General features: G+C 48.5%; 49 protein-coding genes, 2 tRNA genes and 1 pseudogene (1 of these 52 running past the window's edge). 22 read left to right on the forward strand and 30 right to left on the reverse strand.

Features of this window, described 5'->3' with window-relative positions; genetic code table 11:
* Window positions 1-502: 502 nt before the first annotated feature.
* The 3 genes from truA to GA0116948_RS21720 all read right to left on the reverse strand — a co-directional run bounded on the left by truA (window position 503) and on the right by GA0116948_RS21720 (window position 3,530).
* A complete protein-coding gene (truA, locus tag GA0116948_RS14665) occupies window positions 503-1,261 on the reverse strand; it encodes a tRNA pseudouridine(38-40) synthase TruA (protein WP_089713570.1) in 759 nt (252 codons plus the stop codon).
* Window positions 1,262-1,438: 177 nt separating this feature from the next.
* Window positions 1,439-2,992 carry a DUF4476 domain-containing protein gene (locus GA0116948_RS14670; protein WP_089713573.1) on the reverse strand — a complete coding sequence of 518 codons (1,554 nt, stop codon included), beginning with the start codon at window positions 2,990-2,992 and terminating at the stop codon, window positions 1,439-1,441.
* Between the two features lie 40 nt (window positions 2,993-3,032).
* Window positions 3,033-3,530: an acetyl-CoA carboxylase biotin carboxyl carrier protein subunit gene (locus GA0116948_RS21720; RefSeq protein ID WP_089713574.1), complete on the reverse strand. Its 498-nt coding sequence runs from the start codon at window positions 3,528-3,530 to the stop codon at window positions 3,033-3,035.
* A gap of 122 nt (window positions 3,531-3,652) precedes the next feature.
* On the opposite strand from GA0116948_RS21720, the gene GA0116948_RS14680 reads away from it, so the two are divergent.
* Window positions 3,653-6,205 carry a M1 family metallopeptidase gene (locus GA0116948_RS14680; RefSeq protein WP_089713576.1) on the forward strand — a complete coding sequence of 851 codons (2,553 nt, stop codon included), beginning with the start codon at window positions 3,653-3,655 and terminating at the stop codon, window positions 6,203-6,205.
* A gap of 103 nt (window positions 6,206-6,308) precedes the next feature.
* Here the strand turns inward: GA0116948_RS14680 and GA0116948_RS14685 are convergent, their stop codons facing one another.
* The 4 genes from GA0116948_RS14685 to GA0116948_RS14700 all read right to left on the reverse strand — a co-directional run bounded on the left by GA0116948_RS14685 (window position 6,309) and on the right by GA0116948_RS14700 (window position 9,360).
* Window positions 6,309-7,253, reverse strand: coding sequence for a hypothetical protein (locus tag GA0116948_RS14685; protein WP_089713578.1), 945 nt, complete (start codon window positions 7,251-7,253; stop codon window positions 6,309-6,311).
* Between the two features lie 80 nt (window positions 7,254-7,333).
* Entirely contained in the window at window positions 7,334-8,071 is a 738-nt protein-coding gene (locus GA0116948_RS14690) for a TPM domain-containing protein (RefSeq protein ID WP_240619215.1), read from the reverse strand.
* Between the two features lie 109 nt (window positions 8,072-8,180).
* Window positions 8,181-8,636, reverse strand: coding sequence for a TPM domain-containing protein (locus GA0116948_RS14695; protein ID WP_089713580.1), 456 nt, complete (start codon window positions 8,634-8,636; stop codon window positions 8,181-8,183).
* 109 nt (window positions 8,637-8,745) lie between these two features.
* Entirely contained in the window at window positions 8,746-9,360 is a 615-nt protein-coding gene (locus GA0116948_RS14700) for a LemA family protein (RefSeq protein ID WP_089713582.1), read from the reverse strand.
* A gap of 331 nt (window positions 9,361-9,691) precedes the next feature.
* On the opposite strand from GA0116948_RS14700, the gene GA0116948_RS14705 reads away from it, so the two are divergent.
* The 5 genes from GA0116948_RS14705 to GA0116948_RS14725 all read left to right on the forward strand — a co-directional run bounded on the left by GA0116948_RS14705 (window position 9,692) and on the right by GA0116948_RS14725 (window position 16,253).
* The gene (locus tag GA0116948_RS14705; protein ID WP_089713584.1) at window positions 9,692-10,156 is read left to right on the forward strand and encodes a response regulator; all 465 of its coding nucleotides are present in this window, start codon (window positions 9,692-9,694) and stop codon (window positions 10,154-10,156) included.
* Between the two features lie 335 nt (window positions 10,157-10,491).
* Window positions 10,492-11,865 carry a dipeptidase gene (locus tag GA0116948_RS14710; RefSeq protein ID WP_089713586.1) on the forward strand — a complete coding sequence of 458 codons (1,374 nt, stop codon included), beginning with the start codon at window positions 10,492-10,494 and terminating at the stop codon, window positions 11,863-11,865.
* Window positions 11,866-12,000: 135 nt separating this feature from the next.
* Window positions 12,001-12,396 (forward strand): RNA-binding S4 domain-containing protein, encoded by a 396-nt coding sequence (locus tag GA0116948_RS14715; RefSeq protein ID WP_089713588.1) that lies wholly within the window; start codon window positions 12,001-12,003, stop codon window positions 12,394-12,396.
* A 66-nt stretch (window positions 12,397-12,462) separates the two neighbouring features.
* Window positions 12,463-13,689 carry a diaminopimelate decarboxylase gene (gene lysA, locus GA0116948_RS14720; protein ID WP_170876083.1) on the forward strand — a complete coding sequence of 409 codons (1,227 nt, stop codon included), beginning with the start codon at window positions 12,463-12,465 and terminating at the stop codon, window positions 13,687-13,689.
* A gap of 230 nt (window positions 13,690-13,919) precedes the next feature.
* A complete protein-coding gene (locus GA0116948_RS14725; RefSeq protein ID WP_123891816.1) occupies window positions 13,920-16,253 on the forward strand; it encodes a hypothetical protein in 2,334 nt (777 codons plus the stop codon).
* A gap of 163 nt (window positions 16,254-16,416) precedes the next feature.
* Here GA0116948_RS14725 and GA0116948_RS14730 read toward each other — a convergent pair whose 3' ends face one another.
* Window positions 16,417-20,064: a metallophosphoesterase gene (locus tag GA0116948_RS14730; RefSeq protein WP_089713592.1), complete on the reverse strand. Its 3,648-nt coding sequence runs from the start codon at window positions 20,062-20,064 to the stop codon at window positions 16,417-16,419.
* Between the two features lies 1 nt (window position 20,065).
* Window positions 20,066-20,932, reverse strand: coding sequence for an SdiA-regulated domain-containing protein (locus tag GA0116948_RS14735; RefSeq protein ID WP_089713594.1), 867 nt, complete (start codon window positions 20,930-20,932; stop codon window positions 20,066-20,068).
* Window positions 20,933-21,006: 74 nt separating this feature from the next.
* Here GA0116948_RS14735 and GA0116948_RS14740 point away from each other — a divergent pair, with 74 nt between their 5' ends.
* From GA0116948_RS14740 to GA0116948_RS14760, 5 genes are read left to right on the forward strand one after another with little or no spacing between them, the layout of a single operon-like run.
* On the forward strand, window positions 21,007-22,272 hold the full coding sequence (locus GA0116948_RS14740; RefSeq protein ID WP_089713595.1) for a Pycsar system effector family protein: 1,266 nt from the start codon (window positions 21,007-21,009) through the stop codon (window positions 22,270-22,272).
* 39 nt (window positions 22,273-22,311) lie between these two features.
* Window positions 22,312-24,387, forward strand: a complete 2,076-nt coding sequence (gene ppk1, locus GA0116948_RS14745; RefSeq protein ID WP_089713598.1) for a polyphosphate kinase 1 — start codon at window positions 22,312-22,314, stop codon at window positions 24,385-24,387.
* A gap of 23 nt (window positions 24,388-24,410) precedes the next feature.
* Window positions 24,411-24,911 (forward strand): thioredoxin family protein, encoded by a 501-nt coding sequence (locus GA0116948_RS14750; protein WP_089713600.1) that lies wholly within the window; start codon window positions 24,411-24,413, stop codon window positions 24,909-24,911.
* 5 nt (window positions 24,912-24,916) lie between these two features.
* Window positions 24,917-25,429: a DUF4442 domain-containing protein gene (locus GA0116948_RS14755; protein ID WP_108675050.1), complete on the forward strand. Its 513-nt coding sequence runs from the start codon at window positions 24,917-24,919 to the stop codon at window positions 25,427-25,429.
* Window positions 25,430-25,455: 26 nt separating this feature from the next.
* The gene (locus tag GA0116948_RS14760) at window positions 25,456-26,859 is read left to right on the forward strand and encodes an MBL fold metallo-hydrolase RNA specificity domain-containing protein (protein ID WP_089713602.1); all 1,404 of its coding nucleotides are present in this window, start codon (window positions 25,456-25,458) and stop codon (window positions 26,857-26,859) included.
* Between the two features lie 14 nt (window positions 26,860-26,873).
* Here the strand turns inward: GA0116948_RS14760 and GA0116948_RS14765 are convergent, their stop codons facing one another.
* A complete protein-coding gene (locus GA0116948_RS14765) occupies window positions 26,874-30,017 on the reverse strand; it encodes a sensor histidine kinase (protein WP_089713603.1) in 3,144 nt (1,047 codons plus the stop codon).
* Between the two features lie 89 nt (window positions 30,018-30,106).
* Here GA0116948_RS14765 and GA0116948_RS14770 point away from each other — a divergent pair, with 89 nt between their 5' ends.
* A complete protein-coding gene (locus tag GA0116948_RS14770; RefSeq protein ID WP_211434879.1) occupies window positions 30,107-31,525 on the forward strand; it encodes a S41 family peptidase in 1,419 nt (472 codons plus the stop codon).
* 13 nt (window positions 31,526-31,538) lie between these two features.
* On the opposite strand, the gene GA0116948_RS21490 is transcribed toward GA0116948_RS14770, so the two are convergent.
* The 8 genes and pseudogenes from GA0116948_RS21490 to GA0116948_RS14795 form a co-directional block, all read right to left on the reverse strand.
* On the reverse strand, window positions 31,539-31,715 hold the full coding sequence (locus tag GA0116948_RS21490; protein WP_205686151.1) for a P-loop NTPase family protein: 177 nt from the start codon (window positions 31,713-31,715) through the stop codon (window positions 31,539-31,541).
* 18 nt (window positions 31,716-31,733) lie between these two features.
* On the reverse strand, window positions 31,734-31,919 hold the full coding sequence (locus tag GA0116948_RS21610; protein WP_240619214.1) for a P-loop NTPase family protein: 186 nt from the start codon (window positions 31,917-31,919) through the stop codon (window positions 31,734-31,736).
* A 62-nt stretch (window positions 31,920-31,981) separates the two neighbouring features.
* A pseudogene (locus GA0116948_RS21810) lies at window positions 31,982-32,167 on the reverse strand (ATP-binding cassette domain-containing protein); the annotation flags it as partial.
* Window positions 32,168-32,319: 152 nt separating this feature from the next.
* A complete protein-coding gene (locus GA0116948_RS21305; RefSeq protein WP_165798485.1) occupies window positions 32,320-32,493 on the reverse strand; it encodes a hypothetical protein in 174 nt (57 codons plus the stop codon).
* Between the two features lie 54 nt (window positions 32,494-32,547).
* Window positions 32,548-34,125: an FAD-dependent monooxygenase gene (locus GA0116948_RS14780; RefSeq protein WP_089713607.1), complete on the reverse strand. Its 1,578-nt coding sequence runs from the start codon at window positions 34,123-34,125 to the stop codon at window positions 32,548-32,550.
* Between the two features lie 40 nt (window positions 34,126-34,165).
* On the reverse strand, window positions 34,166-34,984 hold the full coding sequence (locus tag GA0116948_RS14785; RefSeq protein ID WP_089713608.1) for a helix-turn-helix domain-containing protein: 819 nt from the start codon (window positions 34,982-34,984) through the stop codon (window positions 34,166-34,168).
* A 127-nt stretch (window positions 34,985-35,111) separates the two neighbouring features.
* A tRNA-Glu gene (locus GA0116948_RS14790) sits at window positions 35,112-35,186 on the reverse strand.
* Between the two features lie 53 nt (window positions 35,187-35,239).
* Window positions 35,240-35,314, reverse strand: a tRNA-Glu gene (locus GA0116948_RS14795).
* Window positions 35,315-35,459: 145 nt separating this feature from the next.
* Between GA0116948_RS14795 and gap the strand changes: the two genes are divergently transcribed.
* Window positions 35,460-36,476 (forward strand): type I glyceraldehyde-3-phosphate dehydrogenase, encoded by a 1,017-nt coding sequence (gene gap, locus GA0116948_RS14800; protein WP_089713610.1) that lies wholly within the window; start codon window positions 35,460-35,462, stop codon window positions 36,474-36,476.
* 139 nt (window positions 36,477-36,615) lie between these two features.
* Window positions 36,616-37,812 carry a phosphoglycerate kinase gene (locus tag GA0116948_RS14805; protein ID WP_089713611.1) on the forward strand — a complete coding sequence of 399 codons (1,197 nt, stop codon included), beginning with the start codon at window positions 36,616-36,618 and terminating at the stop codon, window positions 37,810-37,812.
* A gap of 296 nt (window positions 37,813-38,108) precedes the next feature.
* On the opposite strand, the gene GA0116948_RS14810 is transcribed toward GA0116948_RS14805, so the two are convergent.
* From GA0116948_RS14810 to GA0116948_RS14855, 10 genes are all read right to left on the reverse strand, one after another.
* Complete coding sequence (locus tag GA0116948_RS14810; protein ID WP_165798484.1) at window positions 38,109-39,410, reverse strand: lytic transglycosylase domain-containing protein; 1,302 nt, start codon at window positions 39,408-39,410, stop codon at window positions 38,109-38,111.
* A 14-nt stretch (window positions 39,411-39,424) separates the two neighbouring features.
* Complete coding sequence (gene gatA / locus GA0116948_RS14815; protein ID WP_089713615.1) at window positions 39,425-40,876, reverse strand: Asp-tRNA(Asn)/Glu-tRNA(Gln) amidotransferase subunit GatA; 1,452 nt, start codon at window positions 40,874-40,876, stop codon at window positions 39,425-39,427.
* A gap of 68 nt (window positions 40,877-40,944) precedes the next feature.
* Complete coding sequence (locus tag GA0116948_RS14820) at window positions 40,945-41,238, reverse strand: Sec-independent protein translocase subunit TatA/TatB (RefSeq protein ID WP_240619213.1); 294 nt, start codon at window positions 41,236-41,238, stop codon at window positions 40,945-40,947.
* A 300-nt stretch (window positions 41,239-41,538) separates the two neighbouring features.
* Window positions 41,539-41,886: a 50S ribosomal protein L19 gene (rplS, locus tag GA0116948_RS14825; RefSeq protein ID WP_089713616.1), complete on the reverse strand. Its 348-nt coding sequence runs from the start codon at window positions 41,884-41,886 to the stop codon at window positions 41,539-41,541.
* Between the two features lie 226 nt (window positions 41,887-42,112).
* A complete protein-coding gene (gene trmD, locus GA0116948_RS14830; RefSeq protein WP_089713618.1) occupies window positions 42,113-42,787 on the reverse strand; it encodes a tRNA (guanosine(37)-N1)-methyltransferase TrmD in 675 nt (224 codons plus the stop codon).
* 5 nt (window positions 42,788-42,792) lie between these two features.
* On the reverse strand, window positions 42,793-43,869 hold the full coding sequence (locus tag GA0116948_RS14835; protein WP_089713620.1) for a glycosyltransferase family protein: 1,077 nt from the start codon (window positions 43,867-43,869) through the stop codon (window positions 42,793-42,795).
* A gap of 3 nt (window positions 43,870-43,872) precedes the next feature.
* Window positions 43,873-44,391 carry a ribosome maturation factor RimM gene (rimM, locus tag GA0116948_RS14840; RefSeq protein ID WP_089713793.1) on the reverse strand — a complete coding sequence of 173 codons (519 nt, stop codon included), beginning with the start codon at window positions 44,389-44,391 and terminating at the stop codon, window positions 43,873-43,875.
* Between the two features lie 86 nt (window positions 44,392-44,477).
* Window positions 44,478-44,933, reverse strand: a complete 456-nt coding sequence (rpsP, locus tag GA0116948_RS21725) for a 30S ribosomal protein S16 (RefSeq protein WP_089713623.1) — start codon at window positions 44,931-44,933, stop codon at window positions 44,478-44,480.
* 152 nt (window positions 44,934-45,085) lie between these two features.
* On the reverse strand, window positions 45,086-46,408 hold the full coding sequence (gene ffh / locus GA0116948_RS14850) for a signal recognition particle protein (protein ID WP_089713626.1): 1,323 nt from the start codon (window positions 46,406-46,408) through the stop codon (window positions 45,086-45,088).
* Between the two features lie 377 nt (window positions 46,409-46,785).
* A complete protein-coding gene (locus GA0116948_RS14855; RefSeq protein WP_211434880.1) occupies window positions 46,786-47,661 on the reverse strand; it encodes a sigma-70 family RNA polymerase sigma factor in 876 nt (291 codons plus the stop codon).
* A gap of 369 nt (window positions 47,662-48,030) precedes the next feature.
* On the opposite strand from GA0116948_RS14855, the gene GA0116948_RS14865 reads away from it, so the two are divergent.
* Window positions 48,031-48,411, forward strand: coding sequence for an START-like domain-containing protein (locus tag GA0116948_RS14865; protein ID WP_089713631.1), 381 nt, complete (start codon window positions 48,031-48,033; stop codon window positions 48,409-48,411).
* A gap of 32 nt (window positions 48,412-48,443) precedes the next feature.
* The gene (locus GA0116948_RS21310; RefSeq protein WP_165798483.1) at window positions 48,444-48,602 is read left to right on the forward strand and encodes a hypothetical protein; all 159 of its coding nucleotides are present in this window, start codon (window positions 48,444-48,446) and stop codon (window positions 48,600-48,602) included.
* 149 nt (window positions 48,603-48,751) lie between these two features.
* Here GA0116948_RS21310 and GA0116948_RS14875 read toward each other — a convergent pair whose 3' ends face one another.
* Window positions 48,752-49,345, reverse strand: coding sequence for a hypothetical protein (locus GA0116948_RS14875; protein WP_089713635.1), 594 nt, complete (start codon window positions 49,343-49,345; stop codon window positions 48,752-48,754).
* 141 nt (window positions 49,346-49,486) lie between these two features.
* Between GA0116948_RS14875 and GA0116948_RS14880 the strand changes: the two genes are divergently transcribed.
* Window positions 49,487-50,953 carry an LptF/LptG family permease gene (locus GA0116948_RS14880; RefSeq protein WP_089713794.1) on the forward strand — a complete coding sequence of 489 codons (1,467 nt, stop codon included), beginning with the start codon at window positions 49,487-49,489 and terminating at the stop codon, window positions 50,951-50,953.
* A 144-nt stretch (window positions 50,954-51,097) separates the two neighbouring features.
* Here GA0116948_RS14880 and GA0116948_RS14885 read toward each other — a convergent pair whose 3' ends face one another.
* The gene (locus GA0116948_RS14885; protein WP_089713637.1) at window positions 51,098-51,826 is read right to left on the reverse strand and encodes a superoxide dismutase; all 729 of its coding nucleotides are present in this window, start codon (window positions 51,824-51,826) and stop codon (window positions 51,098-51,100) included.
* Between the two features lie 528 nt (window positions 51,827-52,354).
* On the opposite strand from GA0116948_RS14885, the gene GA0116948_RS14890 reads away from it, so the two are divergent.
* The 5 genes in view from GA0116948_RS14890 to GA0116948_RS14910 are tightly spaced (at most 56 nt apart) and all read left to right on the forward strand, a layout consistent with a single transcriptional unit that may run on beyond the window.
* Window positions 52,355-53,059, forward strand: a complete 705-nt coding sequence (locus GA0116948_RS14890) for a hypothetical protein (protein WP_123891815.1) — start codon at window positions 52,355-52,357, stop codon at window positions 53,057-53,059.
* Between the two features lie 56 nt (window positions 53,060-53,115).
* Entirely contained in the window at window positions 53,116-54,219 is a 1,104-nt protein-coding gene (locus GA0116948_RS14895) for a ThiF family adenylyltransferase (protein ID WP_089713641.1), read from the forward strand.
* A gap of 50 nt (window positions 54,220-54,269) precedes the next feature.
* Window positions 54,270-56,462, forward strand: coding sequence for a sensor histidine kinase (locus GA0116948_RS14900; RefSeq protein WP_089713643.1), 2,193 nt, complete (start codon window positions 54,270-54,272; stop codon window positions 56,460-56,462).
* A 27-nt stretch (window positions 56,463-56,489) separates the two neighbouring features.
* Window positions 56,490-57,587, forward strand: coding sequence for an ATP-binding response regulator (locus tag GA0116948_RS14905; RefSeq protein WP_089713644.1), 1,098 nt, complete (start codon window positions 56,490-56,492; stop codon window positions 57,585-57,587).
* Window positions 57,571-57,671: the start of a response regulator gene (locus GA0116948_RS14910; protein ID WP_089713646.1), read on the forward strand. Its footprint extends 316 nt past the window's final position; 101 of the gene's 417 nt are visible here — the first part of the coding sequence; the start codon lies at window positions 57,571-57,573; the stop codon falls past the right edge of the window. Before GA0116948_RS14905 ends, GA0116948_RS14910 begins: the two co-directional genes overlap by 17 nt.

Consider the following 57,671-nt stretch of genomic DNA (forward strand, 5'->3'; position numbering starts at 1 on the left):
TTTTAATTTTTTTCGCTTGTTTGCTTACCTAAAAAGTATAACCACCTTACGGCGATAATACTCTTTCTGTTGTTTCCTGACTTTCAAAGAACTTTTTCTCTATTAACCCTGCCGATCTTTCATCGCTGTTATCAATAAAGCGTTTTGTCAAAATGTGAGAGCCGATCTCCTAGTCATCCCCTTGTGGGATACTCATTTTTATCGTCCCGTTTGGGGTTGCAAAAGTAGAAAGTGTTTTTCATTTAACCAAATCTTTTTTCAAAGATTTTTTCATTTTGTTTTCATGTTGGAATATCCGCTAAAAGCCAATGGCATAAAGGCTTTTATAAGATTGATGTTTGCATAAAATCAGGAATGAATGGCAGTGTTATTCGACACTTTACATACACGCTTTCTATCAAAGCGGGACGCAAAGGTAAGCGGTTTTTTGATTACTCCAAATGTTTTTAATTAATTGGATATACAAAGTTTTAAAAACAGCTACCATCCATGATTTCAGCCATTATAATTTCATTACCGGCTGCAATAAACCTTCCGGATATTGGACCTGCATGAGAAATAAACCCTCCGGAGGCACCGCAAAATCCGCTTTCGTACAGTCCTTCGCGTTAATGGCTTCGTGAAACTGTTCAATAGATAACTTACCACGCCCCACCCGCAACATAGTACCCACCAACCCCCTTACCATACCTCGCAGGAAACGATTGGCCCGCACATGATACACCAATTCCCCCTCCTCCCGTACCCAGTAGGAATGCAGGATACGACAGTTGTAGGTCTTCACCTGCGTATTGCGTTTTGAGAAAGTGGAAAAGTCTGTATAGTCACTCACGATAGCAGCCGCCTGCTGTAGTAATGCGAAATCCAGCGTGTAAGGATAGTAATATGCCCGGTCTTGCCGGAAAGGATCTTTTGTGTGATAAAGAAAATATTGGTAGGAACGGCTCTCTGCAGCAAAGCGGGCATGGGCTTCAGCAGGTACGGCATAAACACCCTTCAACACAATATCCCGCGGCAAAATGGCATTTACTTTATATAAAAACTGCGGATGTAAAGATTGGTCGGTATCAAAATGCAGGAAGTTCTGGTGGGCATGTACCCCGGCATCGGTGCGGCTGGAGCCAGTGGTAACAATGGCTACCCGCATCAAGGTACTAAGGGCGTGGTCAATGGCACCCTGCACAGAATGACCATTATTCTGTACCTGGAAACCCGCGAACTGGCTGCCTTTATATGCCACCTCTATAAAATATCTGTTCATGCCCTTTGCTATTTCAAGGGAAGCAAGTTCCTCACAAAATCCGACAATGAGAAAAGAAAAACATGCATCCACCGCATAATTGACAGCTAAAACGCCAAGAAGCGGGTACACTCTTGTGAATGCACCCGCTTCTTTTTGCATGCCCATCCCGGGAGGGCATCAACATTAAACTATCTTTTAACGCAACATCGCATTGAAGCGTTTGCGGTAATAATCGTCTTTCAGCAGGTCCTGCAAACCGATAAATGCTTTTGTTTCATACGTATGCAGGTAGGCCGTTTCCAGCAATTTGTAACGATACTCGTCTGTGTCGATCAGCTGGGCGAAGGCACGGATCTGATCTGCAGAAAGGCAGGTATTGCGGATATTTTTATTGAAAATTTCCACCATACCCGATTCGTTATTTTGGGCAGACACCCTTTTCATCAACCTTTTAAAGCCTTCGTTGTTGAGCATCTGCTTACAATCTGAATTAAGTGCTGGTCCTTCGCTGGCAGCGGATTTGGCAGGAGCAGGACTTGCATCTGCCGGGTTGGCGTTGGTGGGTTTATTAACCGTCACCCATTCATCGGCAGTTAAGCTACCACTGGAATCTGCCTGACTAGCGCCTTCCGTATGTTGTTTTTTCTTTTTGCGAGGTGATGGAACCTTTACATCCGTAGAGGTGGTGGCTGCATCTGCTGGGGTATTATTAGCACCAGTGCTGAAATCGATGAATTGCGGATCATCTGCACTGGAATGTTTCTTTTTCTTTTTACCGGACGCCGGCTCCGATGGGGAGGAGGTTTCAGTATAGGCCGTAGCGGTAGTTGTATCGGCTACGGGTGTGGCAACAGGCAGCGCCTCTGTAACGGCAGGCGTTACCGAAGCAACCGTGTCAATATTGGCAGCAGCAGGTGCTTTCACAGCGGCTTCTTCAGCAGCGGCTTTCCGCTCTTCCGCCATTACATCGGCCAGGTATGTTTTTTCTTCGTCAGTAAGCGGGTCTTGATCAACGGCGCTTTTTACGGCCTTTTTCACCGCTTTTTCAGGAGTGGTGGCGACCGGTGTGGCGCTGCTATCTACTGCAACAGGAGAGGCTTCCACCTCCACGGGGCGATCATCACTCACTACTTTATCCAGTGCGCTGGCAAATTTGCTCGATTGCTTAGCAGCTGCAGGTGCTGAAGAAGGCGATACCACCTGTGCCACATTGGAGCCGTCTGAAACGGTAATATCTTGTTTATTGGCGAAAGTGCTGTCCAGGTCTTTTTTCACCTGCCCCATCATAGCCGTAGAGGTATTCGCGGCAGCGGGCGTTGCGATGTCAGTACTTGTAACATTGTCGGTGCTAGCTGGTTCAGGCGTTGTTGCCGCGGCTACGGACGTTCCGGGGCTCGTGGGTTTTAATAGTGTGTAGGTTTGCAGGTTAAATAAGGCGATATCCTGTGCACCGGTATGTTTAATCACAAAACCTTCGTCGCGGGTGCCAGATAAAGAAATGCTGAAATGTTTTTCTGGAATCTCATTTTTCGGAAAACCTACTATCACCTCGGCAATGCCTTTGGGCAGTTCCGGCACAATTACATATCCTTTGGCGGAGGCACTCAATACCTTGCCTTTGTAACGTACATAAAACAACTCTCCCTTTTCACTTTGAATGTAAATGAAGTGATGCTCATCATTAGCCCACAAAGAAGTGCTGGCCAATAAGAGTAATATAAATAATGATTTTTTAATATAAGTAAGCATAAGTCTATTGTGGCGGTATATTTTTTTGTAAATGCAAATACTATTCCAATATGATTAGCACTTGGCCTTTCTCCACCGCGGTGCGGGGGGATACTTTTATTTCTTTCACCACCGCGTCGGCGGTAGCTTTGAAGACGTTTTCCATCTTCATGGCTTCCAAGATCAGTACTGGGTCGCCCTTTTTAATGGCCTGTCCGGGCGTTACCAGCACCTGCAACACCAGTCCGGGCATAGGTGCCTTCATATCATTTACCTTACGGCCCAAAGCGTCTTTAATACCCATGGCGGCCAGCAACTGGTCTATTGGCTCTTCCAGCTTTACATCGAACACCTGACCAGCTATCTGCAGGCTCACGGTTTTGTGCTCCCGGTCTATCTTGCGCAACTGTACGGCAAAGCTCTGGTTATTCATGATCACACTGTAATTGCCATTGGGCAAAAGTGCCGCAGACCAATCTACTGCCACCCCATTGCAGGTAACCTGGCTGGCATTTTCTATGCTAAAAGCGTTTTTTCCATTTACCGTGGCTTTGATCATGATAAGCTTTTATGCGAACAAAAATAGGAATTTTAACCACTTGGCTTGTATTTGAGCCATTTGTTTAAATTTGAAACCTATTATTCATATTAGCTAATATTTTTGCAAAAATCAAAAACCTCATGCATCATCAACTGAAAAAGGCTTGGTTTGGCGGCGCGTTATGCAGCTTGCTGGGCTGGTCTGCTGCTACGGTAGCCCAACAAAAAGATCCCGCCGATCCGGCGCTTCAGATCTACCGTGCATCCGCTACCAAGATCAATGACCTGGTACACACCAAGCTGGACGTACGTTTCGACTATGGCAAGCGCTATATGTACGGGAAAGAATGGGTAACCCTGCACCCTCACTTCTATGCTACCGACAGCCTCACCCTCGATGCAAAAGGCATGAATATTAACGCGGTGGCAGTAGTAAAGAATGGAAGGAATACCAATCTGACGTATACTTACGCCGACAGCCTCCAGCTCCATATTAAGCTGGATCGCACTTATAAGGCTGATGAGCAGTACACTATTTACATTGATTATACCTCCAAGCCCGAAGAATACAAATCAGAAGGCAGCGCAGCCATCACTGACGCCAAAGGCCTGTATTTCATTAACCCCGATGGTAAGGTTCCGAATAAACCGACCGAAATCTGGACCCAGGGCGAGAGTGAATCTTCTTCCGTATGGTTTCCTACTATTGATAAAAGCAACCAGAAATCTACTTCCGAAATCAGCATAACCGTGGATAAGAAATACAAAACCTTATCCAACGGTCTGCTCGTAAAACAGGTAAATAATTCTAATGGCACCCGTACCGACACCTGGAAGCTGGACCAGCCCTTTGCCCCCTACCTGTTTATGATGGCCATTGGCGACTATGCCATTGTGAAAGACAACTGGCATGGTAAAGAGGTAAGTTATTATGTAGAACCTGCTTATGAAAAATATGCAAAAGATATTTTTGGCGATACCCCCGAGATGCTTAGCTTCTACTCCAAGATCCTGGGCGTAGAATATCCCTGGCCCAAGTATTCGCAGGTAATTGCCCGCGATTATGTGAGCGGCGCCATGGAAAATGTAACGGCTACCCTGCATGGACAGTTTGTGCAGAAAACAGACCGCGAACTGCTGGACGACGACCGCTTGGGCAATTCTGTGATCGCGCACGAATTGTTTCACCACTGGTTTGGCGACCTGGTAACCTGCGAATCCTGGAGCAACCTTACTGTAAACGAATCGTTTGCAGACTATAGCGAATACCTGTGGTTTGAACATAAATTTGGTAAAGACGCCGCAGACGAACACGCCTACGACGCACTCCAGGGCTATTTCCGCTCCGCGCAATACAGCGGGGATAAGGACCTGGTTCGTTTTCATTACCACGATAAAGAAGACATGTTCGACGCCATTACCTATCAAAAAGGTGGCTGCATCCTGCATATGCTTCGCACCGTAGTGGGCGATTCTGCTTTCTTTAAATCCCTAAACCTTTACCTCAAGACCTACGCCTACAAGGCCACCGAGGCCCAGCAACTACGCCTGGCGGTGGAAGAGGTAACCGGCCGCGATATGAACTGGTTCTTTAACCAATGGTACTACGGCTCCGGCTATCCGGAACTGGACCTGAACTATGCATATGATGAAAACACCCACCAGGTAAGTGTTTTCGTGAAGCAGGTGCAGAAAGCCAATAAGGTATGGGAACTACCTATGGCTATCGACGTATACGCTAGCGGTAAAAAGGAAAGACATATGATTACCCTCAGCACACGTGCCGATACCTTAACCTTCACCAGTTCCGCGAAGCCTGACCTGGTGAACGTGGACGCCGAAAAAGTAACGGTGATGAAGAAAAACGATCACCGCGATCTGAGTACCTATGTATTCCAATATTTCAATGCGCCCAATTACCTGGACCGCCGCGAAGCATTGGAAATCTGCCTGAAACAACAAAGCAACCCCGATGCCCGTAAAGTGGTATTGGCAGCGGTAAAAGATAAGTTTGAAGGCCTGCGCGAATACGCGATCAGCGGCCTTAAACTGGATGATGACGCAGTGAAAACCGCCATTGCTCCCGTATTGGCTGACCTGGCTAAGAACGATCCGTTTGCTAAAGTGCGCAGCGCTGCCATCGCCCAGCTAGGCAAACTGGCGGATGCACAATACGAGTCCCTATTTGAAAGTAAGCTTAGCGACCGCTCTTACACGGTAGAAGGCCAGGCGCTGGCTGCACTTTCTTCCACAAATCTTGATAAAGCCTTTACCCTGGCCCGTTCTATGGAGAAAGACGCCAAAGGTGAATTACTGTCTGGCATTGCCCAGGTGTATGTTAAAAAAGGGGATGAGGGCAGCCTGCCCTTCTTCAAAAAACATTTTGAAGAAGCGTCCGCAGGTCAGGAGAAATTTGAAGCCGCGGTGCAATACATCGGTATTCTTTCCACCACATCCAATACCGAATCGGTAAACCAGGGCTTTGACCAGATAAAGGACATGGCCGACCAGTTCCATAACCCGATGGTGAACAATTACCTGATCAACATCCTTACGCCCGTATTAGAGAAAAAACAAACGGCAGCCAAGAGCGCCACAGGCGAACAGCAGGCTGCTTTTAACGAGCAGGCTACTCACCTGCAAGGAATATTACAGTCGCTGAAAGCCCCTAAAACAACAACAGAGCAGGAATAATATTTCCTGCTCCCGGAAAAAACAAAGAAGGCTGCCTCTTGCAAGGCAGCCTTCTTTGTTTTAAGGTGTATGAGCCATTGGCCCAAAATATGGTCAGGAGGTGTTATTTTGTTTTTGTTACTTTCTGTGCCTTTTCATCCCAACGCCAGGGCGTGTCCTGCAAAGGAATACCGCCGAGGTAACGCTCTTTGCGCACGGCATAAGACAAATAGTTTTCTTCGCCGTTCAGCACCTCGCGGCCCAGACGGGAAATGGATAACAGTTGCCCATCTTCATCCACCACACCCGCACTGATCATGCGGCGCATGTACACATCCAGCTGAAAATCGCCGAAGCCGTATATGGTAAGCTGGTTCCAGAACTGGCTGTACAGGTCGTACCAGCGATAATCTGCCATTGACAGGAGATTCAGAAAAAAATGCTCGATGCGGTTTAGACCGTTCTCAATAGCGGGCAGGCGTTGCAAGTGGGCTTTCAGCGCCTTACCGATATGGTGAAGCTGCCCGGCAGGACGGCCAACAAAGGTTTCTAATAGTAGTGGGGTGGTATGGCAATAGGCAGCCCAAATGTGCAGGGCGGCTTCCAGGTCGGCCGGTTGCAGCGTAAGGCGATCGGCAAAGAGCGCCGGGAAGTGGCCTGCAGACAACATACCCAGCCCCTTGAAGTTGGGCGTATGTGGATGCGTATCAGGCGAAATTAGACTAATACGGGCAGGCAGCCGGTGCTGCTGCATATAAAAGAGGGTAAACAGCAAATTTATCTGGCAAAATAAATCGAACTCGAACCACAGCACTACTTCTTCATATGCTGCGGCATTTTCCAGGCGGGTAAATTCCTGCACTACTTGGGTAAGATAAGTCTGGCGGTCAATGCCGTACGCATTTTGCGCATGATCGGCGCGGGTTTTGAAGAACTCATCCATATTTGTGGTATAAATGGTGTGCCCCTCGCTCATCATGCAACGGTTAATCACAATATCTCCGGATATACCACTGTCACGAAAAGGAACAAGGGTAGCATCTCCATTTAAAACGTGCAGTATGGCCATAGGTAACTAGCTTTTAGGTGCAAATACTGTCTATACAAATACCATACTATAGTGGAGGGCGTTGCTTATTAGCCACAGCTTTACCAGCTTCCACCGGCCCCGCCGCCGCCGCCCGATCCTCCGCCAAAACCTCCGAAGCCGCCGCCACCACCGCCACCACCGAAGCCACCACCGAAGCCACCACCGCCGCCGCCAAAGCCGCCGCCCATGGGAATCCACCAACTGCCAAAGCCCCTGCGGCTCATGGCGCTACCGCCACCACCGCCACGGCGAATGATGGATATGATGATCAGTATAATGATTATTAGCACAATGGTACCTATACCAATACCGCCACTATTACTTTTTTGTGGAATGCCCTTATATTCCCCGGCTGCTGCTTTAAAAATGAGATCGGCGGCCTGGTCCAGCCCAGCGTAGTAATGGCCTTCTTTGAAATTAGGCACCATGGCCGATTCTATGATACGGTGGGCAATAACATCTGGAATTGCGCCTTCCAGGCCATAGCCGGTAGAAATCCACACCTTGTGATCGTCTTTGGCCACCAATATTACCAGGCCATTATCGCGGCCTTTTATCCCCACGCCCCAATCGCGCAGGTATTTTAGCGCTACATCGCTAATGTCGTAATCTCCGGTGGTATTAATGGTCACTACTAGCACCTGGTTAGATGTGCTATCGCTATAAGCCACCAGCTTATGTTCCAGTTCATCCACCTCGCTTTGCACCATTACGCCTGCAAAGTCATTTACCAGGCGGGGCGGATTGGGCCGGGACGCTATTTGCTGGGCGGAAAGCCGGCCGGTGATTAATAGCATTACGCAAAATAAAAAGCAGCGCAACCATTTCATATAAAAACTTTATTCAATACATTAAGAATGCCGGAAGCGGACCGGTAAGTCCTGTTTCCCGGGTCATACATACGGATCATTTTCCAAAAACGATATCATCTGGCAGTTCATTTTCATCCTCTGCCAGATGTGGAAAGTGCAGGCGGAGGGATTGACCTATTTCCAGGATGCAAGCCTCCAGTCCTTCTACCACCTGGCCACGGGAGAAATGTTCTTTGAGCTTGCCGGCGGCAGCCTGCCAGAACTCCTGTCCTACTTTTTGGTGAATGCCACTATCGCCCAGGATGGCAAATTGTTTGTCTAGCAGGGCCACATACAGCAGCACACCATTTTGCAGGCGGGTATTGGCCATGCCCATAGGGCCAAACACTTCTTTGGCACGGTCCAGGGGATCTACATAAGCGCAGCGGCTTTCTATGTAGAGGCGTATTTCGCCGGAAGTCAGGCGCTCTGCCTGGCGGATGGCTTGGATCAGGCGAGCCTTTTCGGGTTCTGTAAAAAATTCCTTCTTTTTGAAAGAGAACAGGCCCATGCGCGGGATGTTTTTGAGAGATCAGGAAAAGAGCAAATCCCAAATCCCAACATAAGAGCCGGAATTTGGGACTTGTGTGGCGGTTCACGCTATTATTATTGGGTGCAGCTTATTTAGTGCTGTCGCCAAAATCTACTTTCGGAGCATGTTGCGCATCGGCATCGGCGGTAAAGCTGGCTTTCTCATGGAAGCCTGTAAGACCAGCTACGATATTGCCAGGGAAATATTGCACGGCATTGTTATAATCATTTACCGCATCATTAAAATCTTTGCGGGCTACGGCAATCCGGTTTTCCGTACCAGCTATCTCCACCTGTAAATCGCTGAAGTTTTGCGTAGCCTTTAAGGTTGGATAATTTTCATTGCTTACCAACAAACGGCTGAAGGTGCTAAAAGCCCCATTTAGATTGGCTTGCGCATCCTGATACTCTTTCAGTTTTTCTGGAGTAAGGTTATCCGCATTAATCTGCACACTCGTGGCACGGGCGCGGGCTTCGGTTACTTTGGTAAGGGTAGACTGTTCAAAATTGGCAGCGCCCTTTACAGTGGCCACCAAGTTGCCTATCAGGTCAGAACGGCGCTGGTACTGGGCCTCTACGTTGGCCCACTTATTTTTTACGTTGTTGTTTTGTGTAACAAGGCTATTGTACTTACTACAACCACCGCATCCTGCCATGAGCAGCAATACTACAACTACAATGGCGATAATGCCTCCTGTTTTCATAATCTTAGGTGTGTTTTGTGAATAAAGGCTTTCACCAAACCTACAAGAAAATTGGCAGATAGCAAAAAAGGATGCCCTTATGAAGCCTAGGCTTATCGATCAAAATGTATTAATTTTATTAAGACTTTAAAAAAATACGACATAAAGAGTTGATTAAGTCCCGGCAAAAAACTATGTTTATGAAATAATTTGCAGGATTGATTATTCCAACTTGTACCTTTAATATCATGCAATATCGTAGGGAGTGAGCCTCCCACCGTCCATATAAATGCCTATTACCTTTACTATACCTGCATAACTAATTTGTTCATTTCGAGTTTAAGTCTGCTATATGAGTTCTCAACACATCCATATTTTATATATTGATGACGAGGTAAATAACCTGAACGCCTTTAAGGCATCTTTCCGAAGGATTTACAGCGTACAAACCGCGTCCAGTGCGGAAGAAGCAGAGAAATTGCTGGTGGATAACAATTTTCACATTATCATTTCCGACCAACGCATGCCCAGGATGACAGGCATTGAATTCTTTGAATCTATACTGGAACGCTATCCTGAACCCATCCGCATACTACTCACCGGTTATGCCGATATTAATGCCGTGATAGACGCTATCAACAAAGGCCAGGTGTATAAATACTTTTCCAAACCCTGGAGCGAGGACGAGCTGAAACACAATATTGAAAAGGCTTACGAGGTATATTCCCTTCGCAAGGAAAACAAAGAGCTTACCGCCAAACTGCTGGACGTAAACGAGAAACTGGAGTTTTTGCTGCGCCAGAAACTTATTTCCTGATCGGAATGGCTAACCTACCGCAAAGTAAAAAGCCCAACCTAGCTGTTCTATAACTGAAGCTTCCTCCAACGCCCATTTTCCCTATCCTGTAGCAATCTTTGATGATCGCCGTCTAGTATGCATCATGTCCTATTGGTGAAGAGCGTATATCCGTACTGGATCAATCTATTTAATGGGTTCATTCTGCATTTCACAGGGTCGTTGCTGTACTAATGGATGTGCCTATCCAGGACATTAGCATGGCATGCCCACCCGTTCTGCTTATTCCTTTTAGAATTTGGTTTTTGCTGATTGCCCCTTAACTTGCAACCTTTAAGAACGCTTAAATCTGCATTATGCAAGTTTGGAAAGACTATCAGGACCAGCATAAGGACCGCTTCCTCCAGGAATTACTGGATTTATTACGCATTCCCTCCGTGAGTGCGGATTCCCAATATACCCAGGACACGCTTCGCTGTGCGGAGTCTGTGAAACTGCGCCTCCAGGAAGCCGGCGCCGAACACGTTGAAGTATGTCCTACTGCCGGCCATGCCATCGTATATGGAGATAAAATAATAGACCCTGCGCTGCCCACCGTGCTGGTTTATGGCCACTACGACGTGCAGCCCGCCGATCCGCTGGAGTTGTGGAACAGCGGACCTTTTGATCCGGTGATTAAAGACGGTAAGATTTGGGCCCGGGGCAGTGCCGACGATAAAGGACAGTTTTATATGCACGTAAAGGCATTTGAAACCATGGTAAAGACCAATACCCTGCCCTGCAATATTAAGTTCATGATAGAAGGAGAAGAAGAAGTAGGCTCTGCCAACCTCGGGATTTTCCTTAAAGAAAATAAAGAACGCCTTAAAGCGGATGTGGTGCTGATTTCCGACACCTCTATGCTTAGCTTGGAAAACCCATCCCTGGATACGGGCCTGCGCGGCTTGTCTTATATGGAAGTAACCGTAACCGGCCCTAATCGCGACCTGCATAGCGGCGTATATGGCGGTGCGGTGGCCAACCCGGCCACCATTCTTTGCAAGATGATTGCCAGCCTCCACGACGAAAATAACCATGTAACCATTCCCGGCTTTTACGACCAGGTGCAACAGCTCACACAGGAAGAACGCACTGCACTGAATAGTGCGCCTTTTGACGAAGCAGCCTATAAAAAAGATCTGGGCCTGGATGCCCTGTGGGGAGAAAAAGGATATACCACCATTGAGCGTACCGGCATCCGCCCTACCCTGGAAGTAAATGGTATCTGGGGCGGCTATACGGGCGAAGGTTCTAAAACTGTACTGCCCTCCAAAGCATCTGCCAAGATCTCTATGCGCCTGGTACCCGACCAGGACTGGATCGCTATCTCCGACTTGTTTAAGGCACACTTTGAAAAGATAGCCCCTGCCGGTGTAAAAGTAAGCGTAACCCGCCACCATGGCGGCAGCCCTTACGTAACACCCATAGACCACATTGCGTTTAAGGCGGCCAGCCAGGCCATACAATCCACCTTTGGCAAAGCACCCATCCCAGTACGCGGTGGTGGCAGCATTCCCATCGTGGCGCTGTTTGAAAAAGAACTGGGGCTTAAAACCATCCTCATGGGCTTTGGCCTGGATAGTGACAACCTGCACTCACCTAATGAAAAGTATGGATTGGAGAATTTTTATAAAGGCATTGAAACCATTCCATATTTCCATCAATATTTTGCGGAGCTACAGAAAAAGTAGTGCCCCATGCCCTATTTGTTTTTGAAAAGGGAGCCAAGGAGGCTCCCTTTTTTTTAGTGGGCGACAGGATAGCCTGGCCTTCCCCATATCTGCATTTCATCGTACATTCGTAAGCTTAGCATTTTGTATCGTATCATGGCAACAACAACTGAAAAACTCCGCATCGATAAATATCTGTGGGCCATCCGCATTTTTAAGACCCGCACCCAGGCCGCTGCAGCCTGCGATGGCGGTAAGGTAAAGCTCCATGGCACCTCAGTGAAAGCCTCCCGGGCAGTGGCCGTGGGCGATAAATACGATATCCGCGCAGAAAGCCGTAAATGGACGATTGAGGTTACCGGCCTGTTGGATCATCGCCTACAGTATGCCGAGGCTATAAAATATTATGTAGATATCACTTCCGAGGAAGACCTGCAATTGAACCAGCGGGTAGCCGCCAGCTTCCACACAGGCAAGCGACCCAGTAAAATAGGCCGCCCTACGAAGCTGGACCGCCGCGACCTGGATGATTTCATGCGGAACGAAGACTAGCAGATCAATATTTGAACTTTCTCATATTTGCGCTGTAACTTCGCAGCCCAAAATCAGGTATTTACAATGGCTAAACAAAGCGATGTGCTCTCCGCTGACTTTCTCGTGAAAGTAGCGGAAGAATTTGGCACCCCGGTATACATCTATCATGCGGAAAAGATCAAAACGCAGTACGAAAAGCTTCAAAAGGCTTTCCGGAAGGCAGATACCCGTTTTTTCTACGCTTGTAAGGCCCTCACTAATATTAATGTTATTCGTTACATACAGTCGCTGGGCGCCGGGCTGGATACCGTGTCTATTCAGGAAGTGATGCTAGGACTTAAGGCAGGCTTTAACCCTAAAGATATTTTTTACACTCCCAACTGTGTTGATATCAATGAGATTATCGCGGCAAAAGATTTGGGTGTAAACATAAATATTGACAATATCTCCATTCTGGAGCAATGGGGCAATAAGTTTGGCGACAGCTATCCCATCTGTATCCGGCTAAACCCTCATATCATGGCTGGGGGTAATTATAAGATCTCTACCGGGCATGTAGACAGCAAGTTTGGCATTTCTATTCACCAATTGCGTCATATTGAACGTATAGTAAAATCTACCAAATTAAAGGTTACCGGCCTGCACATGCATACCGGCTCGGAGATTAAGGATGTAGACGTTTTCCTGCGGGCAGTGGATATTATGTTTGAAATAGCGGCCAATTTTGATGACCTGGAATTCCTGGACCTGGGCAGCGGTTTTAAAGTGGCTTACCAGCCCGGCGATCCGGAAACGGATATTGAACTGCTGGGAGAAAAAGTGAGTGAGGCTATTAATAAATTTAGCGCTTCTTACAAACGCCCACTGCAACTGTGGTTTGAGCCGGGCAAATTCCTGGTGAGCCAGGCCGGCTATTTTGTGGTGAAGGCCAACGTGATTAAACAAACCACCGCTACGGTGTTTGTGGGCGTAAATTCAGGGTTTAATCACCTTATCCGCCCCATGTTTTATGATGCCTTCCACCTCATCCGCAATATTTCACACCCCAAAGGAACCGAACGGATTTATACCGTGGTGGGTAATATCTGCGAAACGGATACTTTTGGCTGGGACCGCAAGATCAACGAAGTACGGGAGGGCGATTTCCTAGTGTTTTACAATGCAGGGGCTTATGGTTTTGAGATGTCGTCCAATTTTAACAGCCGTTTAAAACCGGCAGAAGTGCTGATCAAAGATGGCAAACCGCAGCTCATCCGCAGGGCCGACGTACTGGAAGATTTGTTGAGGAACCAAATTGAAATTGCATTGTAATTATTAAAATATATTATTAGTTGATATAACAGCCGGCCCACCAGAGGCCGGTTGTTTTGTTTGTAAATCCCCCTCTTCTGCTACAATATCCAGGCAGCAGTATCGTCTACTATACCAGTACATTCAGCAGAAATCGCGTACCTTTGCCAGGCCTCCTGACAACTGTATTGCATCTGTTTTTGCACCATCAGAACACCTGCCTCCAAAAAGCAGGAAAAGCCGCTATTTGTATGGAAGTATTAAAAATGAGACCGGGATTATTTAAAGAAGAAGCGCAAATAGATACACGCATTTCATTTGCCCCATTTGTGCGTTTTCTCAAAGAAAAAGCACAAAACGATAACGACGCCAGGGCCCGGTTTTATCAAAAAATGATTGAGCGTTTTGAAAGTAATCCGGAAGTACTCCTACCCCTGGAAATGGAAGACCTGGACCGGTATAAAGAATACCTCGACATTGTAACCGCCGCAGTATTCCCTATCATGACAGACTCCGATAAGGATGTTTACGGCATTGGTGTGCCATACCGTTTTTCCATTTTTTATTATTCTACCCTGTTTAAACATCTCTTTACCGAAACGGGCAAGGATGGCTTAGCTGTAGTGCCGAATGGCTTGTCTATGGACAAGATCAACAAGGACCGCCGGGGCTGGCTGTACAAGCAAATATTGCAACGTTTTTATGGCTATGAGATTAATTACGATAATTCTATCATCCATAATGTGATCTCGCATGAGACTGGGCTTCGCCGTTACTTTAAACTGCAACTGGACGCCCGCTTCATGGATATTAAAGTGAAAGGTGAATTGCCACAGCTAGATGAGGATATGGCGTGCAACCATAGCTCCATCGATGACATGGCAGCGCTGCTGCCCCTGAGCTTGTTTTCGCTGGAAGGTTTTGTAATCTGGACAGTGCAGGATGTGACGCGCGACGAGATGATGAACCACATCAAAAACCTGGTACTGAAAGTCAGGGATGAAAACGAGGCAAAGTCATACCAGCACCTGAATGAAGGGTTGCAGGCCATGCTGGAAAACAAAGACATCGCCGTGCATGTTATGCCCTTCCTGAAGGTGAAGAATAAATATGTGCTGGAAAGCAAATTTGCTTCCTCCAGCGTAATCCTGGGTATGCAGGGCAATGAAAAACAGCAACAACAACTTTACCAACAACTGGTAAAATTCCTGGAGAATAACAAGGACCCACTGGTCATTAATTCACTGGACGATGTGAGCCTTACCCTCTATCCTTTCTTGAAGTTCCTGCCGCACAAAGGCGTGAAAAGTTTTGTGCTACTGGGTATTGAATATGAGAATGAGTTACTTGGTATGGTAGAAATTGCCTCCCCCGAGGTGAATGGATTGCCTTTTCAAAAAGTAGCCAAGATAGAATACCTGCTGCCCTTGGTGACCCTGATGCTGCGCAAAAGTGTAGATATACAAACAGCCAAGATCAACAATGTGATCAAACAGCAGTTCACCGCCCTACAGCCCTCCGTAGAATGGAAGTTTGTGGATGCTGCCTGGCAGTACCTGCACAATCCTGAAAAGGGGAAAAAGGACATTGAGAATATCACCTTCCGCGAAGTTTACCCGCTGTATGGTGCTATAGATGTACGCAATTCTACCGTAGAGCGCAGCATGGCCCTCCAGGAAGATCTGCGCGAGCAATTGCAACTCATTCAGCAGTGCCTGGAACGCATGGAAAAAGAATTGGATCTCCCCCTACTGGAAGAGCTGGCGTTTAAGAATAATACCCTGATGAACAACATCAGCCAAAGTCTTATTGCCGAAGAAGAATCCCAGGTAAATGAATTCCTGGATTACGAAATTGCGCCTACTTTCCGTCACCTCTACGATAGCTATCCATCGCTGCAACCCATGCTGGCCAATTATTTTGATACGGTGAATAAAACCGAGGGCCACGTGTTTCACCATCGTCGCCGCTATGAAGAAAGCCTGGCCAGGATTAATACTGAGATCAATGAAATGCTGGAAAAGGAAAGGGATGCTATCCAAAATTCTTTCCCCTGCTATTTTGAAAAATACCGCACAGATGGTGTGGAGTATAATATTTACATTGGCCAGTCCATTGCGCAAAATAAGAAGTTCGACCTGCTGTACCTGCGCAACCTACAGCTTTGGCAACTGACCTCTATGGCTGGCATTGCCCGCCTTACCCATCAGCTCATGCATGAATTGGAAGTGCCGCTACAAACTACGCAGCTTATTCTTATTCACAGCAACCCGATAGACATTAGTTTTCGCCTGGACGAACGCCGCTTTGATGTGGAAGGTGCTTATAACATCCGTTACGAAATCATTAAGAAACGGATTGATAAGGTACACGTGCGCGATACCGGCGAACGTCTTACCCAGCCTGGCAAAATAGCACTGGTGTTTAATTATGCCCGTGAAGCGGAAGAATACCGCAAATACATTCACTTCCTCCAGAACAAAAACATACTGCTGCCCGAAATAGAAATGCTGGAACTGGAAGAACTGCAAGGTATCAGTGGACTAAAAGCCATGCGCGTAAGCATTAACATGGAGTATAAATAATCGTTCAGTTGTACAACCCGTCAAATATAATTGCAGCGAATAAATAAAATATACACATACTATTGCAGCTTGCAACTATAAAAGTAAAGCCCGGACGATGGTCTGGGCTTTACTTTTATATGCAGCTATGTATTGCCATTAAATTCCTATTGCATATTCCTGTCTAAAATTTAAATCCAAAAGAAGCATACAGCATATTGCCATCGTAAGAATGAGCCAGGCTGGCAGTGAGAACGAACATATCTATAGGTGCGAAATAAATACCACCACCGTAGCCATCGTGCCATACGTGCGACACTTGGTCTTTTACCCACACGCGCCCCACGTCGTTAAAGCCGATAAGCCCTACGGAACCGGGGAGAATATAATTGCGGAAGTCGAAGAGTTTCAGACGAAACTCTGAATTATTATACGCCAGGGCGCGACCTGCAAAACGATCGTTGCGGTAACCGCGCATATTATTATTGCCACTCAGGGTGAGGGCCTGGAAATATTCGTAATCGCCCCACAAAACCCCGCCGCCAAAGCGGGTCACGAAGGTAAGGCGGCCCGGCACACGGGTGCTGGCATAAAAGGTGATATCGGAACGAAGTACGGCAGTGTTCAGGGTAGATGCATTCCAGCCATGACGGCCCTGCAGCGTAGTAACCCAGTTAACCCCTTTGGTGGGAAGTATTTCTTTGTCGCGGGTATCTATTTGGAAATGACCGGCCAATCCTACATAATTTTTGCTTTTATACACTCGGCCAGAATCCAGTCCATTCTGTGCAAAGTCGGTAATGAAGCGATTGTTGTTATCATCTTTATCAAACTCATAATGCTCTAACAGCGGTCCATATCCCAAATGTATATGGGGGCTCAGGTCATTGCGTAGCAGGGTGTTCAGTGAATAGAAGCTGTAGCGGCTTCGGTAGTAATAGATCTTGCGCCCATCGGATTTATCGAACACTGTTTCATTGCCGTATCCGAAGAAGTTTTGCACGTTATTCGGTGCCTTAGCGCGGCCATCTATTTCCAGGTCGGTGCGGCCTATCACGTCGGTAAAAACACCGTTATAATGGAAATTCCAGGCACGGGTAGCCAAGGAGTGGGTGGCCGTAACGGTTTGTTTGGTAGCGAAGGGGCTTTTACGGAAGCCCTGCGTAACAAACTGATACCCTAGTCCCAGCGAAACACCATCATCATAATTATAGCCTGCGGCCAGCATAGGCATGGCCCTGTTGTACTTAAACGCCAGGCGGTCGTAACGGATCACTTCAGGGCGGTTGCTTAGTTTCTTCCTTTCGCTGTGATGAATATCGAAGCTATCGTTGCGCTGGGCCAGGTCATAGATCAATACTTTTTTACCGGTACGTTGAAGAGCGCTATCGATATAAGTGTCTTTATCCTTACCGCCAATAATGCGGATACGGATGGGCGTTTTATCATCACCGCTCAGCACAAAACGGTCTTCGCCTCCCAGTCCATACAGGCGTACTTCTTTGGTGATGGCCGGATCAAATACGCGGGAGTACAGGTTTTGCTGTACTTCATCGTTCTTGCTGATCTTAAAAGCGTTTACCGACAGTTTACCCTCGGGCAAACGTTTTACCAGGAACAGTTCTTTTTTCTGGGAGCCGATCACGTCCACACCTTTGGAGATAAAACGGTAATATTTATCCGTAGCCGCTTCCAGCTTGCTCCTGCGGGAAACCAGTTTATCGTAGATATGCTGGCCTTCTAACTGCTGAATAGTGTCGGGCATAGCGGATATGGCGTAGTGCAATACACTATCAGTCATCGCAGCAACAAAAGTGTTGGTGGCTTTTTTCCAGTCTTTTTCATCCAGCTCATTTAGTTGGGCGCGATCTATGTGCGCTTCGCTGGTATTAAATCCTTTGATATTAGGGAAGTAAGTACGGAAGCCCTGTATGCGGGGCATTAAATAAGGCCTGGCTACTAAACGCGGTATCAGCCCTTCATTCACATAAAAAGCCTGATCGCGGTCGCGTGGAATGGGGTACCACTCTTTGCGGCCATCGTCTTTTTTCTTGGAATACCAGCGCCATTGGTCGTCGTGGCGATCCCAATCGGCGATATACATATCCAAGACTCTCACTTTCAACAGCGCTTTTTGGTTCACCTGGTCGTCATTGTCCTTATAAATTTTATTGAGCATGTCGCCGGTATTAATGGTTTTGCCAGCTTTTATCGGTTCTCTTTCTTCCAGGAGGTATACATCGTTGGCCATTTCCCGGTATACGCCCAGGGCGGTATCGTCTGGCAAGTATACGAAGCGGGGGTTGGCATGGGGCACGCCGGCGGCTTCCGCCATGCGGGCTATCACTACCGGCGCGTAGGGCATGGCGCTAGACATGTTATCCTGCACGATGTCTTTGGCAAAGGTTTCCCGCAATGCTGGCGGGATGGCCGTTGCGGGGTATTTTTTCAGCGAGCGAAGCACCCATTCATCGCCCTTTTTATCTTCCAGGCGCAGGGAATAGGTTTGCATACCGCCACCGCGTTTCAGGGGGCTTAGGCCCAGGTCCTGCAGGTGGGCCACCGGAAAATTTACCGGGGCGGCCCAGGTGGTACGGTAGTTTTCGCCAAACCAGAATCGATGTGCCTTGCTCACTTTATTATACTGCACATCAATAGGCATTGTAAAAAAAGGCTTTGTTACTGGCACTGGCGTGGGCAATGCCTCCCTGCCTCCCTGCCCGTTGTATTTAAAAAGATCCTTTGCAAAAACTGGTGTCTGCATATTCTCAACCGCAAAGTAGCGTACCCGCATGGTACTATCTTTCATATATTCCAGCATGGCGAAACCATTTTCATTGCTGGCAAACAAACTACCGGGGCCTTTGCGCACCCGGTTTTCCTTTGCACCCGCGCCACTTACGATGTAATAGTTTTTTTTGTCTTCGATATATTGCAGGGTGTGATCATGTCCGGAAACAAAGATTACTGGCCCGTGATCGCTGAGTACCCTTTCAATTCCCTGTACCATTGCCTGGTAGTTAGGATTGGGCAAATCTTCCAGCGTACCAAATACGCCGCGTGCCAGTGGGTAAATAGAGCCAATAATAGGCAGCGGAATGTACAACCCAGGCTTCAGGTCTGTAAGCGGAAAGAGGTGTTGTTTAAAAGTATAATTGCCGCCATGCGGGCCATAACTGCGAAAGGGGTGGTGAGCGGCAAAGATGATGATCTTGCTGGGATTACGTTTGGCAATGTCTGCCACCGCGGCCAATACTTCATTTTTGCTCTTGCAGTCGCAATCAGATGTTTCGTTTGGCTTATCGTAGGGAAACAGCCACCACTCGCTATCGAAAAGCAGCAGCAAAATATCTTTTCCAATAGGTATGGGTACAGGACCGGGGCAGCCATCCTTGGGATAGAACGACACGTTGGCCAGGCCTAGCGAATCGATATATCGCTGTTGGTTTTTAATGGTATTCCAGCCATCGGGTTTAGACCGTTTCCAGTCGTGGTTGCCCGGTATAAAAATGGCCTGTGATTGGGTGCCTTTCACCAGGCTTACCTGGTAATCGAGGATGGCGCGGGCGCTGGGAAAATTGGGCGACGACTCGTCCGGCAGGCCAAGGGGGTATACATTATCGCCGAGGTACACCACCGTATTGTGGGGATTACTAAAATCCACCATTCCTTTCAAGGCGTCTATCACGGGATGATGCCCATTTTTTAGCTCACCGGCGTCGCCAATGAGGATGATGCGTTGCTGCACACTATCGCCCGGCGCCTGCGCCCTGGCGATGCACATACCGGCCACCATGCCCCATACACACATCGCGAACTTAAATCCTCCCATGTTATTTCTTTATTGGCTTGTAGACTAATTTCATAATATTGGCACTGCTCTGCTGTCCGCTCTCGTTGGATATATACATGTCGCCATTTGGTGCAAAGGCTAGTCCCTCTGGCTGGTTGTAAATGGTATGCCGCAGGGGGTACACTTCCTCTATTTTACCATCCAGGCTGGCTATGATCAGCAGGTGGTTTACGGATGCCAGGATATACAGTCGTTTTTCAATGGGATGAATGGCTGCTGCGGAGGGCCGGATGCGTTTGATGTCTTCCTTCACTTTATCCTGCACCGCTTTGCCGTCTAAGCTATATACGGGTTTTTTGTCGTACTGTAAGGTAGCCATATCAAACTGGTAGGCCGATGAGCGCTGCAGGTGTTTATCCTCTATACAGTTTTTGCACAATACCACAATATGATTGGTGCGGGGATCATAATAAGCCGCTTCAAACTCATGCTGGCCGGCCTGTTCTGCCGGAAATTCGTAGGCCATGGAGCTGGTACTGTCGGTAAACATATCTTTTACTACATACAGGCTGCCGTCGCTTTTGAGCACCACCCAGTCTTTACCCGTGAACAACACATCTTCATAATCGCCGCTTTTCGCAAACTTCCAATGCTGATAGCGCTTATCTGCACGGATGTCCATCATATAAAGCCGGCCCTCTTCATCGTTCTCCCCGATAAAGTGTTGTTCATCTTGATAGAAAACGAGGCCAGATATTTCCTGCATGGATTCCCGCACCCGGAAGCGTTGCGGATGTGCAAGATCGTAAGTGGCAGGCGAAGGATCCGTATTTTGCTCCTCTTCCCCATTATTATGACAACTACTCAGTAACAACAGTGAGAGGACTACAGTCAGGAGGTAACGCATAAACGGTTTTATCCAGTAAATTTATATTAAAATTGCCGTAAATTGCTAGCATCAGTATTGTCTAATTCATTCATATGGAAGCAGAAATCATCATCAGCGCGGCTAAGCAGTATGTTACCAGGGAGTATACGGAGCATCCGCATCCTACGTTGGTGTACCATAACCTTATGCACACCCAGCAAGTGGTGAAGATGGCTGCACAATTGGCTGCACACTACCATCTGTCTGATGAAGAGATGATGATTGTAATGGTGGCTGCATGGTTTCATGATATTGGGTATCTGTATGGGGAAGGCAAGGGCCATGAGAACCGCAGCGCGGATATTGCCCGTACTTTCCTGGCAAAAAATGAGTTGCCAGAGCACATTCAACAACAGGTAGCTGGTTGCATACAGGCTACGCAAATTCCACAAAATCCTACTACCCTGCTGGAACAAATTGTTTGTGATGCAGACCTGGCGCACCTGGGCAGTAAGGATTTTAAAGACCGAAATAAATTGCTCCGCCACGAAATAGCCCTGGTATTTAACAAGGATATCTCTGGAGAAGAATGGACAGCAGGTTCTATCGCTTTCCTCGAATCACACACTTATCATACGGCATATGCCAACGCCCTGCTGCGTCCTGCCAAAGAGGAAAACTTGCAAAAACTCAGGGATAAGCTGGCGAACAAACTGGCCAAACACGAAAAAGAACAGCCCGTAACTTTGGAGGAAGTGACAGCTGGTAAGGCCGGTAAGGCCAAAGAGGGGAAAAAAGATAAAAAAGAAGCAACTGCAGGCAAGCAAAAAGAGAAGGCCGCCAAACCCGACCGGGGCGTGGAAACCATGTTTCGCACCACCAGCACCAATCATATCCGCCTCAGCTCCATGGCCGACAGTAAGGCGCATATCATGATCTCGGTAAATTCTATCATCATTTCTATACTGCTCAGCGTATTGTTCCGCAAGCTGGACGACTATCCGAACCTGGTGATACCTGGCCTTATTTTCCTGGCCACCAGCGTTACGACCATCGTATTTTCCGTACTGGCCACCCGCCCTAATGTAAACTCGGGCACTTTCAGTAAAGACGATATTGAAAACCAGCGCACCAACCTGCTTTTCTTCGGCAATTTCCATAAAATGCCCCTGGAAGACTACCAGTGGGGCATGACACAGATGATGAATAACAGCGAATATTTGTATGGCAGCATGATCAAGGATATTTATTACCTGGGCGTAGTGCTGGGTAAAAAATACCGCCTGTTGCATAATGCATATAACGTATTTATGTTTGGCCTCATCCTCTCGGTACTGGCTTTTATTGTGGCCGCCATCTTCTTTCCCGTAAGACAATAGCCATCACTGCTCACCGCGCTTATCAACGATCTTACAGCAATGGACGCATTACCTGTTACACCAGCACCTTACCCGCTTTTTAGCCGCGATGGTAGTTGGTTAACTTTTAACGAACGCATACTGAACCTGGCAGCAGATCCCCGCGTGCCATTGTACGAGCGCATTCGTTTCCTGTCTATCTATTCTTCCAACCTCGATGAGTTTTTCCGGGTACGCATTCCCGCGCTCATGGCGGTGAACAAGGTACTGCACACAGCCCCCGTGATCGATGAAACGCTTACGCCCGGTACGCTGGATGATATTTTACAGCAGGTGAGCGTACAGCAGGAGGCCTATGGCCACATCCTCACTACCCAACTGTTGCCGGCTTTGAATAAGGAAGGGGTACACGTGTACTACAAAGAGGAGCTATTGCCCGTGCATCTAGAATTTATCCGCAACTATTTCCGCACCCGCGTGCTGTCGTATTTGCAGCCGGTATGGTTGCAGGGCAAGGCCGCCAGGCAGGTATTCCTGGAAAACAATGCCCTCTACCTGGCCGTGGCGCTGGCCAGCGGTGAGGAAGAAGAGTTTGCGATTGTAAACATCCCCGCAGTGCTGCCCCGCTTCCTGGAATTACCCAACACCGGAAACATGCACCATATTGTGCTGCTGGACGATGTTATCCGGCAGCATATGTCTTACCTTTTCCCTCAATACCGTATTACCGGCTGCTATAGCATTAAGATTACCCGCGATGCAGAAATTGATCTTGACGAATTGAAAGGCGATATTCTGGAACAAATAGAAAGCGGAGTAAAGAAACGCGCCCTCGGTGTACCCACCCGTTTTTTGTACGATGCTGCTATGCCTTTGTACTTAAAGGAAATGCTGGCCGTTTTCTTTGCGCTACAGGAGGAGGAAATGATGCCTGGCGGGCGTTATCACAACCTAAAAGACCTGGCAGACCTGCCCACCCCGGTGAAAAAACCCTCCTTCTTTTATAATAAGCTGCCGCCGGTACGGGTGCCCCGATTGGATCAGGAGGAACATATCCTGGACAGCATATTGCAACGCGACATCCTCTTGCATACCCCTTATCAGCAATACGATTATATCCTGCGCTTTTTCAACGAAGCCGCTGTAGACCCTGACGTGGAAGAAATTTATGTAACCTTTTACCGCATTGCCGCAGCCTCGCAGATCGCCAATGCCCTCATCAGCGCTGCGCGCAATGGCAAACAGGTGGTGGCCTTTGTGGAGCTGAAAGCCCGCTTCGACGAGACGAATAATATAAACTGGGCCAAGCAGCTCAAAGCCGCTGGGGTGAAGCTGGTATACAGCATACCCGGCATGAAGGTACATGCCAAGGTAGGCCTGGTAAAACGCCGCCGTGGCTGGAAAACAGACTATATCGGCCTGCTTTCCACAGGCAATTTGAATGAAACTACCGCCCGCTTTTACGCCGATCATATCCTGCTCACCGCCCACAACGGCATGACCCAGGAAATGGAACTGCTTTTTATTTACCTGCAAAGCCGCAAGCAGCCCGCCGAATACAAATTCCTCGATTTTAAATACCTGCTGGTGGCCCGGTTTAATTTAACCCACCGCTTCACCGCGCTGATAGACCGTGAAATAGCCCATGCTAAAGCCGGCCGGCCCGCTCACATAACGGTGAAGGTGAATAACCTCCAGGAAAAGGCCATGATCTATAAACTGTACGAGGCCAGCGAGGCCGGTGTGCAGGTAGACCTTCTGGTACGCAGCATTTGCTGCCTGGTACCCGACCAGCCCTGCAGTGCCAACATTCGCGTGCGCCGCCTGGTAGATCGCTACCTGGAACACGCCAGGGTATTTGTTTTCCATAACAATGGGCAGGAAGATGTTTTCCTTGGTTCAGCAGACTGGATGGTGCGCAACCTCCACCGCCGCATAGAAGTGTGTTTCCCGGTGTTTAGCCTGGCGTTTAAAAAACAGCTGATCGATATACTGGCATTGCAAGTGGCAGATAACACCAATGCCGTGCGCCTGGATGCTCAATTGCACAACCTACCCATCCTACCGCTGCCCGGCCAACCTGCTGTTAACGCACAAACGGCCATTTACGCTTATACGGAAGGCCTTTCACTGTGATCCTGATTTATTAACTTAGTGATATGAAACCGTTCCTCCTTCTTTGCACCGCCCTGCTATGTAGCCTGGCCACTGCCCAAGCGCAGTCTAACGCTTATGATCATATTTACGACCCAACTGCCAATGCAGCCGAAGACCTTAAAAAAGTATATGCCGAAGCCAGCGCCGCCCATAAAAATGTGCTGGTGCAAGTAGGTGGCAACTGGTGTATCTGGTGCAAACGCTTTTACAAGCTCACCACCGAAGATACCACCCTGAGCCGCACCGTAAATGCTAACTATATCGTGTATCACCTGAACTACAGCAAAGAGCAAAAAAACCTGCCTTTGCTAGCGCAGTTTGGCTACCCGCAGCGGTTTGGCTTCCCGGTGTTGCTGGTGCTGGATGCCAAAGGCAACCGCCTGCACACCCAGAATACAGGCTTGCTGGAAGAAGCAGATGGCTACAGCTCCAAGAAGGTGTTAGAAATGTTGAAGCAATGGTCGCCCGCAGCGCTAAACCCTAAGAATTACGTGAACGAATAAACGCAATGTCCTCTTCTTCCGGCATATTCCATCAAACTAAAATTGAGGCCTTTCTGCGTTTTGTACGCAGCCCTTTCAAGGCGTTCTTTTACTTTGCGGCGAAATTGCCGGCAGCCTGGCTGGCGGGTGTGCGCGTGCAGGCACTCAGTACGGAGGAATGTACCACCAGCGTACCCTTTCGCTGGCTGTCTCAAAACCCTTTCCGCTCTACTTACTTTGCCTGCCTGGCCATGGCCGGGGAGCTAAGTAACGGCCTGCTGGCCATGCTGTATGTGCAGGCAGCCCCCCGCCGCGTATCTATGCTGGTGGTGCATGTAGCGGCCACCTTTCACAAAAAGGCCGTGTCCAGAACCACTTTTCATTGTGCCGACGGACAGCGTATAGCCGATGCCATTGCGCAAACCATCTCCACCGGCCAGCCGGTAACCCTGGTTACCCAGGCCGAAGGGCACAGCGACAATGGTACGCCCATTGCAAGTTTTATCATCACCTGGTCGTTTAAGGCGGCTGCTCCATAACTCCACTTTTTTTACAATCGCACTTTATGAAAATCGCATTTCATGGCGCCGCGCGCACTGTTACCGGGTCCAAACATATTATTACGTTGGACAACGGCAAAAAAATATTACTGGACTGTGGCTTGTTCCAGGGCATGGGCACCGACACCGACCGGCTGAATGAAACACTGGGATTTGATCCTGGCGGCATTACATACATGTTGCTTTCGCACGCCCACATTGATCATACCGGACTTATTCCCCGCCTGTCTAAACTTGGCTACCAGGGCCCCATCTACTGCACCGCCGCCACCCGCGATCTCACGGAGGTATTGCTCCAGGACTCCGCCGAAATACAAAACGACGATATTAAGTACGAGAACAAAAAGCGCCACCAGCAAAACCTTCCACCACTGGAACCTTTGTACACGGTAGACGATGCCCTGCATGTTCTTAAACAGTTGCAACCCGTAGACTACAACACCTGGACCCGCATAGACCCCGATGTGGAAGTTTTATACACCGACGCAGGTCATATTATCGGCAGCGCCTGTGTACATATCCGCATCACTGAAAAAGGAGTTACCCGCCAGCTTACTTTTAGTGGCGATGTAGGCCGTTATGGAGACCTGATCCTCAAATCTCCGGAAACCTTTCCACAGGCAGATTTTATCGTGATGGAATCTACCTATGGCAGCACCCTGCACGAAGCCGCCAAACCTTCTGATGAAGCGTTGCTGCGCTACATCCACGAAACCTGCATATCGAATAAAGGCAAACTCATTATCCCTGCCTTTAGTGTAGGCCGCACTCAGGAACTTCTATACGTCTTGAACACGGCCCAACTGGCTGGTAAACTGCCGGCAGTAGACATCTTTGTAGACAGCCCCCTATCGCTGGAAACTACGGAAGTGGTGATCCGCCATCCGGAATGTTTTAATGACACCTTACAGCAGGTACTGCGCACAGATACAAATCCATTTGACTTCCCCGGCCTGCATTACATCCGCACCGTGGAAGCCTCCAAGCAACTGAATTTCCGCACAGCACCCTGTGTTATCATCTCCGCCAGCGGGATGGCGGAAGCAGGCCGTGTTAAACATCATATTGCCAACAACATCCTGAACCCACAAAACATGATCCTGCTGGTAGGCTACTGCGAGCCGGACTCCCTGGGCGGACGCCTGATGCGCGGTGCTAAACAAGTACACATATACGGCACCCGCTACGATGTAAATGCCCGCATAGGCTCCATCCGCTCCATGAGCGCCCATGGCGATTACCAGGACCTGGGCCATTGGCTGGCCGGCCAGGTCCCCGATAAAGTACAAAAGCTTTTTCTGGTGCATGGAGAATATGAAGTGCAACAAATCTTCCGCGAATGGTTACTTAAAAAAGGCTTCAAAGACATCCAGATTCCCGCGCAACACACGGAGGTAGACTTGGGGTAAAAAAGACGGTAGTTTTATTCCTCCATAGGTATCCAAATATTTACCTGCGTACCCAAATTATCGCCCGTTGGGCTTTTCAGGTCAAGGATTTCGAATGAGGCCTCTACATTAAAACGGCTGTTGTACAAGGAAAGCCGGTCGCGGGTTATTTGCAGCCCCCGGGAGTGGTGTGTTTCTCCGCCCTGTTGTTTAATGGCGGCAGAGCGCTCCCGGCCTATGCCATTGTCTTGGATAATACACAACAGGTGCTTGTCTTTTTTCTCGAAGTTGATACGCAATATGCCCATCTCTTTTTTATGCAGCAGGCCATGCCAAATAGCATTTTCCACAAAAGGTTGCAAGATCATAGAAGGAATTTCTATAAAATCCGGATCCAGTGCTGGTGAGATGGAAATACTGTACTGGAATTGGTCGGCAAAGCGCAGTTTTTCCAGTTCCATATAATTTTCCAACATCTTCAATTCTTTGGAGAGCGGCAAGGTATTAAGCTGCGAATGATCTAACACATCACGGATAAGCCGCGCAAAACGTCCCAGGTATGCCAGCGCCTGCTCCATCTGGTTTTTCATCATGAAAAGCTGGATAGAGTTCAGCGCATTGAAAATAAAATGCGGGTTCATCTGCGCACGCAGCGCCTTCATTTCTGATTGGGATATCTGCTGCTGGAACTCGGCTCTACGTTTGGCCTGCTTTTGTACACGGTGAATACGGTAACGCATAAACGAAAATATAACTCCCACTACCGCCATTCCGCACAGCGCCCTGAACCACCACGTTTGCCAAAAGGCGGGGTGGATATAAATTTTCAGCATTGTAACGTGATCCGAATAAGTGCCCGCGGTATTAGACGCCTTCACTTTGAACGTGTACATACCTGGTGAAAGGTTGGTATAACGCGCGGTGGGAACCTGGTTATTTTCCGACCAGTTTTCATCCAGCCCTTCCAGCTTATAGGCATAGCGTAGCCGCGCACGGTTATAGTGAATACTGCGGAAACTAATGTTAATGGAATTTTGCCGGGCCGTGAGCGGTACCGGCTTATCTTCCAGTAAATCTGCCTCAAAAAGAATAGTACTATCCAACGCCCGCAAACCGGTGATGGTAACATCTGGCGGCGGTGGCGCCGGTTGCAGCATGGCCGGCAGCAGGCTTACCACGAAATTGGAGGCACCCACCAGCAAATGCCCATCCTGCAAAGGCAAAATGCGGCGACGGGTACGACGGTTATTGTCGATGATGTCATCATTCTGCTGATACATTTCTAATTGGTTCTCTGCCCAGCGATAGGTATAAAAACCATAAGGCGTCGTAAGCCATACCCCGTTACCATGGCGCTGCATATGCAGCACCCATTCCTCAAAAACATGACCGCCTGTTTTTACCTGCTGCCATACATCGCGGCGGGTATTGTACATAAACAGACCATGGTCTGTGCCGGCCAGTAGCGAGGAATCGCTGGTACGGTACAGGCATAATACGTTATTGACCACATTACTATCCGCCCCTTTAAATAACACACTGCGTACCCTGCCTGCCCTTGCCTTGTCCCACAGCACCAGCCCTCCGTCATTGGTGGCCAGCCACAAATAATGGCTGCCTTCCGGCACAATGTCCAGCACCGATAGCGGTCCTTTAAACTGATCGTTCAACTGGTGGTAATTATAAAACTGCTGCTGTTGCGGATTCCAAAGGCCCAGGCCTTTTTTATACAGGCCTATCCACACAGCGGTATCGCTTTCAGGGTATATGTTTAGCAGCGCCTGGTCGTCAAATACACGGGGATGGTAGTGGGCATCAAAAGAATGGGTGAGTGGATTATATACCGATAGCTCACCATTCTCCTGCCCCATTAACACCTTTCCCTGGAAAGCCGCCAGGCTCCAGACTTTGCTGGCATGATTGGGTAAGTCTTTTTCCGGGTGCAAACCATACACCATTTGCTGCAAGAGGTTCATGCCCGCATCCAGGCGTCGTACGCCCTGGCCCCAGTAGGCCAGGTATATATCACCCGTAGGTGTTTGCAGCATATCGGTAACCTCACTTTGTGGTAACCGCAACGTAGTATGCGGAAATACCGTACGCTCGCTCCAGGCCTGGAGCCCCGGCGTTTGCAAGCCCAGTACGCTAATGCCACGATCAGTACCTATCCAGCGTTGCCCATCACTGGTGCTAAAAAAACAATTGATCTCGTTGTCGTAATACAGCCCCTGTTCAGATTCGTTATTACCAGTTATCCGCAGGGTGGCCTCCAGGGTGTGGGCCGGTATGCCGAACATACCTGCCTGGGTAGCCAGCCATACCGTGCCGGCATTGTCCTCCATCACATCAAAGGCGCGCAGGTTGGCCCCTCTACCCCCGTTCATCTCCGGCGCATGGAGCAGCACGGAGTCTAATTGTTTGCGATGCAGATCGTAACAATACACCATATTATTGCGGGATGCAATCCATAACCGCTGGTGGCGGTCTATATAAAATTTGCGCACACTATTGTTCAGGTGCAGCACCGGTAAATGTTCCGGATTATACTGCGCGCTGTATAGCTGGTGGCGTACATGATCCAGCACATAAATACCATGCGAACCGCTCAGCCAGAGGTTGCCTGCCGTATCTTCCAACATCGCGCTATTCATCTGTCGGCGCACGCTTTCGGGTATCATAGGCGCAGGCTCCATCACGTCTTTAGCGGCGTTGTAGCGTAATAATCCTTCTTCGCTGGTGGCCCAGATTAAACCTTTGCTATCGCAGAGAAGTTGCTCGCATTGCAACTCTCGGCTGCTAGTAGGATTAAAATGCAGGGGTACCACTTTTACCTGCCCCGTTACAGGATCATATCGGCGAATATTTTGAGGAGTGCCTATCCAGATACGGTTATGGTGGTCTTCCATCAAGCAGATATCGTCATAAAACACCGAGCCTGGCAGGTGGTCGAATTCAGCTATGGTGTTAAAATTATTGCCGTCGAACCGTTGTAAAGCGGTGCTAGCTATCCACAGGAATCCTTTGCTGTCCTGCAAAATGCTGGACACATGATTACCCGCCAGTCCCTGCTGAATATTCAGGTGCAGGAAAGCATAGGTAGGCGGCTGGGCATGCAGGCCGCCAGCGCTATACAGTAAGCCAATAAGAAATAAATAATGAAGGAGGCTTCTCAAATGCATAAGTGGATGTAGTATCCTCAAATTATAAAATGTCTTTAATATCTTGTGCTTATTCTCTTTAACGGAAACAAGAAAACCAGCTTTCACACATGCATTTATCCGCTATCCGTATGTTCAAATACATACGCCATCTTAGTTGTATGGCCCTCCTGTTGCCTATGTCTGCCGCCCAGGCACAAACCGTTAGTAATGACGATGCATCCCGGATCGTGAAGGCACTGACTGACCAATTAACGGATCAATATCCGTTCCCGGAAATTTCTGCCCAATACAAGGCTGCCCTGCTCAAAAACGAGGCCGCCGGCCAATACTTCCAGCTCAGCGAAGCAGCCTTGGGCAACAAGCTTACCGCTGATCTGCAGGCTACCCACAAAGACGTACACCTGCACGTGTGGCGCGATACAGACCGTTATAAGGCCCTGGTAGCACCCCACGAACACCACCGCGGCAACGCAGCCGACTTCGATGCGGAACTGGAAGCAGACCGCCGTGGCGGGTACGGCTATCAGCGCGTGGAGCTGGATGCAGCCACCAGTACAGCCTATATTAATATTCCCGGCGGGTTTAAGAGCAGCCAGGAGGCTTTTGAAATGGCAGCATCGGCCATGGGTATGGCGGCTTACAGCCAGCATATCGTCATAGACCTGCGTCATAACGGTGGCGGCTCCGGGCAAATGGGCCGTTTCCTGGCTTCGTATTTTTATGAGCCGGGCAATGAACAGTTTTACCTGAACGGCTTTTACAAAGACCGCTCCAAGGATATACAGGAATGGACCTATCCTTTCGTGCCGGGCCACCATATGCCCCACGCCAAATTATATGTGCTGGTAGATCATAACACGGCCTCCGCTTCCGAAGGTTTTGCCTACGCTATCCAGCAACTGCACCGGGGCACCATCGTGGGCGATACTACAGCGGGTGCAGGCATTGCCGGTGGCTTTCATGCACTGGGCAATAACCTGATCGTGTTCTTGCCCGTGAAAATGGTTACTGCACCCAATTCCACGGTAGGATGGGAAGGCACCGGCGTAATACCCGACGTAACCAGCACTGGCCCCGCAGCCTGGGATGCCGCAAAACGCCTCATCTTAAAAGACATCATGGCCGACACCACCGACCACGTAGGACAAGCCGCCGCCCAATGGCGGCTGGAAGATGATAGCAGTACCAGTTTGGAAGGCGATGTTTTGAAGAAAAAATATGCGGCACTGGTGGGTACCTACAACAAAGGGGAAGTAACCATTACCGCCGTAAAAGAGGGCCTTCAATGGAACCGTTTCGAAAACGGTAAAGCGCCCCAACACTATGCCCTGCGCGAAGTAAAACCAGACGTGATCACCATCCTGGAAATGAACAAGGAATACGGTGGCCCCACCTGCAGTCGCATATACCTACAACGAGATGCAGCCGGTCACATAGAAAGCCTGATCCGCAAAACCATTATGACGGCCGGAACTATTTACACCTCACCCTCACCTTACCTGCGTTCGGGCGGCATAGCAAAATAAAAGACCGCGTTGATCAAACTGGCTGTATATATAATGCATAATACTTGCCCTTTTGCAGCAGCAGGGCCGCAGGGTTGGCCCGCTCCACCATCTCAGCATTCTCTAACATGAGGATCTCATCGGCGTTCCGCACGGTGGATAGGCGATGGGCGATGATTAAACTGGTGTGGCCCTGCATGAGCAAGTCCATCCTCTTTTGTATGATCTGCTATATGCCGGTATCAATAGAACTGGAGGCTTTGTCCAGGATGAGGATGGAGGGTTTGGCCACTGTAACGTGGGCTATGTTAAGTAGTTGCCGCTGCCACTGGCTAAGATTTCCCCCATCCTTTTCCAGCACGGCCTGATAAACGTTGGGCAGCCCTTTAATAAATGAATCGGCGCCGGATAACACCGCCGCATGAAGAACTGCTTCATCTGTATCGGCCAGCCGTCCATAACGGATTGTCCATGACGCTTGGCCGTAAACAGGTGGGTATCCTGTAGCACCATTCCAAGCAATTGCCGCAAGCTATTTTTCTTTATTTTTCGTATATCCGTTCCATCTATGGTGATCTTACCCGATTGTATGTCGTAAAACCTGGGCAATAAATTCATAATCGTAGATTTGACCGCGCCCGTAGCGTCCACCAGCGCACTTATGGCTTGCCTTGGCTTCCAGTGAAATGTTTTTAAGTATCACCTTTCCGCTGTGGAAGCTAAATGTAACGTTGTGCAATAATACATTTCCTTTTACACCGGGGAAATGATATCGTGAAGCCGTACGCCTGCACATCTATGGCTGCTGCTATGATCTACGCATCGGCAGACTGCGCATTGCACCAGGCAGGGTTTTGTTTGATGGTGCCGGAAAATAATTCATATTGCTGCAACACCAAGCTAATACGGGTGCGTAAATGCTGCAACGTATAAGTACGTATGTCTTTCGCTTTATAGCAGCAAACAGGCTCACCTAAAAAAAGGGGCATTCCCTAAAATAAATGGGAAAGCTCCTGGTTACTGCGCTATACCGCCCTAAGCATTTATGACTTACCCGTTCCATTCATAACAAACCAGCGGGCGGCTGCCTGTTGCAGTGTAGCAACATCCGGGTTACTAGCTGCCGCCCAGGCTATCACTCCATCCGGGCGTACCAGCACGGCGCTTAAGCCTAACTGCTTTTTTGCGGGACCCGTAATATACTTGAGCGCATGGCCATATTCGTCCGCTACTTGCTTCAAAGATGCGTTCCCCTCAAAATCCAGCAGCAGGCCCTGTCCTTCCTGCAGCAAGGTGCCTATGTGTATCCCACCATCTTCCAGTTCAAAATTAGGTACGCTATAGCCGGTAAGCGGGTGCTGGCCATCCAACTGGTAATGATTGAAGATGCCCCACAATCTTGCGGCAATATAAGTAGCGCCATCACGCGTATCGGTAAGGTCCCGCACAATGGCACGCAGTGCGCTGGCCGCCGGGTCTGGATGCATTATGGCCACCTGTGCGCGCGACCAGTCTAATACGGCTGCGCCAATAGGATGCCGCTCTGTACAATAACTGTCTAACAAGCCTTCCGGTGCCTTCCCCTGGATGGTGGCAGCCAGCTTCCAGCCCAGGTTCATGGCATCGCCCAGCCCAAGGTTGAGCCCCTGGCCGCCTAACGGTGCATGAATGTGAGCAGCATCGCCGGCTATCAACACCCGCCCGTTGCGGTAAGTGGTGGCCTGCCGTGCATGGTCTGTCCAGGTAGTAGCGATATGCAGGGCATTGATGATAACGTCGGTTTGAGAAATACGGCGTAATACGGCTTGCACATGCGACAGGGTAACCGGCTTCCCGGCCTGGTGAAATGCACCGCCATCAAAATCCTGTATGATCAGGTAACCTGGTTGCGATTGCAGGTACATACCGGTTGCTGTTACCTGCCTGCCCGGCAGCAGCTTTGAGGGCTTGGCAATGTCTGCCTGCACAGAATAGCCGGTAAACGTTGGCTCCGTACCAGCAAATGTAAAGCCGCCCAACTTGCGCACCATACTGCGGCTGCCATCGCAGCCCACCAGATATTTTCCAATAATCGTTTGATCGCCTGCCTGCACGGTCACTCCAGCTGCCGATTGATAAAAGTGTTCCAGCGCAAGACCTCGCCAAATGGTTACGCCCAGGGCGGTGGCGCGGCGGGTCAGTATGGTTTCTATTTCTTCCATGGAAGACAACAAACTGGTAGGCGTATCGCCTGGCAACCTATGCTTCCATTGTGTAGGATCAATATGGTCTTCAAACAATGGAATGCCGGCAAAGTGCGCTACCTGCCGGCGGATGGGCTGCCCCTGCGCAGCAGGAGCCGTGACATGGGGTTGCCGTACATGTTGATGTAGCTCCAACGCCGGCAGTAATCCACGACGATACAGCGCTTCAATCGTAGGTGCCGACAGCCCCCGCATGCCAAAAGGAAGCTGCTTTAAAGGCGTGATGGGTTGCGCTGCTTTTTCCAGGATAAGTACTGTACAGTGGGCTAAAGCCAACTCACCCGCCAGGAATAAACCTACCGGCCCGGCCCCGGAAATAATCACATCATAATCAGTAGTAAGTGGTGTAGTGAGCGTGCTTTCAAGGTTTGTATGCATATATCATCATTAAAGCACAAAATTCCGGCATGTGCTTTTACTAAGCTTGTACAAACGCGACAAAGTCGTCGCTCAACCCCTGTTTTCTTTTCTTCGCATTTCGAGCAAATGCGGCGGGCGTAGTGCCGCTGTAGCGTTTAAATTCCCTGGAGAGATGAGATTGATCCGTATAGCCAAGCTCCTGCGCCAAGCCGGCAAGGGAGATAGCTGGATGAAGCCATAAGTTGTTGCGCACTTGTTCAAAACGCAGGAGGCCCGACACATCTTTCACGGTATACCCTGCAGATTGTTTAAACTGTCTTTCCAGCGTACGCACGGTGGCATGTGCCGCCGCCGCTACCTGGCTTACGTGCAGGGCGCCATGGGTCGCCCGCATGGCCATGCCTGCTTTATACAACATACTATTCACTGCAATCCCCGCCCTTGCCTGCAGAAAATACTGCTGTACGGCTGCCATTGCTTCCGCAATGTTGCCAGCTTCCATCCATTGGCACAACGTAGATTGCAGATTGGCAATAGGATGCTCTAACATGCGCACACCACCTTTTCCTGCCGGCAGGCCAAGTAAATCAAACACCGTCCAGGGATAACACCGGATACCAAGGATTTGCAAACGGTTTTGTGTATGAAACAATATAGGCTGATTAATAAGTCCCATCATAAAGGGCGAGGGCAATGCCTGCAAATTTCCCTGATGAACGATGCTACAGGGGCCGCCGAAATGAAAGATAATTTCAGCATAACCATCTGGTATAACTTCAAAACTGGCGGATGCTTCACCAGCGTCTCTGTTATTATACCAAAAACATTTGATGGTTTCCTGTAGCTCCTCCGGCGGTACAAATTCTTGGTGCTGCATAGGGTAAGATAGGATATTTATCGGTATTGAATATTTGCAGGAAGGATACGTATCAGGCTATGTAAGATAATGTGCATAAAAAAAGAGGCATCACCGCGTGTAAACGATTGATGCCTCTTATTTATCTTGGTAGCGCGTACGGGAGTCGAACCCGTCATTCCTCCGTGAAAGGGAGGCGTCTTAGCCGATTGACCAACGCGCCAGGTACTTTCAATAAGGTTAAAGTAATGCTTCACCTTTCGTGGAGCGGGGTGATGGTAGCGCGTACGGGAGTCGAACCCGTCATTCCTCCGTGAAAGGGAGGCGTCTTAGCCGATTGACCAACGCGCCGTTGGTTTGTTTATTGGGATTGCAAAGGTAATGTCCTTTGCTATATTTCCAAAATAATTTTACTTAACGCAAATTTATATTGCAGAATACCCACATTGCGCGTAAATTCGCTACTCAAATTTATCATCTCAAATCACAGTGAAAAATGGCAACTTCTTTAAAAATCGGTATTAATGGCTTTGGCCGCATTGGTCGCCTGGTTTACCGTCAGATCTACAACATGCCCGGCATTGAAGTAGTAGCAATTAACGACCTCACCAGCCCTGCTGTACTTGCTCACCTGTTGAAGTATGACACCGCACAGGGTCGTTTTGGCGTAGACGTGAAACACACTGAGAACGCAATCATCGTTAATAACGAAGAAGTAAAAATATACGCGCAGAAAGATCCTTCGCAAATTCCCTGGGGTAATCACGGAATTGATGTAGTGATAGAATCTACCGGTTTCTTCGCAGATAAAGATAAAGCTGCCGCTCACCTGAAAGCAGGTGCCAAACGCGTAGTGATCTCTGCACCCGCCACCGGCGATCTGAAGACCATCGTGTTCAACGTAAATCACGATATTCTCGACGGCAGCGAAACAATTATCTCCTGCGCTTCCTGCACGACCAACTGTCTGGCTCCTATGGCTAAAGTACTGAACGATAAGTACGGTATTAAACAAGGCCTGATGACCACCATCCACGCTTACACCAACGACCAGAACACCCTGGATGCACCACATCCAAAAGGCGATCTGCGCCGCGCCCGCGCCGCCGCAGCAAACATCGTCCCCAACAGCACCGGCGCCGCCAAAGCAATTGGCCTGGTACTGCCCGATCTGAAAGGTAAACTGGATGGCAATGCACAACGCGTACCTGTAGTAACCGGTTCCCTCACCGAACTCACTACCCTGCTGAATACCAAAGTAACCGTAGAAGAAATCAACGCCGCTATGAAAGCCGCCGCTAACGAGTCTTATGGTTATACCGAAGACGAAATTGTAAGCAGCGACGTAATCGGCACCCACTTCGGTTCCCTGTTCGATGCCACTCAAACTAAAGTAATGACAGTAGGCGATCAGCAACTGGTGAAAACCGTTTCCTGGTACGATAATGAAATGAGCTATGTATCTCAGCTCGTACGTACCGTGAAATATTTCGCAGGGCTGATTTCTAAATAATCTCTAAAAGGCTGGCCCTCCGCCAGCCTTTTTTACTGCTTTCCCTACCGCGGAATCGCAGCGCAGCAGCGATAGCTTTTGCCCGGCGGCTCCGCGGTTTTTTTTGATGCACCACTTATTACTTTAAACTAACCGCACGATGAGTAAATTTAGCAATTATAATTTCAAAGGCCAGAAAGCCCTGATCCGCGTAGACTTTAATGTACCATTGAACGATCAATTCGAGATTACCGACGACAACCGCATGCGCGCTGCCGTACCCACCATCCAGAAGATACTGGCCGATGGCGGTTCCGTAATCCTCATGTCTCACCTGGGCCGCCCTAAAGATGGCCCTACCGATAAGTACTCCCTGAAACACCTGGTAAACCACCTGGTGAAATTGCTGGGAGGCGTTACCGTGAAATTTGCGGAAGACTGCATTGGCCCCAAAGCCGAAACAGCCGCCGCTCACCTTCAACCCGGCGAAGTATTGCTGCTGGAAAACCTACGCTTCCACAAAGAAGAAGAAAAAGGCGATAAAACATTTGCCGCACAACTTGCCAAGCTGGGTACCGTGTATGTAAACGACGCCTTTGGCACAGCCCACCGCGCCCATGCATCCACAGCGGTGATTGCAGCAGATTTTCCGGCAGATAAACGGATGTTCGGACTGCTAATGGAAGCAGAAGTAAACAGCGCAGAAAAAGTATTGAACAATACCCAACGCCCCTTTACCGCCATTCTGGGCGGCGCAAAAGTAAGCGACAAAATTCTTATCATCGAAAACCTGCTGGACCGCGCCAATAACCTGATCATTGGCGGTGGCATGGCCTACACTTTCCTGAAAGCACAAGGCAAGGAAATCGGTAACTCACTCGTAGAAGACGATAAGCTAGACCTGGCCCTGGAACTGCTGGCCAAGGCCAAAGCCAAAGGCGTGAACTTGCTGATCCCCGTAGATTCTGTGGCCGCCGATAAATTTGCAGCAGACGCCAATACCCAGGTAGTGTCTAACGATAACATCCCCGCCGGCTGGATGGGCCTGGACATTGCCGCAAAATCCATCGCCCTTTTCAGCGACGTAATTGCTAATTCAAAAACCATTCTCTGGAATGGCCCCATGGGCGTATTTGAAATGCCCGCCTTCCAAGGTGGCACCAAAGCAGTAGCAGAAGCCATTGTACTGGCCACTGAAAAAGGCGCCTTCTCCCTCGTAGGTGGCGGCGATAGCGTAGCCGCCGTAAACCAGTTTGGCCTGGCCGATAAAGTAAGCTACGTAAGCACCGGCGGCGGCGCCCTCCTGGAACTGTTCGAAGGCAAAGTCCTCCCCGGCATCGCAGCGATCCAGCAATAATTATAAATTCATAATTTAAAAAAGCCATTTGCGCCAGCGCGGCGCAAATGGCTTTTTACTTTACGCTTCTTCCTCATAAGATAAGATGTCCGCAGGTTGGCAATGCAGCAGGTTTCAAGTGTACTGAACCGGATAGCTTTTGCTTTACCAGTTTCCAAAAATGCCGGGCATTCACCGGGTTTATCACCATGGTATAAAAAGTAGGGTCTTCACGGCTTATATAGCTTCTTACCAGCAGGCATAAAAAATCCCGCTGAGGTCATCAGCGGGATGTATAATTATATAAAGCTACCGGATTAGGAGCGCTTTGTTGTACTAACTTTCTTTTTAACAGTAGTGCTATGCGAAGTAGCGCTTCTTGTATAAGCACCCTTTTTGTATCTGGTACCAGCATACTTGCTGTTGTGAGCAGCGCGAAGCGACGATTTTTTCACGGCGGCGCTATCTACTACCGGCACTTTTACCGGGGCGGGAAAACGCGATTTATCTACCGCTACTGCCTTATCATCCAGCGCCAATTGTACTGACTCTTTTAAGATTTCATTCTTCTGATGCATGAACTGGGTCATCTTGTCTTTCGGCAGGCGCAGGTCGGCGGCATTATCGGCGCCAGCCAGCGTACGGGCGAAATTGGGATTCAGCCTTTCCAGGTCGCCCATGCTTACATCCAGGCCTTTGGCAATGGCGTCAAGGCGATATTTACCAGATACATTAAATACCACGGTATTCATCAGTTCTTCGTCGCTCAGCGGGGTGCCGGCTACGGCTTCCGCAGAAGACGCCACGGCAGCGTCGGAAACGTCTACTGCATCATTCCCCACACCGAAGAAGGTGTTGAAACGATCCAGGATATAGCCGGTAGCAATGAATTTGTACACATGATTACGGGATTCTGAAGGCAGAAAATACTGCATACCCCAGAAATCGGAGCGACCGCTGGCTTTAATGGCGCGTTGTACGCCGCCTGCACCACAATTGTAAGCAGCTACCACCAGCAACCAGTCGTCGAACTGGTTATGCAGTTCGTTCAGAAATTTAGCGGCGGCAACAGTGCTTTTATAAAAGTCTTTGCGTTCGTCTTTCTTCTTAGCTACCGTTAGACCAAAAAGACGGGCAGTACCAGACATAAACTGCCAGGCGCCTACGGCACCTACCTTGGAACGGGCATTGGTATTAAAGCTGGATTCTATTACCGCGAGGTATTTCATTTCCTCCGGCACACCATTATCCCTGAATACTTTCTCCACCATGGCGAAATAAGGCTGGCCTTTTTCGATCATGATCTGGAGATGCTGGCTGTAGTGGTTGGCAAAATCATTGATATAGCCTGATACCAGGTTATTATTGATCTGCTCATACACTTTGGGACTACGGATACTGCTAGGCAGTGAAGCCGCTTCCCTTCTTACCATCAGTGCGGTGGCTGCGGATGGATGTACCACGCTGTCTTTCGGCAAGACAATCTTCCGGGCCGTTATGGCAGTGTCTACTGCTGCTACTGAGGCAAATGCAGGCATCACGTCGCCAGCTACTTTTGCTGCCTGGGCGCCACCTGTTGCCAGGCCGGCCGTAAGCAGTAACAATAATAATTTCCTCATACACATTTGTTTTTTTAACTCGTAGTGACCTGTTTGCTGGTCGTAACATTGATCGTATGCGCCAAACGCAACAGGTTTGCTTCGTCAAATTTCCGGGTAATAATCTGGATTCCGTAAGGCATACCATTGGAATGCACTGTTAAAGGAACAGAAATGGCAGGTGTTCCTACCAAGTTTGCCAGTACAGTATAAATATCTGCTAAGTACATGGCAATCGGATCTTCCATTTTTTCGCCCAGTTTAAAGGCGGTGGAAGGTACCGTTGGTAATAAGATGGCATCGTAGTTAGCCAGAATGGTGTTTATTTTGTCCATTACGAGCCTGCGCACTTTTTGCGCTTTCGTAAAATAGGCATCGAAATAACCGGCACTGAGCACAAAAGTTCCCAGTAATATACGTCGTTTTACCTCTTTGCCAAAACCTTCCGAACGGCTTTGCTTATAAAAATCGCTCAGCGCCAGGTTGGCATGGGCCGTGCGATGGCCGTATTTCACCCCGTCAAACCGGGAAAGGTTAGAAGAAGCTTCTGCGGTCGTCAGCACATAATAGGCAGGCACCACATAGTCCAGGCAATTGAAATCCACCGCTTCCACGGTATTGCCGGCTTGTTCCATCTCTTCAAAGAAGTGCAAAAATCCGGCTTTCATTTCAGGGTCTAGCCCATCATGATGGATCGCATCTTTCAAATACGCGATTTTCCAGGATTTATTGTGTGTCAGATCAGCCTGGTAATCAGGGACTGCCAGTTGGGAAGCCGTACTATCATAGGTATCCGCACCGGCAATGGCCTGTAAGACCTGCGCCACATCTGCAATATTCTTGCCAAACACCCCTATTTGATCGAAGGAAGACGCGTAGGCGATGAGTCCGTAGCGCGAAATCCGGCCATAGGTGGGTTTTAGCCCGATGATGCCGCAAAAGTCTGCCGGCTGCCTTACCGAACCACCAGTGTCGCTGCCCAGGCTTACCAGGCAAAGATCTGCCTGCACCGCCACCGCCGATCCGCCGGAGGAGCCACCCGGTACCCGGGTTTCATCCAGCGCATTACGCACAGGGCCATAGGCAGAATTTTCGTTGGTAGAGCCCATGGCAAATTCGTCGCAGTTCAGGTTACCAATAATGATGGCATCGGCCGCCAACAAGCGTTCTACCGCCGTGGCGGAATAAGGGGATACAAAGCCTTCCAAAATGCGGGAAGCCGCACCCACCTGGTGGCCGGCATAACAGATCACGTCTTTAATCCCGATCACCACCCCGGCCAGCGACCCTACCGGCTGCCCTGCCTGCAGGCGGGCATCCAGCGCAGTTGCCTGCGCCAGCGCTTCCGCAGCATATACCTCCCGAAAGGCATTGAGGCGAGTATAGGCTGCTATCCTATCTAAATAGGACTGCACCACGGCGGTACAGGTAGTACTGCCATCGTGCAAGGCTTTGTGCAAAAGATGTATAGTGCTGTATTCAGACAAGCTAAACCAGTATAATTTAATGGATTAAACAAAAATTCCAGTTAGCAAAAAGTACCCTGTTACTAAAACTAGTCTTTCTTTTCCAGGTTAATGTCGGCAGCAGCAGCAGTAGCAGCGGGTGCTACCGGCGTGGAAGCGGGGGCAGGCGGCGGAGTGGTTTCGCGCATCCCTTCCTCTAACTCCCGGCGTACATTATTCTTAGCATCGTTGAACTCACGCATACCTTTACCCAGGCCTCTCATTAACTCCGGGATCTTTTTACCGCCAAACAGCAGTAACACCACTAAAGCAATCAGCAAGATTTCTGTACCGCCCACTTCGTTGAGGAATAAGAAAGAAGATTTAACCATTACAACAGTCATTGTCTCCGATTTAAAAGTTTAGTGAACAAAGATAGGGCATAATATCGGCAATACCTATGCTACTGGGCTGTTTTGTGCTTTCATATAACAAAATTATAACAATCAAACTATCGGGCACAAGATAAAGAAATGGGTAACTAAGTTTGATAATAAACCAGTTACCCATGTTATAATATTATTATTCATTGATAGCCTTCATCAGGATGGCTGGCTGCCCAGCCACTGCTGCCGGACCGTACAGGCACAACAAAAACGGAAGGCTTGCACCTCCCGTTTTTACAAATTTCCCTGTATTGTATACTAAACCCTTTTTTCCTTGATACGGGCGGCTTTACCAGCGCGTTCACGCAGGTAGAACAAACGGGCCCTTCTTACTTTACCCACTTTGTTGAGGATAATGCCATCGATGTTAGGAGAGTACAGCGGAAATACACGCTCTACGCCTATGCCATCAGAAATTTTTCTTACGGTGAAAGATGCCGTGAACCCAGTACCCTGAATTTTCAATACGTCACCTTTAAAGGATTGAATCCTTTCTTTGCTACCTTCTATGATCTTATAGTTTACGGTAACGTTGTCACCGGCTTTAAACTTCGGGAACTGTTTCTTAGCAGTCAACTGCTCGTGAACAAAATTAATAGCGTTCATCTTTCAAATATTTAAGGGAGTGCAAAGTTAACGTTTAATCCGGCTAAATTCCAAATGCTTCCTTATAAAATTGGAAATAATTTTCTGGGACGGTGCCATAAAATGCGCCGTGGCGGTGGGTAATTGAATGACCTATATACGCTTACCTGGCGTAAAAGATACCTGACGACCTGCCCCACCCGCAGGCAGAAACCAGCCCCGCTTTCGTTTTTCAACTCCGTAAAACTTATTGCAGCAAGTCCGGCCTGCGCTGCTGGGTACGGGCCAGGGATTGCTCATGCCGCCAATCTTCTATGTGGCGGTGATTGCCGCTCAGCAGCACATCTGGCACCTTCCAGTTGCGGAACACTTCCGGGCGGGTATACACCGGCGGAGCCAGGAGGTTGTCCTGGAAGGAGTCGAACAAAGCGGAGGTTTCATCATTAAGTACGCCGGGCAGCAGCCGGCCCAGAGCATCTACCAGCACCGCAGCGGCCAATTCCCCGCCAGAAAGTACATAATCGCCAATGGAGATTTCCTTCGTCACGAAGTGCTCGCGAATGCGCTCGTCTATGCCTTTGTAGTGGCCGCAGATGAGCAGCAGGTTTTCCTGGAGCGATAATTGGTTAGCCATGCGCTGTTGCAGCGTTTCTCCGTCCGGGGTGAGATATATCACCTCGTCGTACCGGGTAGCGGCTTGCAGGCTTTCAATCGCATTGACCAGGGGTTCCATCATCATCACCATGCCCGCGCCGCCGCCAAACTGGTAGTCGTCTACCTGCGCGCGGGGCAGGGTAGAATAATCCCGCAGGTTGTGCAGGTGTACTTCCAGCAAGCCCTTGTCCTTTGCCCGTTGCAGGATGGAATGAGAAAAAGGGCTTTCCAGCAGTTCCGGCAACACGGTGATGATATCTATTCTCATAACAATTATTGTAAAAGTTTCATATAACGCTGGCATTGCACCGCAAAAGAAAACTTAGGATCTGCTTCCAGGGCGGCCTTGCGGGCGGCCCGTTCGGTGGGGTTGCCGGCCAGCGCCAGCAACGTTTCCAACAGGTCGTGTACGGCATACAAAACGGCATGCCGCGCAAAGTCTTCCCACTGCCCAAAACTTCTTTCCATGAGCAGCGGTATTTTCCAGGCAAAAGCCAGGTTATACGCCCCGGAAATACGTGTGCGGATGTATTGCTCAAATAAATGCCCCCCCGGATGTAGCAAGGGCAAAATTACGTCGGATTGCGCTAAGTATGCCTGGAACAGTGGTTCAGACACCGCCTCTTTAAAGGTAACCACCTGCCCGGCACAAGGCAGGGATTGCAGGCGGGCCGCCAGTTCCGGATAGCTATTGGCATCGTATTTCCCTAAAAAAATCAATTTCATATAGACTGGCAGCCCATGCTTCGCCACCTGGGCCAGCAGGCTGCCGTAATCGCGGCGGGAAGGCATTACGCTACCAGGAATGCAGATCCACACCTCCCCTACCGGCTTTTCCAGCGGCGGCACAGGCATCGGCGGAAAAAAAACAGGATAAAAACAACCCACGTGCATGCCCCTGGGCGGCTGCACATGCTGTAGCAGCGTATCGTTGAGTACAAAGCAGCGCCGTATTTTCCGGAAAATAATGCGGCGCAGGGTAAAACCCCGGTTAAATTTACGGCCATTGTGCACAATGCCCACCCAGCGGCGTACCGGCAAGGGCAGCACCGTAAGATCGCGTACCAGGCTGTTTTCTGCCGTGTTTACCACGATGGTTCGGATATTAAACCGGCGCAAGTAGCCTCGTAGTTGCCACCAGATGCCCAGGTGATTGGCCGCACAGCTTTTCACCGTGTGCAACTGATGCCCTGCCAACCCCGGGATATAGGCCAGGGATGGCCACAGGTGCGCATTGCAGATCATATGCACGGCATACCCCTGCTGCTGCAAGAACAGCACCTGGGCATACAGGCATTCGGTGTGCGATCCGCCCAGTTCCAGCAAAGCAATATGTTGTTGCGGCATCATGTGTTACAAATAAATATCGATCAGGCCTTCGGGCAGCCGCAGGCGTACGCGTTTGTCTTTTTGCAGCACCTCTATCAAACTGGCCTCGTTAATGGGCAGGAGCAATTCTTTACCCTGGTATATCACCTTGGCCAGTACCTGCAAGGGCATTTCTATCACTTCGTCAATAATACCGATCTCGCCCAGGGCTTCATCTTCCACCATAAAGCCCAGCATAGACACCGGTGCGTCTTTAGATACCTGAGCTTTAAAATCGGCTTCTACCAGGTATACATTAGTTTGGGTAAGCTTTTGAGCGGCTTCCTTGGTATCAATACCCTCCAGCTTCACATACACCTGTTCATGATCCTTGACTTTGGCTTTTTCCAAAAAGTAGGGAATAAAGCTGTTTTTACGGGTTTCGAGGAAAAGGGCGGTAATGCCTTTAAGGGAACTGCGCTTGCCCAGGCTATGCTTGAGTACAAGTTCGCCCTGCAACCCAAAGGTGGCTACCAGCCTGCCAATGCTGAAATAATTGTCCATGGTATATGCGGAAATGGTGCAATAAAAAAAGGAAATATTTGCGGACAAATATTTCCTTTTCAATATGGTTTCTAGCTAAGCTAAAATTATGCTTCAGAAGATTCACCTTCAGATGCAGCCGGAGCGGCAGGAGCATCTTCAACCCTGCGCACGATGGGCGTCACTGCGCGGGCTCTTTTGGCGGTATCACGACGGGCAGAAACTTTCTGCTCGTGTTCTGCCTGCCATTGTTCGAATTTGGAATAAGCAGTACGCTCGTCGAACAGGTTCAGGCCCACACCTCTCAGCAGGTGTTTCAAGTACAGCACACCTTTAAAAGAAAGGATGCGGCGTACTGTGTCTGTAGGCTGAGCACCTTTCTGCAACCAACCCAGGGCACGTTCCGTGTCGATGTTAATGGAAGCGGGAACGGTAAGCGGATTGTAAGTACCAATTTTCTGGATGAATTTTCCATCACGCGGCGCGCGTGCATCGGCTACTACGATAAAATAGAAGGGTCTCTTCTTGGCGCCATGTCTCTGCAGTCTGATCTTTACTGGCATAAATAAGTCGAGTTATTTTTTGCGAGTGATAAAATATTGTTTCGTTTCAATTTCCCTCATTGAAGGGGGAGCAAAAGTACAAAGTTTCATGAACTGTGCAAATTTTTTGTTTGCAATATTTACTTGTACCGGTTACAAATATATATAAAATCTTATCGCATTGGTAAGCCCCTCATACCTTTGCCGCCCAGTTTGTTCATGGATTTCATCATTTGGCGCATTTGCTCAAATTGTTTCATGAACTGGTTTACATCCTGAATGTCTTTACCGGCACCTTTAGCAATACGTTTGCGGCGGCTGCCGTCTATCAGGTCGGGATTGGAGCGTTCGGAGGGGGTCATGGATCCTATCATGGCTTCAATGCCCTTAAAAGCATCGTCGCTGATGTCCAGGTCCTTTATAGCCTTGCCTACGCCGGGTATCATGGCCATGAGGTCTTTAAGGTTGCCCATCTTCTTAATCTGCTGCAACTGCTCGCGGAAATCGTCGAAGTCGAATTGATTCTGACGAATTTTCTTCTCCAGCTTTTTGGCCTGCTCTTCATTAAACTGGGCCTGGGCTCTTTCCACCAGGGTGGTAATATCGCCCATACCTAAAATACGCTGGGCCATACGTTCGGGGTAGAACACGTCCAGGGTATCCAGTTTTTCGCCCATGCTCACAAACTTAATGGGCTTATCTACCGTGTAGCGGATGGTGAGAGCGGCCCCGCCGCGGGTATCGCCATCCAGCTTGGTCAGCACTACGCCGGTGAAGTCCAGGCGTTCATTAAAGGTTTTGGCGGTATTTACGGCGTCCTGGCCGGTCATGGAATCTACTACGAACAGTATTTCCTGTGGCTTCACGGCGGCTTTCACATTAGCCACTTCATTCATCATCACCTCGTCTACGGCCAGGCGACCGGCGGTATCAATGATTACAACCGTGTTGCCATTGGCTTTGGCCTGTTTAATACCGTTTTCCGCAATCTGCACAGCGTTCTTATTTTCCGGCTCGCTGTACACCTCCACCCCAATCTGCTCGCCCAGCACTTTAAGTTGGTCGATGGCCGCAGGGCGGTAAATATCTGCCGCGATGAGCAGGGGTTTTTTATTTTTCTTGGTCTTCAGGAAATTGGCCAGTTTGCCGGAGAAGGTGGTTTTACCTGAGCCTTGCAAGCCGGCAATGAGAATCACGGTAGGATTGGTTTTCAGCTCCAGCTCTGCCTCGGTACCACCCATCAGTTCGGACAGTTCGTCCTTCACGATCTTCACCATGAGCTGGCCGGGAGAGATGGCAGTGATCACCTTTTCGCCCATGGCCTTTTCGCGGATGCGGTCAGTGAGTTCCTTGGCAATTTTGTAGTTCACGTCGGCATCCACCAGTGCGCGGCGGATTTCCTTTATTGTGGAGGCTACATTTATTTCAGAAATGCGGCCTTCTCCTTTGAGCTGTTTAAACGCCGACTCCAGCCGTTCTGATAATGATTCAAACATGATGACTTGTTGAATGGTTGCTTATAAAAAAATGGCAAAAAAATAGCCATGGGAGGGCAAAAGTAGGAAAATTCTTTTAGAGAATGCAGGGGGAAGATTGGGCTAACGTGTACCCAGCGGTATAAATTAGGTACACCTATCTTAGACCCACTATAGGCGCTAGGTAGGCTCTTCCCTGGTGCAGGGTAGCTCAGAGGCCCCATTTAACCAGGCAGGCTATGAGCAAGCGCAGGAACAAGCCCCGGATTACCTGGTTCTTGGAAAACAATGGACCCAAGCCCGAAACACTACAAGCTAGTTTAACATGGAAAATGGTCCTAAGCTTCCAGGATGATACCCTTCGTCATATGACTATTTAAAAAAATTTTAGCAATAATTTATGCACCCAGGTAGTTGCGAAGCAGTTTGCTGCGGGAAGTGGTCCGTAATTTCGTGATGGCTTTGTCTTTGATCTGGCGAACGCGCTCACGGGTGAGGCCAAATTTTTCGCCGATATCTTCCAGAGACATGGGATGTTCTACAGCAATGCCAAAATAGAGCATGATCACATCTTTCTGGCGGTCGGTAAGGGTAGATAAAGAGCGTTCTATTTCGCGGCGGAGTGAATCGTGGTGTTCCAGTGCTTCGTCTGCGCTGGCGGCATTGGGATTTTCCAGCACATCCAGCAGGGAGTTGTCTTCCCCATCAATAAAAGGGGCATCCATGGATACGTGGCGGGCGGCTACCCCCAGGGTGGCCTCTACTTCTTCCGTATTAATTTCCAGGATGGTGGCTAGTTCGTCAGGGGAAGGTTCGCGTTCATATTCCTGCTCCAACTGGGAATATGCCTTGCTGATTTTATTAGACAAGCCTACTTTATTCAGCGGCAGGCGCACGATACGCGACTGTTCTGCTAATGCCTGGAGAATACTTTGGCGAATCCACCATACGGCGTAGGAAATAAATTTGAAACCTCTTGTTTCATCAAAACGCTGTGCAGCCTTGATCAATCCAAGGTTACCCTCGTTAATTAGGTCACTCAGGGAAAGACCCTGGTTCTGGTACTGTTTGGCCACGGACACCACGAAGCGGAGGTTTGCTTTGGTAAGCTTTTCCAACGCACGCTGATCTCCCTGCTTAATACGGATAGCGAGATTAACCTCTTCTTCCGGCGTGATTAAATCTACTTTCCCAATTTCCTGCAGATATTTCTCAAGCGATTGAGACTCTCTGTTCGTAATGGACTTAGTGATCTTGAGTTGGCGCATTGACATACAAGTCGGAACAGTTACAGGTTAATAAAAGTACATTTTTGATGAATGCTTGACAAAAATAACTTTTTTTAGAAACTGACCAAAAAAAAATATAGCTTTTTGGAAGCATTCTAAATAAAAACGATTAACCTTTAGCTGCTTATGATAAGGCATGTGCCGGCTATCGATTGGAACGATGAATAGTAAGTCGTGCCTATGAAGTGATAGATAAAATATTATATTATAAATTTTTATAATGATTATAAAAAATGAGAAGGGTGCCTGGGCATGCAAAATGGGGATATAAAAATCTAACAATAAATTTTGTTCCTATTAATAATTTTCTATAATTGCAGCCTGGATGAACTGAATTTTAATTTAATTTGAGCGATGTCAAAGAAAGTGCAATATGAGTTGGAATACCCGGTAAGATGCTCACCTGGAATCCTTTACGAGTTCCTTTCCACCCCGGCGGGGCTACAGGAATGGTTTGCCGATAAGGTAGATTTCCGGGATAATGTTTTTTCTTTTTCCTGGAGTGGCAATGTAGAAGAAGCGGAAGTGCTGGACCAGGTAGCGGCGGAATATATTCGTTTGCGCTGGGTAACGGCACCTAAAGAAGAATTTTTTGAATTCCGCATCCGGGTCTCCGATGTAACCACAGAAACGATCCTGATTGTAAAAGATTTTGCGGAAAAAAAAGAAATTGCCGATCAAAGCCAACTTTGGGATTACCAGGTTAAAGATCTTTTTCACCGCATTGGCAATTAATGCCACCTGTTTTTATTTTACATGTAAAGACTGTGCTGAAGAAAATCCTCTTCCAATCCGACCCGGTGAATTGTAACGCCTTGTACGGCCTGTTCCTGAAAGATTATTCCTCCCACTATCTGATCCTTGTTGCCAGGCTGGATGGCTTGCTTTGCACACTTCCTGCAGGTACGGTTTTACACGGCTTTTAATTAACTGGATAAGTTTTTAGTTGGCACACCTGCCTTCCGTCCTACAGGCTAACCCCTATGCATACACGCCACCATAGAACTTGCGTTGAACGTGGCAGGAAGCCCTGTGGACCATCCACCTGCCCAATAGGGTTCCCGCACAGGCATGATTATACCTGCATGGTGTCTAACACTGCTTCATAAAACGCCCTTATTGCTGGCACAACGCCTTCCCAGTCTTGTAGCGCAAATGGCTTCGCCAGTTTCAGAAAATCCTGCTCCAGTGCACCTTCCCATGCTGCCGCCGAACATGCTTCCAATGGCTGGTAAATGCCCTCCCCCATCTCGTGCTGCCAGGGATCTTCGGGCAGATACAATTGCGCGCCACTGGCAGCCAGCCGCGATTGGGCCAGGCGCAGGGCTGGCCGGTGCCGCAACAGCGAATGCCCTGCCAGGTGCAGGGTGGCGGTGAAGTCGTGCCCCCACCAGAACATGGTGCGCAATGCAAAAATATCGTCCCTGGAAAACAGACGGGGGTAATCCAAAATGGCGTAGGGCAGGTCTTTATACCGCTCTCCCTTCGCAATCTTGGCACCCAGCGCCAGGGCCGGCACGCCACCAGGCACATGATTCCACTGCGGCAGTTGCCCCACCGCTTCCTGCACCTGCCCCAGCAGGCTGATGGCTTTTTCCATGATCCGGTGCTTGAGGTACAGCCAGTCTGCCCTTACGACCAGGGCACTTTCCTCCGGTGTTAATATCATTTATTAAGTATTATTTAACGAGGTTCCTGCCAGGGCTACAGGAATGTAAAAACAAAGGTGTTAACTTTGCCCCGACCATGAACACCGCCTCCCACCGCAAATGTAGTGATTGCCGGGCTGCCTGAATTTAAAGAACAACTTGTGAAAAAACTCGATAAACTTATCATTAAAACTTTCTTCGGCCCATTCGTTGCCACATTTTTCGTGACATTGTTTGTGCTGATCATGCAATTTTTATGGAAGTATATCGATGACTTTGTAGGGAAAGGACTGGACACCTGGGTAATTATTAAGCTCATGGCCTATACCAGTGCCAGCCTGGTAACCTTGGCCCTGCCACTGGCGGTACTACTGTCTTCTATCATGACTTTTGGTAACCTGGGCGAAAGTTTTGAACTGGTAGCCCTTAAATCGTCCGGCATTTCTTTGCTGCGTTTTATGCGCCCTTTGCTGGTGCTGTGCGTTGGCATTGCCGTGCTGGCCTTCCTCTTTGCCAACTACGCCATTCCGGTGGCCAATTTGCAGGCCAAATCCCTGTTGTATGATGTAACCAACTCCAAACCCGCCTTCAACATTAAAGCCGGCGAATTTTATTCCGATATCCCTGGCTATACCATTAAAGTGGCGCAGAAAGACCCGGACAATAAGACTATACACCAGGTGATCATTTATGACAAACATTCCGCTGGCGGTTCCGACCAGGTGATTCTGGCAGAAAAAGGCATTATGGGCCTTTCTAATGATAAACAGTTCCTGCTGTTTAAACTGGAAAATGGATGGCGCTATGAAGAAAGATATTCCCGCATGGGCAACACCCAGCCCGGCGACTTGATACGACTGGGTTTTAAGGAATACACCAAAGCGTTTGACATGAGCAGTTTTCGTTTTAGCCAAACAGACGTGAACCTGTTTTCCTCCAACCAGCAAATGCTAAATGTAAAACAACTGGATGTTGCGGTAGACTCGCTGGACAAACAACTACAACTTTATCAAAAAAATGTAAATGCTTACGTAACCACGCGTTACAGTTTTAATAAATGGAAAGATACCGGCTGGCTAAAACAGGCGCCCCTGCTTAAAGTAGCGCATTTTGAAGACGCCATCCCGGTACAGCAGCGCGAATATGCCTGGCAGCATGCCGCTCAAAGTATCCGCGATACGCAAATGACCCTGGAAAGCACATCGAAAGATTATGCTGAGAAATTTTCCAACATTCTGCTATTTAAGGTAGAATGGCAAAGAAAGTTCACCCTGGCTTTTGCCTGCATCGTTATGTTTTTAATTGGTGCCCCGCTGGGTTCCATTATTCGTAAGGGTGGATTGGGTACACCGCTGGTATTTGCCGTGATCTTCTTCGTAATATTCAACATCTTTTTTATGGTGGGCGAAAAAATGGCCCGCAGCAACGTACTTACTACCTTCAGTGGCATGTGGCTCAGCAATATTGTGCTGTTTCCTATCGCGGTATTCCTGATCTACAAAGCGCTGAACGATTCCCAGCTTTTCAACAAAGAATTTTATTATCGCTTATTCCGCACCTTGAAGCGGCTACTGCGCCATAGTCCTATACTACTGACCGTTAAGCCTAATAAAAACAAGGATGCATAATCTTGTATAGAGAAATCATGCATGTACCACGTATACCCGGAACGTAGTAGCGGGTACAAAAATAATATGTCTAATGAATTCCTGCGCGGAGTGCCGGCACACGGAATACATTAGACATAATATTTTATACGAAGCAAATGTGGGCTATGCCTGCTTCCAGCGTTTCTCCACGACTGGCCAGTTCACCACATTCCAGAATGCGTCTATGTATTCGGGGCGGCGGTTTTGGTGTTTCAGGTAATAAGCATGTTCCCACACGTCCAGGCCCAGAAGAGGAGTGGCGGGTTTGTAACCCAGGCCTTCCATGAGGTGATTATCCTGGTTGGGGGTGCTGCTTATTTCGAGTTCCTTTTGCTTGTTCACGGTAAGCCATGCCCAGCCAGAGCCAAATACTTTCTTGGCAGCATCGTTAAACTGTGTCTGGAAATTTTCCCAGCTACCGAACGTTTTGCTGATGGCCGCTTTAAAGTTGTCGGAAGGGGTAGTTTTATGGGGGGATAGCTGCTCCCAGAAAAAAGAGTGATTGTAATGGCCACCACCGTTGTTGCGCAGAGCGGCGTCTTTGGCAGCTACTTTAGCCAGTATCTGCTCCAGGGTAAGGCTGGCAAAGGCACTGTTGGCCGGCAGGGCCAGGGCGTCGTTCAGATTTTTCACATAAGCGGCGTGGTGCTTATCGTGATGAATTTCCATGGTAAGCTTGTCGATATGCGGCTCCAGAGCATCGGTAGCATATGGCAGTGCAGGTACCGTAAAAGGCGCCTGTGATCTTTCCAGGGACTGCTTTTTACGGCTATTGGCCAGGATGCCTGTTGGATTACTAAGCATGGCCACACCGGCCAGTCCTGCAATCTTTATAAATTCTCTTTTTTCCATAGCATGAATTTTTTTGAAGTAAATCCTTGTCTACAAATCTAATGGTTAATGCCTAAAAAAAGGGTGAAAGTTTGGCTGGTTCCATTGCCATCCAGGTTACTCACATGGCGAATAATTTCAATTTCAAAGCAGTCCGCTTTTACAAATGAAACTAACCCGTTTCAATTCATTAAAATACAGCCCTCAATTGTCGTTTATTTTGAAATTAATTACTATTTTACCTTACCTTACATTCGTGCGAAGCATTAAACGCATAATTGCATTAATAGTCAACAAACAATGAGATTACTTTATCCCTGCCAGTTGGTGCAGCACTGAAGCAGTTTCAATGCGATTACAGGAGTGGAAAATTTGCCGATAAATGACTGTGCGTAATGCGTTGAATTTAAAATTAACCCGGCACCACCTGCTGTGCAGCGATAAGCACCATTACTTAGCTGGAATATTCGCTACCCGACCACCATCATATAGATTTTAAAACGCAGCATCCATGGGTGCTGTCCGATCAATATTTAAAGAATATCCCTCATGCTGAAAGTAAGAGTTTTCAGAGCAATTGACCACCCGGAAGAGTGCATGCGTTATATTGACGGGCACCGTAGAGTACTGGAGGCGTATGGCGTTACCAAAGTAACTTCTGCCAACGTAGATTGGATGTATGCTCCCAACTCCTATATTTCTACCGTAGAAACAGACGACGAAAAAGTACTGGCCGGCTGCAGGGTACAGCTGGCAGGTGGAGATTTGCCCATGCCGATTGAAACCGCCATTAGTAACCTGGATCCCCGCATTTACGATATTATTGCCGAGTTGCAGGCCAAAGGCGGCACCGCAGAACTTTGTGGCCTTTGGAACTCCCGTGAGGTGGCTGGCTGGGGCATAGGCAGTATCGTGATGGGGCAGGTGGGCGTAGCACTTTGTGAGCAGCTACCCATTACCACGATGGTGGCTTTTTGCGCGCAAGCCACTTTCAAGAATTGCCAGCGCCTGGGTTTTATCATCAAAAATGAATTGGGCAATAACGGAACCTTTTACTATCCCAAGGAAGACTTGATCGCCACGGCCCTCATCATTCCCGATCCGGTAGAACTTACCAGTGCACACCCGCTGGTGCGCGATAAAATATTTGACCTGCGCACCCACCCAGTGCAGCGCATGCTGGAAAAGGGCCCTAAGGGTGAAATGGAACTGGATTACAATATTCGAATTAGCCAACAAGCCGTAAACGCCTAAGCCAGCGTTTTTTATTTTACTTCGCAGTATATCAATATTATAAAAGCAGCTCTCGCATGTTTCAAACGCAGCTTAATCATACTTCAGCGGGCAACGCTATTTTCCGGCCCACTATTTTCCGCCTGGCCAATAAGACGGAGGCGGATGAACTACAGGCATTGGCCGATCGCACCCCTGGCCTGTCTGTATACGACAGCCTGGATAGACAACTGGCCGAACTGGTGAAAAGCCAACATCCCACAGAACGCTTCACCGACGAGCAGCTTCAGGAAAAAGGCCAGGCCCTCCTGGGCAATACCCCGCACGCCGCCTACGGTGTATGGGTATACTACCCCTGGAGCCAGCGCCTGGTGCATATGCTGGACGAAGCAGAGTTTGTACTGTTGCGCACTAACCGCAATGTGTATAAAATTACGCCTGAAGAAAGGGCCTTGCTGGCCACTAAAAAGATCGGAGTTATAGGCCTTTCTGTAGGACAAAGTGCCGCCCTGACCATTGCCATGGAAAGGCAGTGTGGAGAATTGCGCATCGCCGATTTCGATCTGCTGGATCTCAGTAACCTGAATCGAATTCGTGCCGGGGTGCATAACCTGGGGTTGCTAAAAACCGTGGTGGTAGCCCGCGAGATCGCGGAGATAGATCCTTTTATTACCGTGGTGCCCTTCGATGAAGGCATTACTCCTGAAAATATAGACCGCTTCCTGACGGAAAACGGTAAGCTGGACGTGCTGGTGGAAGAATGTGATGGACTGGATATTAAGATCCTGGCCCGGGTTAGGGCGCAGGCCTACAGCATTCCTGTAGTAATGGATACCAGCGATCGTGGGCTAATGGACATAGAACGTTTTGACCTGGAACCCACCCGGCCCATCTTGCATGGCAAGATACCGCCCCTGAGTCCTGAAGCCGTAAAAGCACTGACACCGCCCGAGCGATTTGGCCTGGCCGCTGCCTTTGTAGATGTAGCCAATACCTCCGAACGCTTCCGCATGTCCCTGGGCGAAATTGGCAAAACTATTTCTACCTGGCCGCAACTGGCCAGCGCCGTAGTACTGGGTGGCGCCGTAGTAGCGCACGTAACCCGGAGCATTTGCCTGGGCACCCCGCTGCCTTCGGGCCGATATTATGTAGATTTAGATCAGGTTTTCAGCGGTCAATAATACGCCATCCAAGTGCACCCGCTCTACCTTTGTAGGTTAAATACAATAAGATGTTGAGACATACGTATAACAAGCCATTTTTCTGGCTGATACTGTTGCTCGGTACCTTTTTCTTCCGTACCGGAACCGCCCTGGCGCTAGACACCATTTATATTAAACCTTCGCAAACATTACAACTTGCCGAGTTTAAAGCCGTAGAATATTTCCGCGACAAAACCGGTGAACTGGATTTTAAGCAGGTACAAAAGAAAGACTTTCAGCTCCTGCACCAGCAGGTCCCTAACTTCAATGTAACGACTGATGCGGTATGGATGCGTCTGCGGGTAACCAACCAAACCGACAGTTCGGGCCTTCAACTGATCATCACCAATCCCATTCTGGACTATGTAGATTTTTACTACATAACCGAAGACCTGCATTTTCACCAGGAGCGCAGCGGTGAACTGGTACCCTTTGCCTGGCGCGCAGTAAAACACCAAAATTTTATTTTTAATCTGAACCTACCCATGGGGGCAACCCGGGATTACTACCTGCGGGTGAAAAGCCGGGAATCTATGCAGGTACCTATATACATAGGCACCGAGCTAAACATATATAACAAGGTAAATACAGACGACCTCTGGCTGGCCCTTTACATCACCGTGATCGTGGTGATGACGTTATATAATGTCTTTATTTTCCTGACCACCAAGGATTACAATTACCTGTATTATATTTTTTACATCGTAGCAGTAGGTATTGCCCAGGTGTGCCTGCAAGGCATAGGTTACCGTTATCTATGGCACGACAATATGTTCATCACCGAGCAAAGCGTGCTATGGGTAGGTGCCTTGTCGGGTATTGCCGTGGCTAAGTTTGTACAGGAGTTCCTGCACGTGCGCGACCGCGCCATTATTGCCTACCACATATTTAACGGGTTTATCTATTTGTACCTTGGCTCAATTGCCCTGGCACTGTTGCACCTGTATTCCACGGCCTACCTGCTCATAGACTTGCTGGCCATGTCGGGCATGCTCTTTATCCTGGTTTATGTAGTGATCCAGTCTATCAAGAAATATCGTCCGGCGGTGTTTTTCCTGGCGGCCTGGTTTATCTTCATTATCGCGGTGGTGGTCTGGGTATTGAAAGACACCGGTATTATCCCTTACAATGTATTCTCCAGCCACATCCTGCTCATTGGCTCTGCCCTGGAAGTGGTACTCCTGAGTTTTGCACTGGCCGATAAGATCAATACGTATAAAAAAGAAAAAGAACAGTCGCAGGCCGAAGCCCTGGAATCGCAGGCTGTCGCTTTGCAGGTTTCCTTGGAAAACGAACGACTGGTGAAAGAACAGAACATCCTGCTGGAAGCCAAAGTGCAGGAAAGAACCGAAGAACTACAAGCTTCCAACAACAAGCTGAGTGAAACTCTTATCAACCTTAAAGACGCCCAGACCCAACTGGTAGAATCGGAGAAAATGGCCTCCCTTGGCCAGCTTACAGCGGGTATTGCCCATGAGATCAATAACCCCATTAACTTCGTAACTTCCAACATAAAGCCACTAAAACTAGACATTCAGGACTTGAAAAGCCTGCTGGACCGCTATGAATCGCTGGACCATGCCAATGGCAACATCCACGAGCAGCTCGAAGGCATAAAAGCATACCGAGAGGAATTGGATATTGATTATATTCACAGTGAAATTTCATCGCTCATCAAAGGTATAGAGGAAGGTGCTGCACGCACTGCCGAGATCGTAAAAGGGTTGCGTACTTTTAGCCGACTGGACGAAAGTGACCTCAAATACGTAGATATTCATGAAGGGTTAGACTCCACGTTAGTATTACTGCGAAACAGCATTCCCCATCATGTTCAACTTATTAAAAATTACGGCAAGCTGCCCAAAATAGAATGTTATGCGGGTAAATTAAACCAGGTGTTCATGAATATTATGAGCAATGGTTTAAACGCCATCAAAACAAAAGCCATTCAGGGCAATGAATCGCTGACCATTTCCACCTCACTGGAAAACAACCTGGCCAAAATCGCTATCCGCGACAGCGGCATCGGGATGACGGAGGAAGTAAAAGAAAAGATCTTTGAGCCTTTCTTTACCACCAAAGATGTGGGAGAAGGCACTGGCCTAGGCCTGTCTATTGTATTCAGCATTATAGCCAAACACAATGGCAAAATATTGGTAGAATCGACACCAGGCAATGGATCAGAATTTATTATATATTTACCTTTAAATGTATCTAGCTAAAAAATAATTTAATCACCTGCATCTTTAATGAAAAACAACCGTATCAGGATATTGTACATTGATGATGAAGTTCATAACCTGAATGCTTTTAAGGCCAGCTTTCGCAGGAACTATGAAATTTATACGGCAGGATCCGCCCAGGAGGCTAAACAACTGATCCGCAGCATCAACGTACACATCATTATTGCCGATCAGAAAATGCCGGTTACCACTGGGGTCGAGTTTTTCCATGATATCCGGGAATCTATTCCGGAGCCTATGCGTATTTTGCTCACGGGCTATACGGATGTAGAAGATATAATAGACGCCATTAATAAAGGCCATATTTATTCCTACATTAAGAAGCCTTGGGATGAGCTGGAATTACAGAAAACCATTAACAATGCCTTTGAGATCTACATGGCGCGCCAGCAGCTCAAAGAAAAGATCATAGAACTGGAAAAAACAAACGACGAACTCAATCGTTTCATTTATTCCACCTCGCACGATTTGCGCAGCCCCCTTATGTCCGTACTGGGCATTATTAACCTGGCCCGGCTGGATAATTCAGTAACCGATCCAAACGGTTATATGGATATGATAGAAACCTGCGTACAAAAGTTGGACGGATTTATACAAAAAATCATTGAATATTATCGCAATTCCCGGCTGGATGTGGAATATGAGAAAATTAATTTCTCTACCCTGCTGGAAGATTGCGTGAATGCATTTATACCCCAGAATACTTCTATTGAATATTTGATCGAAGTAGATCAGCCTATTGATTTCAAAGGCGATACCTTCCGGATTATGGTGATCCTCAACAACCTGATCTCCAATGCCGTTAAGTACCAGAAGCCAAACGAGGAAAGACCGCAAGTGAAGCTAAGCGTGAAAATAGAGCCGCACAAGGGAACTATTCGCATAGAAGATAATGGCATTGGTATTTTGAGCGAACATTTACAGAACATTTTTAAAATGTTCTTTCGCTCCAAAAACAATAACAAACCCGGAAGCGGCATAGGACTGTACATCGTAAAAGAGGCATTAAGTAAAATTGGCGGCACTATCAATGTAGATTCGAAATACGGAGAAGGTACTCAATTTGAAATTATCATTCCGAACCGCAATGAATTCGATACCTGATCTGCGCATTCTTTTGATCGACGATAATGAAATTGACCTGCTGCTGCATGAAAAACTAATCCTGCACCAGCGGATAAGCCATAC

Source organism: Chitinophaga costaii, assembly GCF_900094705.1.
Lineage (GTDB): Bacteria > Bacteroidota > Bacteroidia > Chitinophagales > Chitinophagaceae > Chitinophaga > Chitinophaga costaii.

Bases quoted from the DNA above. Each gene is read 5' to 3' on its own strand.
- GA0116948_RS21305 (WP_165798485.1), bottom strand. From the start codon at position 32,493: ATGCCCCTTTTTTTAGGTGAGCCTGTTTGCTGCTATAAAGCGAAAGAC.
- GA0116948_RS14835 (WP_089713620.1), bottom strand. From the start codon at position 43,869: ATGATGCCGCAACAACATATTGCTTTGCTGGAACTGGGCGGATCGCAC.
- GA0116948_RS14740 (WP_089713595.1), top strand. From the start codon at position 21,007: ATGGAAGCAGAAATCATCATCAGCGCGGCTAAGCAGTATGTTACCAGG.
- GA0116948_RS14900 (WP_089713643.1), top strand. From the start codon at position 54,270: ATGTTGAGACATACGTATAACAAGCCATTTTTCTGGCTGATACTGTTG.
- GA0116948_RS14885 (WP_089713637.1), bottom strand. From the start codon at position 51,826: ATGGAAAAAAGAGAATTTATAAAGATTGCAGGACTGGCCGGTGTGGCC.
- truA (WP_089713570.1), bottom strand. From the start codon at position 1,261: ATGAACAGATATTTTATAGAGGTGGCATATAAAGGCAGCCAGTTCGCG.
- GA0116948_RS14890 (WP_123891815.1), top strand. From the start codon at position 52,355: ATGCTGAAAGTAAGAGTTTTCAGAGCAATTGACCACCCGGAAGAGTGC.
- GA0116948_RS14690 (WP_240619215.1), bottom strand. From the start codon at position 8,071: ATGCTATTAATCACCGGCCGGCTTTCCGCCCAGCAAATAGCGTCCCGG.
- GA0116948_RS14865 (WP_089713631.1), top strand. From the start codon at position 48,031: ATGTCAAAGAAAGTGCAATATGAGTTGGAATACCCGGTAAGATGCTCA.
- GA0116948_RS21720 (WP_089713574.1), bottom strand. From the start codon at position 3,530: ATGATCAAAGCCACGGTAAATGGAAAAAACGCTTTTAGCATAGAAAAT.
- GA0116948_RS14755 (WP_108675050.1), top strand. From the start codon at position 24,917: ATGTCCTCTTCTTCCGGCATATTCCATCAAACTAAAATTGAGGCCTTT.
- GA0116948_RS21490 (WP_205686151.1), bottom strand. From the start codon at position 31,715: ATGGACTTGCTCATGCAGGGCCACACCAGTTTAATCATCGCCCATCGC.
- GA0116948_RS14805 (WP_089713611.1), top strand. From the start codon at position 36,616: ATGAGTAAATTTAGCAATTATAATTTCAAAGGCCAGAAAGCCCTGATC.
- GA0116948_RS14780 (WP_089713607.1), bottom strand. From the start codon at position 34,125: ATGCATACAAACCTTGAAAGCACGCTCACTACACCACTTACTACTGAT.
- GA0116948_RS14770 (WP_211434879.1), top strand. From the start codon at position 30,107: ATGCATTTATCCGCTATCCGTATGTTCAAATACATACGCCATCTTAGT.
- GA0116948_RS14700 (WP_089713582.1), bottom strand. From the start codon at position 9,360: ATGAAAACAGGAGGCATTATCGCCATTGTAGTTGTAGTATTGCTGCTC.
- GA0116948_RS14725 (WP_123891816.1), top strand. From the start codon at position 13,920: ATGGAAGTATTAAAAATGAGACCGGGATTATTTAAAGAAGAAGCGCAA.
- trmD (WP_089713618.1), bottom strand. From the start codon at position 42,787: ATGAGAATAGATATCATCACCGTGTTGCCGGAACTGCTGGAAAGCCCT.
- GA0116948_RS14750 (WP_089713600.1), top strand. From the start codon at position 24,411: ATGAAACCGTTCCTCCTTCTTTGCACCGCCCTGCTATGTAGCCTGGCC.
- GA0116948_RS14760 (WP_089713602.1), top strand. From the start codon at position 25,456: ATGAAAATCGCATTTCATGGCGCCGCGCGCACTGTTACCGGGTCCAAA.
- GA0116948_RS14810 (WP_165798484.1), bottom strand. From the start codon at position 39,410: ATGAGGAAATTATTATTGTTACTGCTTACGGCCGGCCTGGCAACAGGT.
- GA0116948_RS14705 (WP_089713584.1), top strand. From the start codon at position 9,692: ATGAGTTCTCAACACATCCATATTTTATATATTGATGACGAGGTAAAT.
- GA0116948_RS14785 (WP_089713608.1), bottom strand. From the start codon at position 34,984: ATGCAGCACCAAGAATTTGTACCGCCGGAGGAGCTACAGGAAACCATC.
- rpsP (WP_089713623.1), bottom strand. From the start codon at position 44,933: ATGCCAGTAAAGATCAGACTGCAGAGACATGGCGCCAAGAAGAGACCC.
- GA0116948_RS14905 (WP_089713644.1), top strand. From the start codon at position 56,490: ATGAAAAACAACCGTATCAGGATATTGTACATTGATGATGAAGTTCAT.
- GA0116948_RS14715 (WP_089713588.1), top strand. From the start codon at position 12,001: ATGGCAACAACAACTGAAAAACTCCGCATCGATAAATATCTGTGGGCC.
- GA0116948_RS14735 (WP_089713594.1), bottom strand. From the start codon at position 20,932: ATGCGTTACCTCCTGACTGTAGTCCTCTCACTGTTGTTACTGAGTAGT.
- GA0116948_RS14695 (WP_089713580.1), bottom strand. From the start codon at position 8,636: ATGGGCCTGTTCTCTTTCAAAAAGAAGGAATTTTTTACAGAACCCGAA.
- rplS (WP_089713616.1), bottom strand. From the start codon at position 41,886: ATGAACGCTATTAATTTTGTTCACGAGCAGTTGACTGCTAAGAAACAG.
- lysA (WP_170876083.1), top strand. From the start codon at position 12,463: ATGGCTAAACAAAGCGATGTGCTCTCCGCTGACTTTCTCGTGAAAGTA.
- GA0116948_RS14855 (WP_211434880.1), bottom strand. From the start codon at position 47,661: ATGTCAATGCGCCAACTCAAGATCACTAAGTCCATTACGAACAGAGAG.
- rimM (WP_089713793.1), bottom strand. From the start codon at position 44,391: ATGGACAATTATTTCAGCATTGGCAGGCTGGTAGCCACCTTTGGGTTG.
- GA0116948_RS14895 (WP_089713641.1), top strand. From the start codon at position 53,116: ATGTTTCAAACGCAGCTTAATCATACTTCAGCGGGCAACGCTATTTTC.
- GA0116948_RS14765 (WP_089713603.1), bottom strand. From the start codon at position 30,017: ATGCATTTGAGAAGCCTCCTTCATTATTTATTTCTTATTGGCTTACTG.
- GA0116948_RS14680 (WP_089713576.1), top strand. From the start codon at position 3,653: ATGCATCATCAACTGAAAAAGGCTTGGTTTGGCGGCGCGTTATGCAGC.
- ffh (WP_089713626.1), bottom strand. From the start codon at position 46,408: ATGTTTGAATCATTATCAGAACGGCTGGAGTCGGCGTTTAAACAGCTC.
- GA0116948_RS14670 (WP_089713573.1), bottom strand. From the start codon at position 2,992: ATGCTTACTTATATTAAAAAATCATTATTTATATTACTCTTATTGGCC.
- GA0116948_RS14730 (WP_089713592.1), bottom strand. From the start codon at position 20,064: ATGGGAGGATTTAAGTTCGCGATGTGTGTATGGGGCATGGTGGCCGGT.
- GA0116948_RS14820 (WP_240619213.1), bottom strand. From the start codon at position 41,238: ATGACTGTTGTAATGGTTAAATCTTCTTTCTTATTCCTCAACGAAGTG.
- GA0116948_RS14710 (WP_089713586.1), top strand. From the start codon at position 10,492: ATGCAAGTTTGGAAAGACTATCAGGACCAGCATAAGGACCGCTTCCTC.
- GA0116948_RS14875 (WP_089713635.1), bottom strand. From the start codon at position 49,345: ATGATATTAACACCGGAGGAAAGTGCCCTGGTCGTAAGGGCAGACTGG.
- GA0116948_RS14685 (WP_089713578.1), bottom strand. From the start codon at position 7,253: ATGGCCATACTGCACGTTTTAAATGGAGATGCTACCCTTGTTCCTTTT.
- ppk1 (WP_089713598.1), top strand. From the start codon at position 22,312: ATGGACGCATTACCTGTTACACCAGCACCTTACCCGCTTTTTAGCCGC.
- gap (WP_089713610.1), top strand. From the start codon at position 35,460: ATGGCAACTTCTTTAAAAATCGGTATTAATGGCTTTGGCCGCATTGGT.